The 57671-nt window shown below is 68.7% G+C and carries 43 protein-coding genes (2 of these 43 running past the window's edge); 19 read left to right on the top strand and 24 right to left on the bottom strand.

Annotated elements, in window-relative coordinates; translation table 11 throughout:
- Positions 1–1494, bottom strand: the 5' portion of a protein-coding gene (locus tag E4V01_RS05110) for a B12-binding domain-containing radical SAM protein (RefSeq protein ID WP_060771268.1). The gene continues 150 nt to the left of window position 1, outside the view; 1494 of the gene's 1644 nt are visible here — the first part of the coding sequence; the start codon lies at positions 1492–1494; the stop codon falls past the left edge of the window.
- Between the two features lie 754 nt (positions 1495–2248).
- On the opposite strand from E4V01_RS05110, the gene E4V01_RS05105 reads away from it, so the two are divergent.
- Entirely contained in the window at positions 2249–3787 is a 1539-nt protein-coding gene (locus E4V01_RS05105; protein ID WP_135297604.1) for a porin, read from the top strand.
- Between the two features lie 44 nt (positions 3788–3831).
- Here E4V01_RS05105 and E4V01_RS25560 read toward each other — a convergent pair whose 3' ends face one another.
- On the bottom strand, positions 3832–3981 hold the full coding sequence (locus tag E4V01_RS25560; protein WP_193763140.1) for a hypothetical protein: 150 nt from the start codon (positions 3979–3981) through the stop codon (positions 3832–3834).
- Between the two features lie 685 nt (positions 3982–4666).
- Between E4V01_RS25560 and rplJ the strand changes: the two genes are divergently transcribed.
- From rplJ to E4V01_RS05080, 5 genes are all read left to right on the top strand, one after another.
- The gene (rplJ, locus tag E4V01_RS05100) at positions 4667–5185 is read left to right on the top strand and encodes a 50S ribosomal protein L10 (RefSeq protein WP_003597538.1); all 519 of its coding nucleotides are present in this window, start codon (positions 4667–4669) and stop codon (positions 5183–5185) included.
- 57 nt (positions 5186–5242) lie between these two features.
- Positions 5243–5620, top strand: a complete 378-nt coding sequence (gene rplL, locus E4V01_RS05095) for a 50S ribosomal protein L7/L12 (RefSeq protein WP_135297603.1) — start codon at positions 5243–5245, stop codon at positions 5618–5620.
- 261 nt (positions 5621–5881) lie between these two features.
- Positions 5882–10012: a DNA-directed RNA polymerase subunit beta gene (rpoB, locus tag E4V01_RS05090; RefSeq protein ID WP_060771270.1), complete on the top strand. Its 4131-nt coding sequence runs from the start codon at positions 5882–5884 to the stop codon at positions 10010–10012.
- A 178-nt stretch (positions 10013–10190) separates the two neighbouring features.
- Entirely contained in the window at positions 10191–14408 is a 4218-nt protein-coding gene (gene rpoC, locus E4V01_RS05085; RefSeq protein WP_135297602.1) for a DNA-directed RNA polymerase subunit beta', read from the top strand.
- A gap of 195 nt (positions 14409–14603) precedes the next feature.
- Positions 14604–15236 (top strand): DUF805 domain-containing protein, encoded by a 633-nt coding sequence (locus tag E4V01_RS05080; RefSeq protein WP_135297601.1) that lies wholly within the window; start codon positions 14604–14606, stop codon positions 15234–15236.
- 25 nt (positions 15237–15261) lie between these two features.
- On the opposite strand, the gene E4V01_RS05075 is transcribed toward E4V01_RS05080, so the two are convergent.
- On the bottom strand, positions 15262–16365 hold the full coding sequence (locus E4V01_RS05075; RefSeq protein WP_135297600.1) for a polyamine ABC transporter substrate-binding protein: 1104 nt from the start codon (positions 16363–16365) through the stop codon (positions 15262–15264).
- Positions 16362–16721, bottom strand: a complete 360-nt coding sequence (locus E4V01_RS05070) for a RidA family protein (protein ID WP_135297599.1) — start codon at positions 16719–16721, stop codon at positions 16362–16364. Before E4V01_RS05070 ends, E4V01_RS05075 begins: the two co-directional genes overlap by 4 nt.
- Positions 16722–16969: 248 nt before the next feature.
- Between E4V01_RS05070 and E4V01_RS05065 the strand changes: the two genes are divergently transcribed.
- Positions 16970–17236: a GlsB/YeaQ/YmgE family stress response membrane protein gene (locus tag E4V01_RS05065; protein ID WP_060772373.1), complete on the top strand. Its 267-nt coding sequence runs from the start codon at positions 16970–16972 to the stop codon at positions 17234–17236.
- A gap of 119 nt (positions 17237–17355) precedes the next feature.
- Here E4V01_RS05065 and E4V01_RS05060 read toward each other — a convergent pair whose 3' ends face one another.
- The 6 genes from E4V01_RS05060 to E4V01_RS05035 all read right to left on the bottom strand — a co-directional run bounded on the left by E4V01_RS05060 (position 17356) and on the right by E4V01_RS05035 (position 24401).
- Entirely contained in the window at positions 17356–17580 is a 225-nt protein-coding gene (locus E4V01_RS05060; RefSeq protein ID WP_371688509.1) for a YgaP-like transmembrane domain, read from the bottom strand.
- Positions 17581–17670: 90 nt separating this feature from the next.
- Positions 17671–18312, bottom strand: coding sequence for a glutathione S-transferase family protein (locus tag E4V01_RS05055; protein WP_060771276.1), 642 nt, complete (start codon positions 18310–18312; stop codon positions 17671–17673).
- A 93-nt stretch (positions 18313–18405) separates the two neighbouring features.
- Positions 18406–20646 carry a TonB-dependent siderophore receptor gene (locus tag E4V01_RS05050; RefSeq protein ID WP_245517420.1) on the bottom strand — a complete coding sequence of 747 codons (2241 nt, stop codon included), beginning with the start codon at positions 20644–20646 and terminating at the stop codon, positions 18406–18408.
- Positions 20647–21001: 355 nt separating this feature from the next.
- The gene (gene pnp, locus E4V01_RS05045) at positions 21002–23239 is read right to left on the bottom strand and encodes a polyribonucleotide nucleotidyltransferase (RefSeq protein ID WP_060771278.1); all 2238 of its coding nucleotides are present in this window, start codon (positions 23237–23239) and stop codon (positions 21002–21004) included.
- A 270-nt stretch (positions 23240–23509) separates the two neighbouring features.
- Complete coding sequence (gene rpsO / locus E4V01_RS05040; RefSeq protein ID WP_003597553.1) at positions 23510–23779, bottom strand: 30S ribosomal protein S15; 270 nt, start codon at positions 23777–23779, stop codon at positions 23510–23512.
- Positions 23780–24068: 289 nt separating this feature from the next.
- On the bottom strand, positions 24069–24401 hold the full coding sequence (locus E4V01_RS05035) for a hypothetical protein (protein ID WP_060771279.1): 333 nt from the start codon (positions 24399–24401) through the stop codon (positions 24069–24071).
- A 132-nt stretch (positions 24402–24533) separates the two neighbouring features.
- Here E4V01_RS05035 and E4V01_RS05030 point away from each other — a divergent pair, with 132 nt between their 5' ends.
- Entirely contained in the window at positions 24534–26000 is a 1467-nt protein-coding gene (locus tag E4V01_RS05030) for an amino acid permease (RefSeq protein WP_135297596.1), read from the top strand.
- Positions 26001–26247: 247 nt separating this feature from the next.
- On the opposite strand, the gene xth is transcribed toward E4V01_RS05030, so the two are convergent.
- The 5 genes from xth to E4V01_RS05005 all read right to left on the bottom strand — a co-directional run bounded on the left by xth (position 26248) and on the right by E4V01_RS05005 (position 34169).
- Positions 26248–27057 carry an exodeoxyribonuclease III gene (xth, locus tag E4V01_RS05025; protein WP_060771281.1) on the bottom strand — a complete coding sequence of 270 codons (810 nt, stop codon included), beginning with the start codon at positions 27055–27057 and terminating at the stop codon, positions 26248–26250.
- A 167-nt stretch (positions 27058–27224) separates the two neighbouring features.
- A complete protein-coding gene (locus tag E4V01_RS05020; RefSeq protein WP_135297595.1) occupies positions 27225–27671 on the bottom strand; it encodes a BLUF domain-containing protein in 447 nt (148 codons plus the stop codon).
- A gap of 16 nt (positions 27672–27687) precedes the next feature.
- Entirely contained in the window at positions 27688–29391 is a 1704-nt protein-coding gene (locus tag E4V01_RS05015; protein WP_135297594.1) for a bifunctional diguanylate cyclase/phosphodiesterase, read from the bottom strand.
- 217 nt (positions 29392–29608) lie between these two features.
- Positions 29609–30556 carry an outer-membrane lipoprotein carrier protein LolA gene (locus E4V01_RS05010; RefSeq protein WP_060771283.1) on the bottom strand — a complete coding sequence of 316 codons (948 nt, stop codon included), beginning with the start codon at positions 30554–30556 and terminating at the stop codon, positions 29609–29611.
- A gap of 181 nt (positions 30557–30737) precedes the next feature.
- Positions 30738–34169: a DNA translocase FtsK gene (locus tag E4V01_RS05005; RefSeq protein WP_135297627.1), complete on the bottom strand. Its 3432-nt coding sequence runs from the start codon at positions 34167–34169 to the stop codon at positions 30738–30740.
- Positions 34170–34629: 460 nt separating this feature from the next.
- On the opposite strand from E4V01_RS05005, the gene E4V01_RS05000 reads away from it, so the two are divergent.
- Positions 34630–36702 (top strand): NAD(+) synthase, encoded by a 2073-nt coding sequence (locus tag E4V01_RS05000; RefSeq protein ID WP_135297593.1) that lies wholly within the window; start codon positions 34630–34632, stop codon positions 36700–36702.
- 37 nt (positions 36703–36739) lie between these two features.
- Here E4V01_RS05000 and E4V01_RS04995 read toward each other — a convergent pair whose 3' ends face one another.
- Together E4V01_RS04995 and E4V01_RS04990 are read right to left on the bottom strand one after the other, a co-directional pair.
- Positions 36740–37201: a response regulator gene (locus E4V01_RS04995; RefSeq protein ID WP_135297592.1), complete on the bottom strand. Its 462-nt coding sequence runs from the start codon at positions 37199–37201 to the stop codon at positions 36740–36742.
- 133 nt (positions 37202–37334) lie between these two features.
- Positions 37335–38435 carry a histidine kinase dimerization/phosphoacceptor domain -containing protein gene (locus E4V01_RS04990; protein ID WP_135297591.1) on the bottom strand — a complete coding sequence of 367 codons (1101 nt, stop codon included), beginning with the start codon at positions 38433–38435 and terminating at the stop codon, positions 37335–37337.
- A gap of 390 nt (positions 38436–38825) precedes the next feature.
- Here E4V01_RS04990 and E4V01_RS04985 point away from each other — a divergent pair, with 390 nt between their 5' ends.
- Both E4V01_RS04985 and E4V01_RS04980 read left to right on the top strand, forming a co-directional pair.
- Positions 38826–40274 carry an AmpG family muropeptide MFS transporter gene (locus E4V01_RS04985; protein WP_135297590.1) on the top strand — a complete coding sequence of 483 codons (1449 nt, stop codon included), beginning with the start codon at positions 38826–38828 and terminating at the stop codon, positions 40272–40274.
- On the top strand, positions 40271–41197 hold the full coding sequence (locus E4V01_RS04980; RefSeq protein WP_135297589.1) for an EcsC family protein: 927 nt from the start codon (positions 40271–40273) through the stop codon (positions 41195–41197). Before E4V01_RS04985 ends, E4V01_RS04980 begins: the two co-directional genes overlap by 4 nt.
- Before the next feature lie 9 nt (positions 41198–41206).
- Here the strand turns inward: E4V01_RS04980 and E4V01_RS04975 are convergent, their stop codons facing one another.
- A complete protein-coding gene (locus tag E4V01_RS04975; RefSeq protein WP_135297588.1) occupies positions 41207–42391 on the bottom strand; it encodes a hypothetical protein in 1185 nt (394 codons plus the stop codon).
- Between the two features lie 79 nt (positions 42392–42470).
- Between E4V01_RS04975 and E4V01_RS04970 the strand changes: the two genes are divergently transcribed.
- From E4V01_RS04970 to E4V01_RS04955, 4 genes are all read left to right on the top strand, one after another.
- Positions 42471–43076: an NnrU family protein gene (locus E4V01_RS04970; protein ID WP_060771291.1), complete on the top strand. Its 606-nt coding sequence runs from the start codon at positions 42471–42473 to the stop codon at positions 43074–43076.
- Positions 43077–43364: 288 nt separating this feature from the next.
- Positions 43365–44075: a tetratricopeptide repeat protein gene (locus E4V01_RS04965; protein WP_135297587.1), complete on the top strand. Its 711-nt coding sequence runs from the start codon at positions 43365–43367 to the stop codon at positions 44073–44075.
- Between the two features lie 85 nt (positions 44076–44160).
- Entirely contained in the window at positions 44161–45501 is a 1341-nt protein-coding gene (der, locus tag E4V01_RS04960) for a ribosome biogenesis GTPase Der (protein WP_135297586.1), read from the top strand.
- A gap of 170 nt (positions 45502–45671) precedes the next feature.
- Positions 45672–46574 carry a sulfite exporter TauE/SafE family protein gene (locus tag E4V01_RS04955; protein WP_135297585.1) on the top strand — a complete coding sequence of 301 codons (903 nt, stop codon included), beginning with the start codon at positions 45672–45674 and terminating at the stop codon, positions 46572–46574.
- A gap of 6 nt (positions 46575–46580) precedes the next feature.
- On the opposite strand, the gene E4V01_RS04950 is transcribed toward E4V01_RS04955, so the two are convergent.
- The gene (locus E4V01_RS04950; protein WP_060771295.1) at positions 46581–47705 is read right to left on the bottom strand and encodes a carboxylate-amine ligase; all 1125 of its coding nucleotides are present in this window, start codon (positions 47703–47705) and stop codon (positions 46581–46583) included.
- Positions 47706–47946: 241 nt separating this feature from the next.
- On the opposite strand from E4V01_RS04950, the gene mutM reads away from it, so the two are divergent.
- The 4 genes from mutM (at position 47947) to E4V01_RS04930 (ending at position 50793) form a co-directional block, all read left to right on the top strand.
- The gene (mutM, locus tag E4V01_RS04945; RefSeq protein ID WP_060771296.1) at positions 47947–48846 is read left to right on the top strand and encodes a bifunctional DNA-formamidopyrimidine glycosylase/DNA-(apurinic or apyrimidinic site) lyase; all 900 of its coding nucleotides are present in this window, start codon (positions 47947–47949) and stop codon (positions 48844–48846) included.
- A gap of 223 nt (positions 48847–49069) precedes the next feature.
- Complete coding sequence (locus tag E4V01_RS04940; RefSeq protein WP_135297584.1) at positions 49070–49285, top strand: hypothetical protein; 216 nt, start codon at positions 49070–49072, stop codon at positions 49283–49285.
- Between the two features lie 145 nt (positions 49286–49430).
- Positions 49431–49895, top strand: coding sequence for an Rrf2 family transcriptional regulator (locus E4V01_RS04935; RefSeq protein ID WP_012255197.1), 465 nt, complete (start codon positions 49431–49433; stop codon positions 49893–49895).
- Positions 49885–50793, top strand: a complete 909-nt coding sequence (locus tag E4V01_RS04930; protein WP_135297583.1) for an NAD(P)/FAD-dependent oxidoreductase — start codon at positions 49885–49887, stop codon at positions 50791–50793. Before E4V01_RS04935 ends, E4V01_RS04930 begins: the two co-directional genes overlap by 11 nt.
- Positions 50794–50923: 130 nt before the next feature.
- Here E4V01_RS04930 and E4V01_RS04925 read toward each other — a convergent pair whose 3' ends face one another.
- The 5 genes from E4V01_RS04925 to uvrB all read right to left on the bottom strand — a co-directional run.
- Positions 50924–53275, bottom strand: coding sequence for a PAS domain-containing protein (locus tag E4V01_RS04925; protein WP_135297582.1), 2352 nt, complete (start codon positions 53273–53275; stop codon positions 50924–50926).
- A 117-nt stretch (positions 53276–53392) separates the two neighbouring features.
- Entirely contained in the window at positions 53393–54121 is a 729-nt protein-coding gene (locus E4V01_RS04920; protein WP_135297581.1) for a glutathione S-transferase, read from the bottom strand.
- A 227-nt stretch (positions 54122–54348) separates the two neighbouring features.
- Entirely contained in the window at positions 54349–55026 is a 678-nt protein-coding gene (locus E4V01_RS04915; RefSeq protein ID WP_135297580.1) for a YidB family protein, read from the bottom strand.
- A gap of 89 nt (positions 55027–55115) precedes the next feature.
- Complete coding sequence (locus E4V01_RS04910) at positions 55116–55427, bottom strand: hypothetical protein (RefSeq protein ID WP_135297579.1); 312 nt, start codon at positions 55425–55427, stop codon at positions 55116–55118.
- A gap of 116 nt (positions 55428–55543) precedes the next feature.
- Positions 55544–57671: the 3' portion of an excinuclease ABC subunit UvrB gene (gene uvrB / locus E4V01_RS04905; RefSeq protein ID WP_135297578.1), read on the bottom strand. The gene runs 599 nt beyond the window's last position; only the last 2128 of its 2727 coding nucleotides appear in the window; the start codon falls outside the window, past its right edge — the gene reads right to left on this strand; its stop codon occupies positions 55544–55546.

The raw sequence follows: 57671 nt of genomic DNA, 5'->3' as shown, positions 1-57671 counted from the left end.
ATGGGCGACGAAGCCCATGTTGAACACCGCTTCGATCTGCCCGCGCTTCAGCGCGTGGCCCGCCGCCCGCCAGAACGGCCGGCGGTAATCGGAGAACAGCCCCACCCGCGTGATGATGTTGAAGCCGAGGATCAGGCCCCGGCGCAGGTTGGTGACCGTGAGCTTGCCCTTCGTCGGGGTGACGATGCGGTTGCCGTAGGTCACGTCGCACTGGTGCTTGAAGCGCTCGAACAGGTGCTCGGGGGCGTAGGCATGGGCGATGGCCCGGCGCCAGGAACTCACCACCGTGTCGTGCGGGCGCTTGAACAGCACGTTCGATTCCAGGCTCGCATCGTGCAGGAGCCGGCCCTCGCGTTGCAGCCGGTCCCAGAGCGGCGTCTTGGGCAGTGCCTGGAGTAGGTTGATCGTCAGCACCGGGATCGCGGACTTGTCGATGAAGTCGATCAGGTTCTGCTCGGACTTGTCTGAATCCGAGTCGAGGCCGAGGATGATGCCCGAGGTCACCTCCAGCCCGTAGCTGTTGAGCGTCTCGATCGCCTCGTACATCGGTACGGCGGCGTTGTGGGTCTTGTCGATGCCCTTGAGCGCGTCGGCTTCCGGCGTCTCGATGCCGACGAACACCGTCATGAAGTTGGCCTGCCGCATCAGCTCGAGGATCTCGGGCTGCTTGGCCATGTTCAGCGTCGCCTCGCAGGCGAACTGGAGCGGGTAGTTGTTCTTCTTCTGCCATTCCACGAGATGCGGCAGCATCTCGCGGGTCGCCTTGCGGTTGGCGATGAAGTTGTCGTCGACGAAGTAGACCACCGCCGGGTGGCCCGGCTGGCTGATGATCGCGTCGAGTTCGGCGCACATCTGCTCCGGGCTCTTCAACCGCGGCTGGCGGCCGTAGAGCTGCGGGATGTCGCAGAACTCGCAGCGATAGGGGCAGCCCGAGGAGAACTGGAGCGAGCCGATCAGATAGCGCTTGAGCGGCGCGGCCTCGTAGGCCGGGGCCGGGAAGTCGGACAGGGCCAGCCGCTCCGTGGTGTCGAGCACGACCTGCGCCGCCGGCCGCGACAGGTCGCGGTCGAGGATCGCGATGAGGCGGTCGGTGGCGTCGCCGATCTCGCCGACATGCAGATAGTCGAAGTCCGGGTACTTCTCCGGCGCGCCCGACACCGAGGGTCCGCCGAGCGCCGCGACCTTGCCGGCGGCATGCGCCCGCCGGCCAATATCGTGGATCTGGCCCTCCTGGATATGCATGCCCGAGACGAACACGGCATCGGCCCAGGCAAAGTCCTTGGCCGAGGCGGGCCGGATGTTCTCGTCAACGAAGCGGCATTCCCAGGTCTCGGGCATGTAGGCCGCGATCAGCAGGAGCCCCTGGGGCGGCATGAACGCCTTCACGCCGCCCATCAGCGGGTAGGCGTGGGAGAACGTCCCGAAGGACGGCGTGTAGGCGGGGAAGACGCACAGGATGCGCCGACGGGAGGAGATGGGAAGAGAACAACGCATGATGCCTATCTAGCACAGCCCGCCGCGTTGGCGTCCCCTCTTTGACGCGACACGATGCATGTCGGCCCGTGCTTTCGGCCCCCGATAGGAGGCCCGGCCGCAGGACGGGCGCGTGTCCGCCGCGCCGGCCCCGCCTCCCGGTGACGAGATCCGGACGATGCGGCCTTCAGGACGCAGCCGGGCCATGAAGCGGCTCCGGCGGCGGCATGCAGCGGGTGCATGCGGAAGGCCGCTCGATCCCGTGGGGTCCGTGCCCACCGACCCTTGCCCGTGACGATGCCGCCTCTCGCCGCCGCGATCGTGCGGCGCTCACGCAATCTGTCCTGGTAAACGGTCATCGAAAAGGCTGGTCAATCGCAGTGGCGCAATGATACAATAAACCACAACATGACGTCACTTTTATGACAGAATAAACTTGCAAATATAGGGATTATACGGAGGATTCGGACGTAATATAAGTAATGAGTCTGATATATCCTCACGTTTTTTCGAGAATTACTTTTAATCCTTCCAGTCCGGTGCTATCGGCCAAGCATGGCTGTGGGACGCGCCGCCAGGATCGCTAAGCGATTGAGCCGACTAACGACTTCGCCGGCTTCCACGCCTTCCCGGGCGTGCAGGGCGAGGACGGCCTGTTCGGCTGACGGGGACGCGTGCCGCGCTTGACGATGTGTCACCGAAGGCTGCGCGCATTCCGGCACAACACGGCGACCGTCATCGCGCCGGCCCGGATTGCGGCATAGGGGTTCGAGAGATGAAAAGACGTCTTCTGGCCGCGCTGCTCTTATCGAGTGCCCTGGTGCTGCCGGGCGCGCAGGCTCAGGCTCAGACCGTCGCGGAGCTGCAGCGGCAGATCAACGAGCTCAAGGCGATGATCAAGGCGCAGGCGGAGGCGCAGGGCAGGGGCCCCCGGCGCGGCGCGGCCGTCGCCACGCGGCCGGCGAACGCCCGCACCACCGATGCTGGCACCTTCCCCGCCGCCGGCCGGCCGATCGAATCCGCCGTGGCGCAGCCGGCCGCGCCCGGCCCGGTTCCGCACCGCTTCGCCATCGACGAGCCGGAGACGTGGTACGACGCGCTGGTGCCGCCCTCGCCCGAGCTGCTCGCGGATGATCCCCGCCACGCGGGCCGGCCCAAGACCTGGTTCGAGCGCCTGTCGCTGCGCGGCTACACGCAGTTGCGCGGCAACGAGTTCCTGTCCGGCGACGACACCGCGCCGGCCGGCATCTCGCGCCTGCGCTCGGTCCACGACAGCGGCATCACCGACCGCAACAACTTCACCTTCCGCCGGGTGCGCCTGATCCTCCAGGGCGACATCCACGAGCGGGTGTTCCTCTACATCCAGCCCGACTTCGCGGTGAACGTCGGGAACCAGGCCGGCACCGAGTCGCGCCAGCACTTCACCCAGCTGCGCGACGCCTATGCCGACGTCTTCCTCGACGACGAGCGCCGCACCCGCCTGCGCTTCGGCCAGCAGAAGGTGCCCTATGGCTGGGAAAACCTGCAATCCTCGCAGAACCGCCTGACGCTCGACCGCTCCGACGCGATCAACAGCGCCGTGCCGGGCGAGCGCGACATCGGCATCACCTACTACTACACGCCCTGGCACGTGCAGCGCATCTGGGACCGGCTCGCCAAGGGCGGCCAGAAGCTGTTCGGCAATTACGGCGCTTTCGGCGTCGGCATCTACAACGGCCAGACCATCAACCGGGTCGAGGCCAACAACGACCTGATGACGGTGATGATGGCGACCTGGCCGTTCGAACTCGACGGGCTCGGCGAGGTGTTCAAGGGGCAGGTGCTGGAGGTCGGCGGCTCGGCCTACCGCAACCGCTTCCGGCCTGAAACGACCTTCGGCACCACCACCACCCTGGGCAACTCCTTCGACGACGAGCGCGTCGGCCTGCACGCGATCCTGTACCCGCAGCCCTTCGGCCTTCAGGGCGAGTGGAACTGGGGCCGTGGCCCCGAATGGGATCCCGTCACCCGGGCCGTGCAGACCAAGGCGCTGCAGGGCGGCTACGTCCAGGCGATGTACAAGGTCGACCATTCGCCGGTCGGCCCGTTCATGCCCTACATCCGCTGGCAGACCTACGACGGCGGCTGGAAGGTCGGGACGAACGCGCCGCGCCTCGACACCGACGAACTGGAGCTCGGCATCGAGTTCCAGCCGATCAAGTCGGTGGAGCTCACCCTGGCCTACGCCAATATGAAGCGCCGCGAGGCCAGCAGCAGCCGCGTCGGCCGGGCCGAGGGCGACCTGTTCCGCGGACAGCTCCAGATCAACTACTGATCCCGAAGCGGGGCTCGAGCGAGCCGTCCCGGGCGGTCCGAGGCTCAGGCCTCGGACCGCTTCGACAGCAGCGAAGCGCGGCTTGCGCCCTTCCCGCCCTCGCTGTCCGGGTTGCGCAGCTCGCGCATCCCGGGCAGGTGGCCGTCCACGAGGAACACGAACACCACCAGAGCCAACAACACCTTCGAGGCCATCGCCCGCGAGATCCCCTGCTTTTGTGCGCTGCGGTGTAAGGCCGCCGCGCTGGGGCCGGGATGCGCTGGCGCACATGGGCTCCGCGCCGCGGCGGACGCGGCGGGGGCAGAGTCAAGGATCGGTTAAGGCGGGGGCGTGCCTCCGGTCGGGGCCCATGCCCGCCCGCGCTCGCTCGTGCCTCGTCTGCATCCTTCGTCTGCATCCTTGCCTGCGACGGAAAAGTCGCATTGCGGGACTTGGCAGGCGGCTTGCACGCCGCTATAGACCGCGCTCCACGATTTCAACCATTGAAAGGGATCGGCCAATCGGTCGGTTTCCATTCGAGATGCCGTTCGGGCAACCGGACGGTGATGGCCGGGATGGTCTTGGAGCTTCTGCTCCGAGCGCCGTTTCCGGCTATGTCCTGTCCGAGACTGCAGGCGCCGGGCGACCGGCTTAATCGGCGACAGCCTGCACAGACGGGGAAGACCGAATTTCTCTACGTCTTCCTCCGGGGCCGTCAGGCGCCGGCGGGAGACCTCGGTTTGAACCAATCTCACCCGCGAGGGGCCCCTGCGGCGCTTCAAAGGGACAGGGCCGTGAGACGTCGTCCGCGACGGTTCCGGCTTCTACGCCGAGATCCGTTCCGGGCGGCAAGTGCAACCGGCGGGCCTGTCTCAGGTTCCGCCAACCGGAGAGAGCACAGTGGACCGGACAGCTAAAGCTGATCTCGTCTCGACGCTCAACGGCGTGTTCAACGCGAACGCCGTCGTCGTCGTGGCCCACTACAAAGGCCTCACGGTCGCCGACATGCAGAAGCTGCGCTCGCAGATGAAGCAGGCCGGCGCCACCGTGAAGGTCGCCAAGAACCGGCTCGCCAGCATCGCTCTCGATGGCACGGACGTCGCCTCCATCAAGCCCCTCCTGAAGGGCCCGACCCTGCTCGCTTATTCCAGCGATCCGGTTGCGGCCGCCAAGGTTGCGGTGGACTTCGCCAAGACGAACGACAAGCTCGTGATTCTCGGCGGCGCCATGGGAACGACTGCCCTGAACCCGGACGGCGTGAAGGCGCTCGCCTCGCTCCCGTCCCTCGACGAACTGCGCGCCAAGCTCGTGGGCCTCATCCAGGCTCCCGCGACCAAGGTCGCCCAGGTCGTCAACGCGCCGGCGGCCAAGCTCGCCCGCGTGTTCGGGGCCTATGCCAAGAAGGACGAGGCGGCCTGAGCCGTTTCTCCCCCATAAACCGACCCGTTCAAACCGATACACCAAAGGAACACGCACATGGCTGATCTCGCCAAGATCGTCGAGGACCTCTCCTCGCTGACCGTTCTCGAGGCCGCCGAGCTCGCCAAGCTCCTCGAAGAGAAGTGGGGCGTCTCGGCTGCCGCCGCCGTCGCCGTTGCCAGCCCGGGCGGTAGTGGCGCTACCGCCGCCCCCGTCGAAGAGCAGACCGAGTTCACGGTCGTTCTCGCCGGCGCCGGCGACAAGAAGATCGAGGTCATCAAGGAGGTCCGCGCGATCACCGGCCTCGGCCTCAAGGAAGCCAAGGACCTCGTCGAGGGCGCGCCCAAGCCCGTCAAGGAAGGCGCGACCAAGGACGAGGCCGAGAAGCTCAAGGCCCAGCTCGAGAAGGCCGGCGCCAAGGTCGAGCTCAAGTAAGCCGCCGATGGGCCGGGACCGGCCCATCGCATCCGGCGCACGCTCCTCGGGGCTGCGCCGGCCAGACGCCCGCGGGCTCCGGCTCGCGGGCTAACGCTGCTTCGGGCGGCCGTCGTTCCTGAAGGCAGGAATGGGCGGCGAACGGAGACGAATTCGGTTCGGGTGGGCTGATCGTCCGGCGGGACGGCCCTTCGGGTCCGGTGATGGGAGGCGGTCCGCCTTCCCCGGGCACCCTACGCTGAGGTGGTGGAGCGAGGTCTCATGGCCAATACGCTGGTCGGTCGCAAGCGCATTCGCAAGTTCTTCGGTAAGATCCGGGAAGTCGCCGAGATGCCGAACCTCATCGAGGTTCAAAAGGCGTCCTACGACCAGTTCCTGATGGTGGACGAGCCCGAGGGCGGGCGGGCCGACGAGGGCCTGCAGAGCGTCTTCAAGTCGGTCTTCCCGATCTCCGACTTCGCCTCGACGGCGCTGCTCGAGTTCGTGCGGTACACCTTCGAACAGCCGAAATACGACGTCGACGAGTGCCGCCAGCGCGGCATCACCTTCGCGGCCCCGCTCAAGGTGACGCTACGGCTCATCGTGTTCGATGTGGACCCCGATACCGGCGCCAAGTCCGTCAAGGACATCAAGGAGCAGGATGTCTACATGGGCGACATGCCGCTCATGACGGATAACGGCACCTTCATCGTCAACGGCACCGAGCGCGTCATCGTCTCGCAGATGCACCGCTCCCCGGGCGTGTTCTTCGACCACGACAAGGGCAAGACGCACTCGTCCGGCAAGCTGCTGTTTGCCGCCCGCATCATCCCCTACCGGGGCTCCTGGCTCGACGTCGAGTTCGACGCCAAGGACATCGTGCACGTCCGCATCGACCGCAAGCGCAAGCTGCCGGTCACCTCGCTGCTGTTCGCGCTCGGCCTCGACGGCGAAGAGATCCTCTCGACCTTCTACAACCGCGTCGCCTACCAGCGTGACGGGGCGGATTGGCGCGTGCCGTTCGACGCCGAGCGCCTCAAGGGCTTCAAGGCCTCGGTCGATCTCGTCGACGCCGATTCCGGCGAGGTCGTGCTGGAGGCGGGCAAGAAGCTCAACGCCCGCAACGCGCGTCTGATCGGCGAGAAGGGCACCAAGTTCCTGCGCGCCGCGGACGAGGATCTGATCGGCCAGTACATCGCCGAAGACCTCGTCAACATGAAGACGGGCGAGATCTGGGCCGAGGCCGGCGACGAGATCTCCGAAAAGCTCCTCAAGAGCCTCGACGATGTCGGTGTCACCGAGCTGCCCGTGCTCGACATCGATCACGTCAATGTCGGCCCCTACATCCGCAATACGCTGGCGGTGGACAAGAACTCCGCCCGCGAAGGCGCGCTGTTCGACATCTACCGCGTGATGCGTCCCGGCGAGCCGCCGACGCTCGACACGGCGGAAGCGATGTTCCACTCGCTGTTCTTCGATTCCGAGCGCTACGACCTCTCGGCCGTCGGCCGCGTGAAGATGAACATGCGCCTCGACCTCGATGCCGCCGACACCGTGCGGACGCTGCGGCGCGAGGACATGCTCGCGGTCGTCAAGGCGCTCGTGGATCTCCGCGACGGCAAGGGCGAGATCGACGACATCGACCACCTCGGCAACCGCCGTGTCCGCTCGGTCGGCGAGCTGATGGAGAACCAGTACCGTCTGGGCCTCCTGCGGATGGAGCGCGCCATCAAGGAGCGCATGTCCTCGGTCGATATCGACACGGTGATGCCGCAGGACCTCATCAACGCGAAGCCCGCCGCGGCGGCGGTGCGCGAGTTCTTCGGCTCGTCGCAGCTCTCGCAGTTCATGGACCAGACCAACCCGCTCTCGGAAGTGACGCACAAGCGCCGCCTCTCGGCGCTTGGCCCGGGCGGTCTGACCCGCGAGCGCGCCGGCTTCGAGGTGCGCGACGTGCACCCGACCCATTACGGCCGCATCTGCCCGATCGAGACCCCGGAAGGCCCGAATATCGGCCTCATCAACTCGCTGGCGACCTTCGCCCGCGTGAACAAGTACGGCTTCATCGAGACGCCGTTCCGCCGGGTGAAGGACGGCGTGGTGACCGACGAGGTCGCCTACCTCTCCGCCATGGAAGAGGCGAAGTACTACGTCGCCCAGGCCAATGCCGGCATGGACGAGGGCCGCAAGCTGACGGACGACCTCGTGGTCTGCCGCCGCGCGGGTGAAGTCATCGTGGTCGCCCCCGACCGCGTCGATCTCATGGACGTGTCGCCGAAGCAGCTTGTGTCGGTCGCCGCGGCGCTGATCCCGTTCCTCGAGAACGACGACGCCAACCGCGCGCTGATGGGCTCGAACATGCAGCGCCAGGCGGTGCCGCTGGTTCGCGCCGACGCGCCCTTCGTCGGCACCGGCATGGAGGCCGTGGTCGCCCGCGATTCCGGCGCCGCCATCGCCGCGCGCCGCTCCGGCATCGTCGATCAGGTGGACGCCACCCGTATCGTCATCCGCGCCTCGGAGGAGACCGACCCGACCAAGCCCGGCGTCGACATCTACCGCCTGCAGAAGTTCCAGCGCTCGAACCAGTCGACCTGCATCACGCAGAAGCCGCTGGTGCGCGTCGGCGAGCCGGTGAAGAAGGGCGAGATCATCGCCGACGGACCGTCCACCGAGTTCGGCGAGCTCGCGCTCGGCCGCAACGTGCTCGTCGCGTTCATGCCGTGGAACGGCTACAACTTCGAGGACTCGATCCTGCTCTCCGAGCGGATCGTGAAGGATGACGTGTTCACCTCGATCCACATCGAGGAATTCGAGGTGATGGCCCGCGACACCAAGCTGGGTCCGGAGGAGATCACCCGCGACATCCCGAACGTCTCGGAAGAGGCGCTCAAGAACCTCGACGAGGCCGGCATCGTCTATATCGGCGCCGAGGTGCATGCCGGCGACATCCTCGTCGGCAAGATCACGCCGAAGGGCGAGAGCCCGATGACGCCGGAGGAGAAGCTCCTGCGCGCCATCTTCGGCGAGAAGGCCTCGGACGTGCGCGACACCTCGCTCCGGGTTCCCCCGGGCGTGACCGGCACGATCGTCGAGGTTCGTGTGTTCAACCGCCACGGCGTCGACAAGGACGAGCGCGCCCAGGCGATCGAGCGCGAGGAGATCGAGCGTCTCGCCAAGGACCGCGACGACGAGCAGACGATCCTCGACCGCAACACCTATGCCCGCTTGGCCGAGGTGCTGATCGGTCAGTCGCCGATCGCCGGTCCGAAGGGCTTCCGCAAGGACACCACGCTGACCCGCGAGATCATCAGCGAGTATCCCCGCTCGCAATGGTGGCAGTTCGCCGTCGTCGACGACCGTCTGATGACGGAAATCGAGGCGATGCAGAAGCAGTACGACGAGTCGAAGAAGCGCCTCGAGCAGCGCTTCCTCGACAAGGTCGAGAAGCTGCAGCGCGGTGACGAGCTTCCGCCCGGCGTCATGAAGATGGTCAAGGTCTTCGTGGCGGTGAAGCGCAAGATCCAGCCCGGCGACAAGATGGCCGGCCGCCACGGCAACAAGGGTGTCGTGTCGCGCATCGTGCCGATCGAGGACATGCCGTTCCTCGAAGACGGCACGCATGCCGACATCGTGCTCAACCCGCTCGGCGTGCCCTCGCGCATGAATGTCGGCCAGATCCTGGAAACCCATCTGGGCTGGGCGGCTGCGGGCTTGGGTCGCAAGGTCGCCAAGGCGGTCGATGCCTATCTGAAGAATCAGGACATCGCGCCGCTGCGGGCCGAGATGGAAGCGATCTACTCGCCGTCCGAGATCGAGGGGCTGTCCGACGAGGCTCTGGCCGAGGCGGGCAACAACGTGCGCCGCGGCGTGCCGATGGCCACCCCGGTGTTCAACGGCGCCAAGGAAGCCGACATCGAGACGATGCTGGAGATGGCCGGGCTCGACCGCTCGGCGCAGTCGACCCTCTACGACGGTCGCACCGGCGAGCCCTTCGACCGCAAGGTCACCATGGGCTACATCTACATGCTGAAGCTGCACCACCTCGTGGACGACAAGATCCACGCGCGCTCGATCGGCCCGTACTCGCTCGTCACCCAGCAGCCGCTGGGCGGCAAGGCGCAGTTCGGCGGTCAGCGCTTCGGTGAGATGGAGGTCTGGGCGCTCGAGGCCTACGGCGCGGCCTACACGCTGCAGGAGATGCTCACGGTGAAGTCGGACGACGTGGCCGGCCGCACCAAGGTCTACGAGGCGATCGTGCGCGGCGACGACACCTTCGAGGCCGGCATCCCCGAGAGCTTCAACGTGCTCGTCAAGGAGATGCGCTCGCTCGGCCTCAACGTCGAGCTCACCTCCTCCAAGCAGCAGCAGGCGGCCAACGACCAGATCGAGCCGCCGGCCGACGCCGCCGAGTAACGACCGCCATCACCTCCCGCGGCGGTGCCTTTCCCGAGGCCCCGCCGCGGTCGAGCAGGAAGGGGTGGGGCCTTCCCAAGCACGACGACGGCCAGCGGCGCTCCGGACGAGCGCGGCGCCATGAGGATCAAGCCGTGACTGCCCAGGCGCGGGGCAGCCGGCGAGCAAGGAGCGGATCATGAACCAAGAGGTCATGAACCTTTTCAATCAGCAGGCCCAGCCGCAGAGCTTCGACCAGATCAAGATCTCGATCTCGTCGCCCGAGAAAATTCTGTCTTGGTCCTACGGTGAGATCAAGAAGCCCGAGACGATCAACTACCGTACCTTCAAGCCCGAGCGCGACGGCCTGTTCTGCGCGCGTATCTTCGGGCCGATCAAGGATTACGAGTGCTTGTGCGGCAAGTACAAGCGCATGAAGTACAAGGGCGTCATCTGCGAGAAGTGCGGCGTCGAGGTCACCCTCGCGCGCGTCCGTCGCGACCGCATGGGCCATATCGAGCTGGCGGCCCCCGTCGCCCATATCTGGTTCCTGAAGTCGCTGCCGAGCCGCATCGGCTTGCTGCTCGACATGGCGCTCAAGGATCTCGAGCGGATCCTGTACTTCGAGTCCTACGTCGTCATTGAGCCGGGCCTCACCCCCCTCAAGGAGCGTCAGCTCCTCTCGGAGGAGGAGTACCTGCGCGCGCAGGAGGAGTACGGCGAGGATTCGTTCACGGCGATGATCGGCGCCGAGGCGATCCGGCGCATCCTGATGGAACTCGACCTCGAGGGCATCGCGACGTCGCTCAAGGAGGAGATCGCAACGACGACCTCCGAGCTGAAGCCCAAGAAGCTGATGAAGCGCCTCAAGATCATCGAGGCGTTCCAGCTCTCGGGCAACAAGCCCGAGTGGATGATCCTGACGGTCGTGCCCGTCATCCCGCCGGACCTGCGCCCGCTGGTCCCGCTGGACGGCGGCCGCTTCGCCACGTCGGATCTCAACGACCTCTATCGCCGCGTCATCAACCGCAACAACCGCCTCAAGCGGCTGATCGAGCTGCGCGCGCCGGACATCATCATCCGCAACGAGAAGCGCATGCTTCAGGAAGCGGTCGATGCGCTGTTCGACAACGGCCGCCGCGGCCGCGTCATCACGGGTGCCAACAAGCGTCCGCTGAAGTCGCTCGCCGACATGCTGAAGGGCAAGCAGGGCCGCTTCCGCCAGAACCTGCTCGGCAAGCGCGTCGATTACTCCGGCCGTTCGGTCATCGTGGTCGGTCCCGAGCTGAAGCTGCACCAGTGCGGCCTGCCGAAGAAGATGGCGCTCGAGCTGTTCAAGCCGTTCATCTACGCGCGCCTCGACGCCAAGGGTTTCTCCGCCACCGTCAAGCAGGCGAAGAAGCTCGTCGAGAAGGAGAAGCCCGAGGTTTGGGATATCCTCGACGAGGTGATCCGCGAGCATCCCGTAATGCTCAACCGCGCGCCGACGCTCCACCGCCTCGGCATCCAGGCATTCGAGCCGAAGCTGATCGAGGGCAAGGCGATCCAGCTCCACCCGCTGGTCTGCGCCGCGTTCAACGCCGACTTCGACGGCGACCAGATGGCCGTGCACGTGCCCCTGAGCCTCGAGGCTCAGTTGGAGGCGCGCGTCCTGATGATGTCGACCAACAACATCCTGCACCCGGCCAACGGTCAGCCGATCATCGTGCCGAGCCAGGACATCGTGCTGGGCCTCTACTACCTCTCGATCGTCGCCGACGGCTCGGTCGGCGAGCACAAGGCCGACGACAAGCAGAACCCGATGCAGGGTGTGTTCGGCGATATCGGTCAGCTCGAGCACGCGCTCGCGGCCAAGTCCGTCTCGCTGCACTCGAAGATCAAGTGGCGCTGGCGCGGCCTCGGCCCCGATGGCGAGCCGGTCTCCCGGATCTACGACACCACGCCGGGCCGCGTGATCCTGTCCGGCGTGCTGCCGATGCACCCGAAGGTGCCCTTCGACGTCGTCAACAAGCTGATGACGAAGAAGGAAATCTCGGCGATGATCGACACCGTCTACCGCCACTGCGGTCAGAAGGAGTCGGTGATCTTCTGCGACCGCATCATGGCGCTCGGCTTCAGCCACGCGTTCAAGGCCGGCATCTCGTTCGGCAAGGACGACATGGTCGTGCCGGAGAACAAGTGGTCGATCGTCGAGGACACCCGCACGCTCGTGAAGGATTACGAGCAGCAGTACAACGACGGCCTGATCACCCAGGGCGAGAAGTACAACAAGGTCGTCGATGCCTGGGCCAAGTGCTCGGACAAGCTCGCCGCCGAGATGATGGGCCGGATCTCTGCCGTCCAGAAGGACGAGAACGGGGCCGACAAGCAGGTCAACTCGATCTACATGATGAGCCACTCGGGCGCCCGTGGCTCGCCCGCGCAGATGAAGCAGCTCGCGGCGATGCGCGGCCTCATGGCCAAGCCGTCGGGTGAGATCATCGAGACGCCGATCATCTCGAACTTCAAGGAAGGCCTCGACGTTCTCGAGTACTTCAACTCCACCCACGGCGCCCGCAAGGGCCTCGCGGACACGGCGCTGAAAACCGCGAACTCGGGCTACCTGACGCGCCGTCTGGTCGACGTGGCGCAGGACGCGGTCATCCGTGAGGTCGATTGCGGCACGACCAACGGCATCAAGATGCGCGCCATCATCGATGCCGGCCAGGTCGTCGCTCCGCTCTCCATCCGTATCCTGGGCCGCGCCACGGCCGAGGATCTGGTGGCGCAGGACGGCACCGTCATCGTCAAGACGAACGAGACGATCGAGGAGCGTCACCTGCCGGCGATCAACGCCGCCGGCATCCAGGAGGTGAAGATCCGCTCGGTGCTGGTCTGCCAGACCAAGAGCGGCGTCTGCGCCACCTGCTACGGGCGCGATCTGGCCCGCGGCACGCCCGTCAACATGGGCGAGGCCGTCGGCGTCATCGCGGCGCAGTCGATCGGCGAGCCGGGCACCCAGCTCACCATGCGCACCTTCCACATCGGCGGTGCGGCGCAGATCGCGGATTCGTCCTTCGTCGAGTCGAGCTTCGAGGGCACGATCAAGATCCGCAACCGGTCGCTGGCCAAGAACTCGGACGGCGACCTCATCGCCACCGGCCGTTCGGTCGCGGTGGTGATCGTCGGGCCGGACGGCACCGAGCGGGCGGTGCACCGCCTGCAATACGGTGCCCGTGTGCGCGTGGACGAGGGTGACACGATCAAGCGTGGCCAGCGGATCGCCGAGTGGGATCCCTACACCCGTCCGATCGTCGCCGAGGTGGACGGCATCGTCGGCTACGAGGATCTCTATGATGGCCAGTCCATCACCGAGACCACCGACGAGTCGACCGGCATCGCCAAGCGCGTCGTCATCGACTGGCGCGGTTCGTCCCGCACCTCCGACCTGAAGCCGGCCATGCTCGTGCTGGATCAGGACGGCAAGCCGGTGAAGCTGGCCCGCGGTTCGGACGCCCGCTACTACCTGCCGGTCGATGCCATCATCGGTCTCGATCCGGGTGCGAAGGTGCGGGCCGGCGACGTGCTCGCCCGTGTCTCGACGGACTCGGCCAAGACCCGCGACATCACCGGCGGTCTGCCGCGGGTGGCGGAGCTGTTCGAGGCGCGTCGTCCGAAGGATGCGGCGATCATCGCCGAGAAGTCGGGCTCGATCGCCTTCGGCCGCGACTACAAGAACAAGCGTCGCCTGACGCTGACGCCGCACGACGGCTCCGATGCCGTCGAGTACCTGATCCCGAAGGGCAAGCACATCCACTTGCAGGACGGGGACGTGGTCGAACTCGGCGACTACATCGTCGACGGCAACCCGGCGCCGCACGACATCCTAGCGATCAAGGGCGTGGAGGAGCTTGCCGCCTACCTCGTCAACGAGATCCAGGAGGTCTACCGGCTCCAGGGCGTGTCGATCAACGACAAGCACATCGAGGTGATCGTCCGGCAGATGCTGCAGAAGGTGGAAATCACCGACGGCGGCGATTCCGACATCCTCACGGGCGATCAGATCGACCGCACCGAACTGGCCGACTTCAACGAGAAGCTCCTCGCCGAGGGCAAGAAGCCGATCCAGGGCGTGCCCGTCCTGCTCGGCATCACCAAGGCGTCGCTGCAGACGAAGTCGTTCATCTCGGCGGCCTCGTTCCAGGAGACCACCCGCGTCCTCACGGAGGCGGCGGTCAACGGCAAGGTCGATACCTTGGACGGCCTGAAGGAGAACGTCATCGTCGGCTCGCTCATCCCGGCCGGCACCGGCTCGCTCGCGGCGGACATCCGCTCCATCGCGCGCCGCCGCGACAACCTGATCCTTCAGCAGCGCTCCGCCGAGAACGCGGCCAACGCCGCCGGACTCAGCGAGCTGCCCCCGGCGGCGGCCGAGTAGGGCAGGTCGGAGCACGGACTCGAAACGGAAAAAGGGCGGCCTCTCGGCCGCTCTTTTTCCGTTTCGCTCGATGGTTCGCGCTCCCCGTCTCCGAGCGGCGATCTCAATCAGAGGGCGAGACTTGACGGTTTGTGCCACCCTATGGATTCTCCCTCTCGGTCGCCGCGATGCGTGCGATCATGACGGGGGAGAGGGATGCGTGGGAGAATCCTGAAAACGCCCGGTGCAGCCACGGCGGGCATCATCTCCGGACGGGACGGCCTCCGCTACCGCTACAGCGCCTCCGATCTGCATTGGCCTGGGCGCAGCTTGGCGGCCGGAGAAGAGGTCGATTTCGAGCCGCAGGGAACCCAGGCGGGCGATGTCTTGGTGGCCGAGACGTCACCCCGCATCAGGGGCCGGCGCTTCTGGCTGACGTTCTTTCTCGCTCCCGTCGGGCGCATCTCACGGCGCCAGTACTGGCTCTATGGCGTCTTCGTGCTCGGCTTGGCGAACTTGTATCAGATCAACAGCCACAACTCGGTCGTCAACTGGTTCGTCGTCTTCGTCACCGGTTGGGCCGGCATCGCCCTCGCTGCCAAGCGCCTGCACGACCTCGATCGCTCCGGCTGGTGGGTTGCGGCGCCCGTCGTGCCGGCGGGTCTGGCCGTGATCGGCGCACGGCTGATGCTGCAGGGCAGCAGCGGGACTCTGGGTCCGACCCTCGCCATCATTGGCGGCGCGGTCGCTGCGGGTCTGTCTCTCTGGCTTCTGTTCAGCCTCCTGATCCTGACCGGCGATGCCGGCCCGAACCGGTTCGGTACGCTCCCGCCGCCACTCCCGACCTGACGGCCGGGAGCCCGGAAAGACAGGATCAGCGCCCCGTGCGCACTCTCGTCCAGGCGCGCGTCACGAAGCGCTGGGTCGAGTCGTTCCAGGCGGTGTTGACCGAGAGCCGCTGCATCGTCGTCTCGTCCGGGTAGATGCCGGGATTGTTGAGAAGCTCCGGCTTTACGAGCTTGCGCGCGGCGAGGTTGCCGTTGGCGAAGGAGACGAAGTTGGTGTTGGCCGCCGCCACTTCTGGGCGCATCATGTAGTCGATGAAGGCGTGCGCCTCGGCCGGGTGGGCGGCATCCTTCGGGATCGCGAAGGCGTCGAACCACATCAGTGCGCCTTCCTTCGGGATGAAGTACGCGATCTCGATGCCGTTCTTCGATTCCTCGGCGCGCTTCTTCGCCTGCATCACGTCGCCGGAATAGCCGACCGCGAGGCAGACATCGCCGTTGGCAAGCCCGTTGACGTATTCCGAGGAGTGGAACTTCCGCACCGCGCCGCGGACTTTGTAGAGCGCGTCGGTCACCGTGGTGATGTCGTCCCAGCGCTTCGAATCCGACTTGAAGCCGTAGAAGGGCAGGATCGAGGGAATCAGATCCTCGGGGGAATCGAGGAGCATGACTCCGCAATCCTTCAGCTTCGCGATCGAGCCGGGATTGAGCACGAGGCTCCAGCTATTGAGGGGGGCGTTGGCGCCGAGGCGCTCGCGCACGGCGGTCACGTTCACGCCGATGCCGGTGGTGCCCCACATGTAATCGACGGCGAACGTGTTGCCCGGATCATAGGCCTGAAGCCGGGTGCCGATCTCGGGCCAGGCATGTTTGAGGTTCGGGATCTTCGCCTTGTCGAGCGGCAGGAACACGCCCGCCTTGATCAGGCGCTGAAGGAAGGGGCCGGAGGGCACGACGATGTCGTAGCCGGACTTGCCGGCCAGGAGCTTCGTTTCGAGGATCTCGTTGTTGTCGTAGGTGTCGTAGACGACCTTGATCCCCGTCTCCTTGGTGAAGTCGTCGAGCACCTTCGGGTCGATGTAGTCCGACCAGTTGTAGATGTTGACGACCCGCTCCTCGGCCCGCACCCCGCCGGCCGCGCAGAGGAGGAGGGGGAGGGCGGCGAGCCCTCCCAGCAGGATCCGCCGGATCACGATTTGCCCCGGACGGCCGTGACCACGATCTCGACGAGGTATTCCGGCCCGGCGAGCCGCGCCTCGACGGTGGCGCGGGCAGGCGGGTTCCCCTTGTCGACCCAGGCGTCCCAGGCGGCGTTCATCTCGGCAAAGCCCTCGATATCGGCGAGATAGACGGTCGCCGAGAGGATGCGGGCCTTGTCGCTGCCCGTCGCCATCAGCAGCCGGTCGATCTGTTCCAGGATCTGCTGCGTCTGTGCGGTGACGCCGGTGCCGACCACGTCGGCGGCCACCTGACCCGCCAGGAACACGAGGTCGCCGTGGGCGACCGCCTGGGACATGCGCGGGCCGGTCTCGTAGCGTTCGATGGTCATGGTCGGGTCGCCGGTCTCGATTCGTGAAGGACGACCCCTTCTGCCGCCCGGAGCGGTACCCCGTAAAGGGGTTCGAGCGGCGCGCCGGAATGTCGGAGGAGGGGCCGGTCGCGCCGGCCCGGATTTTTTGGGCGGTCCCGCATTTCCCAAGGCAACCGGCGTCGTCGCTCGCGCGTTTGTCATGCGAATACGGCCAAGTCTTCCGGCCGGAGCTTCAGATCGACGACGACTTTCGGGGTTGGGACGACATGGAAATTCTCTGGACCATCATCATCGGCTTCGTAGCCGGCGTCATCGCCAAGTTCATCATGCCCGGTGACAAGGAGCCGTCCGGCTTCATCCTGACGACGATCCTCGGCATCGTTGGCGCCTTCCTCGCGACCTTCATCGGTCAGGCGATCGGCTGGTATGGGCCCAACGAAGGGGCGCGGTTCATCGGCTCGATCGTCGGCGCCTGCATCGTGCTCGCGATCTACGGCTTCATCGCCGGCCGGACCAGCAGCCGCTCGCTCTGACGAACGGACATTCGCTGACGTACGAAAAAAGGGCGCTCCGTGAGGAGCGCCCTTTTTTCGTCGGGCATCGCCCCCGGCGGTCGGTAGACGCCGGGGGAACGGGTTTTCGCTGGATCTGATCAGGCGGTGAGGTCGCGCCCGCCGCCCGCCACCGCCTTGACGGCGCAATGGCCGGTGGCCCCGCGCACGGCGAGGCCGACGCCCACCACCAGCGCGGCGAGGCTCAGGAACTTGTTCGGCCGGGGCTGAGCCGCCGCGGCGGCGATGCCGAGCCCCAGCGCGACCGAGACCGCGCGCTCGGTCATGCTCAGGTTCGGCGCGCCGGAGAAAATGTCCTCGATCATCTCGTTCACGGAAATGGCTCCTTCTCGCCGCCCCTTGCGGCTTCGCGGGGCGAACGCGGGGCGGGCGGGGCCGTTCCGCCCCGCCACGGCTCACGGCGCTTTCTGCGCGTCGGCGAGAAGCCCGTCGTCGATTTCACGCGCGCGGACGGCCGCCGCGCGGGCGAGGTGGCGCCCGGCATAGGCCTCGAAGGCGGGCCGCTTCGGGATCGTGCCGAACTGCATGCCCCAGCCGAGATGCGCGGCGACATAGAGGTCGGCGGCGCTGAACCGATCGCCCGCCACGAATTCCGCGCCGGAGACGGCGCCTTCGAGCGTGTCGAGGGCCGTCTCCAGGCTGCCGTAGCCGACCATGCCCTGCATGCGCGGGTCGTCGGGGACGCTCACCTTGAGCACCCCGTTCGTCACCGCCGCCTCGAGGGGCCCGGCGCAGAAGAACAGCCAGCGGTAATAGGGGCCGCGGTCGCGGTGGCCCGGCTCAGGGGCGAGCCCGGCCTGCGGGAAAGCGTCGGCGAGATAGGCGAGGATCGCCGGGCACTCGGTCACCACCGTCTCGCCGTGGCGCAGCGCCGGCACCTTCCCCATCGGGTTGATCGCCCGGTAGGCCGGTGCCTTCATGGAGGCGCCGTAGCCGAGGATCTCGGTGCGGTAGGGGGCGCCGACCTCTTCCAGCATCCAGCGGACGATCCGGCCGCGGGACATCGGGTTGGTGTAGAAGACGAGATCGTCGGACATGGGGGCTCCGGGGCGAGGCACCCGCATGGCGGGCGTCGCCCCGGTGTTAGGGGAGGGCGCGCGGGCGAGGAAGCCTCGGGCGCCCTCCGCTGGTCAGAACCGCGCGATGAGCTGGAAGCGCACGGTGCGGGGCGCGCCGGGCAGGATGTTGTTGTTGTTGTGCGCGGAGATGACGTAGCGCCGGTCGAAAAGATTCTCGATGTTGACCTGAGCGCGCATGCTCTCGCTGAACTCGTAGAACACGCCGGCATCGAAGCGCGAGAAGCTCGGCAGGCGCACCGTGTTGTCCGACGATGCGAAGCTGGCGTCCTGGTAGAGGTAGCCGACGCCGACGGAGAAGCGCTCGCCGATATCGAATTTATTCCACAGGCTGAAGGTGTTGAGCGGAACGCCGCCGACGAGGTTGCCGGCCCGGATCACGTCGCCGTCGTCATCGAGGTCGGCGACGATGCGCGGCTCGGTATAGGCGTAGCCGCCGGAGATCTGCCACCAATCGGTCGCGTAGCCGGTGAGGCCGATCTCGGCGCCCCTTGTGTTCGTCTTGCCCGGGCCGGCCGAGAAACCCGCCTCGGTGGATGACGGGATCGGCTGGTTGTCGCGATCGAGGTTGAACAGCGCGGCGGTGAGGATCAGGGCCGGCGTGATCTCGTATTTCACGCCGATTTCCGCGTTCTCGAACCGCTCGGGTGCGGACAGGGCGGTCGTCGGGTCCAGCACGCGGAACTGATCGCCCGCGCTCGGCAGGAAGGACACCGAATAGCTGCCGTAGAAGGCGAGATTCGGCAGCGGTTTCACCACGACGCCGACCCGTGGCGAGACGAGATTGTCGATGCGGCTGTTCGGTTGGGCAGGGAGGCCGGTCGCGGCGTCGGGACGGCGGTCGCGCGATTGGAAATCGAAGCGGTCGAAGCGTGCGCCGACGATGAACTGCAGATGCTCGTCGATCTCGATCTGGTCCTGGGCGAAGGCGGAGAACACGCCGAGCCGATAGGTGTTGTTGCGGCCCGAGGCGAGATTCCGGAGGGTTGCACCCTCGGTCGTGGTCGGCGCGAAGGGATTGACGGGGAGATTGCGGGTGCCGGTCGAATTCCAGATGAAATCGCGCCGGAAGTCGATCCCTTCCTGAAAGCCGAGTTCCAGGCCGGCCACCACGGTGTGGGCGAGGGGGCCGGTATTGAATTTGTAGGTGAAGTCGGTCTGGTTGAAGTAGTTGGTGCGGTCGGTCTGGCTGCCGTAGCCGCGCATCACGAACGAGGTCTCGTCGGCACTGACCGGACTGTTGGGGTAGGCGTTCTGATGGTACTTCGCGTAGTCGGCGATCCGCGTCTGGCTGCGCATCACGACGCCGCTCTCGAAGACGTGGTCGAGCTGCGCGTTGCCGATATGGGCATCGACGAAGCCGTTCGAGATGAAGGGCGCGCCGAACAGCGTGCTGGTGTTCTCGCGATAGCGCCAGGGGCGCCCGAACTGCGAGGGGATGCCGCGGTCGGCGATGCGGTTGTCGGAGAAGTACTCGTAGGAGAGGCGCAGCGTCGTCTGCGGCCCGAGCAGGAAGGTCATCGTCGGGTTCACGCCGTAGCGGCGGACGTCGATGAAGTCGCGGTAGGTGCCGGTATCCTCGAACACGCCGTTGAGGCGGAAGAAGGCGCTGTCGGAGACCCGGTCGCCGACATCGACCGCCATGCGCTTGTTCCAGAACTGGCCGCCCTGCACCAGCACCTCGCGGATCGGCACTCCGTCGGCTTCCTTGAGCACGCGGTTGACCACGCCGCCGCCGCCGCCGCGGCCGAAGATCATCGCGTTGGGGCCCTTCAAGACCTCGATGCGCTGGGTGTTGTAGAGGTCCCGGAAGTAGCGCGCGTCGTCGCGGATGCCGTTGACGAAGAAGTCGGCCGTCGTGCGCTGGCCGCGGATCAGGATCTCGTCGCGGTGGCCTTCGCCCTGGGCGATGGCGATGCCGGGGACGTAGCGCAGCGCCTCGCCGATGCTCTGCACATTCTGGTCGCGGATCTGCGCTTGCGTCACCACCGTGATCGCCTGCGGCGTGTCGATCAAGGGCGTGTCGGTCTTGGTGGACGAGCGCAGGCGCTTGGCGAGGTAGCCGACCTGCGAGCCCGAGCTGTCGACGACGAGGCCGCGTCCCGCCCCGGAACCGGCGACGCTGATCATATCGAGGGTGACGCCGCTGACCGAGGGAGACGCGGCGAGCGGATGGACCGCTTGAGCGGTCGGCAGGCCGGTGTTGATGTCTGTGATTTGCGCCTGAGCCGGGTGGATTAAAGCCGCAGCGATGCTTGTACAGGCAACGGAGCCAAGCAGCATCGGCCGCAGCATAGTGCGGCCCTTGCGAGCGGTTCTCATAAACTTCCCCCTTATTTTATTAGAATAGACGGGGAAGTCTTGGTCCTAATCCGGCTCAGCTTAGGGACGGTTGAATTATTCCTTATGTACCGAATTCATATGGAAATCAGGCAATTCACGATGTGCTTTTGCGCAATACGGCCCCGGCATGCCGCACCCGTTTCCGGGCGTGGCCGGGGCTCCTCCGAAGCGCTCGATGCTTGATTTTGCATCATCTTTTTCCGAAAGCCGGCCGCCGCCTTTCGGGATGATGCTCCAAGCAAAGAGCGCGGCCCCCGGAAGGGACCGCGCTCTTCAAGCGTCCGGCATGGATGGTGGGACGGACGGCTTACTCGCCCGACGATTCCCGGCGGCGCTCGCCGCGGTCGCGGCGGGGGCCGCGGTCGCCACGATCACCGCGGTCGCTGCGCTCCTCGCGCTCCGGCTCGCCGCGCTCCGCCCGCTCGGCCTTCAGCTTCTCGGTGAGGTCCTCGCCGGTCTCCTGATCGACGACCTTCATCGAGAGGCGGATCTTGCCGCGCTCGTCGGCACCGAGGAACTTCACCTTGACCTTCTGGCCCTCCTTCACGACGTCGCCGACCTTGGCGACGCGCTGGGCGGCGAGCTCCGAGATGTGGACGAGGCCGTCCTTGGCGCCGAAGAAGTTCACGAAGGCGCCGAACTCCATGATCTTGACGATCGTGCCGTCGTAGATCGTGCCGGCCTCGGGCTCGGCGACGATGGAGCGGATCCAGTTATAGGCTGCCTTGATCGCCTTGCCGTCGGAGGAGGCGATCTTGACGATGCCGGTATCCTCGATGTTGATCTTGGCGCCGGTCTTCTCGACGATCTCGCGGATGATCTTGCCGCCGGTGCCGATCACGTCACGGATCTTGTCGGTGGGGATCTGCATCGTCTCGATGCGCGGCGCGTACTCGCCGAGCTCCGGACGGGCCGCGGTCAGGGCCTTGGACATCTCGCCCAGGATGTGGGCGCGGCCGTCCTTGGCCTGGGCGAGGGCGATCTTCATGATCTCCTCGGTGATGCCGGCGATCTTGATGTCCATCTGGAGGGAGGTGATGCCCTCCTCCGAGCCGGCCACCTTGAAGTCCATGTCGCCGAGGTGATCCTCGTCGCCGAGGATGTCGGACAGCACGGCGAAACGCTCACCTTCGAGGATGAGGCCCATGGCGATGCCGGCGACCGGGCGCCGCAGGGGCACGCCCGCATCCATCAGCGACAGCGAGCCGCCGCAGACGCTCGCCATCGAGGACGAGCCGTTCGACTCGGTGATCTCGGAGACCACGCGGATCGTGTACGGGAACTCGTGGGCCGGCGGCAGAACGGGCCGGATCGCGCGCCAGGCGAGCTTGCCATGGCCGATCTCGCGGCGGCCGGGCGAACCCATGCGGCCGGTCTCGCCGACGGAGTAGGGAGGGAAGTTGTAGTGGAGCAGGAATCGCTCCTTGTAGGTCCCCTCCAGCGCGTCGATGAACTGCTCGTCCTCGCCGGTGCCGAGGGTCGCCACGACCAGCGCCTGGGTCTCGCCGCGGGTGAACAGCGACGAACCATGGGCCCGGGGCAGCACGCCGACCTCGGAGACGATCGAGCGGACCGTTTTTACGTCACGGCCGTCGATGCGGCTTCCGGTGTCGAGGATGTTCCAGCGGACCACCTTGGACTGCGCTTCCTTGAAGGCGGCCTTGACCTTCTCAGGCGCGAACTTCTGCTCGCCCTCGGCCGGGCAGAGCGCGGCCACGACCTTCGCCTTCACGGCGTCGACGGCGGCGTAGCGCTCCTGCTTGACCGTCTTCTTGTAGGCCTCGCGCAGCTCGGTCTCGGCAACGGCGAGAACGGCGGCCTCGACCTCGGCGTTCTCCGGCGCGGTGAAATCGCGCGGCTCCTTGGCGGCCTTCTCGGCCAGACGGATGATCGCCTCGATGACCGGCTGGAAGTGCTTGTGGCCGAACATCACGGCCCCGAGCATCACGTCCTCGGAGAGTTCCTTGGCCTCGGACTCGACCATCAGCACCGCGTCCTGGGTGCCGGCGACGACGAGGTCGAGGGTCGATTCGGCGACTTCCGTCACCAGCGGGTTCAGCTTGTAGCCGCCGTTGAGGTAGCCGACGCGGGCCGCGCCGATCGGGCCCATGAAGGGCACGCCCGAGAGGGTGAGGGCGGCCGAGGCCGCGACCATCGCGACGATATCGGGATCGTTCTCGAGATCGTGGGAGAGGACGGTGACGACGACCTGGGTGTCGTTGCGCCAGCCCTCGACGAAGAGCGGACGGATCGGGCGGTCGATCAGGCGGGAGACCAGCGTCTCCTTCTCGGAGGGACGGCCTTCGCGCTTGAAATAGCCGCCGGGGATGCGGCCGGCGGCGTAGGCGCGCTCCTGGTAGTTCACGGTGAGCGGCAGGAAGTCGATGCCGGCCTTGGGCTCCTTGCCCGCGACCACGGTGGCGAGCACGGTGGTCTCGCCGTAGGTGGCGACCACGGAGCCGTCCGCCTGGCGGGCGGTCTTGCCGGTCTCGAGGACGAGCTTGCGGTCGCCCCAGATCAGCTCTTCACGTTGTACGTCGAACATGTGTCTCTTGCCTTCAAACATACGGTGGGCTGAGCCCGGCGCCGCCAGAGGCAAGACGGCGAGACGCTTCGTCTGAAAAGAAGCGTCTCGCGATCCTGCCCTGGCGCCCTGCGCCTTCAAGCCGCCCGGATCGGACCGGCCGGGCCCCATGCCCGAGCGATCCTTCTTGGCTTTCCGCGCTCTCCGACGCCGAACCGGCGTCCACTTCGTGAGAAGCGCGGCTTGTGAAAACGCGGCCCCGTGGGGGACCGCGCGAAGGTTCGGCAGGCCTTAGCGGCGGATGCCGAGGCGCTCGATGAGGGTGCGGTAGCGCGCCTCTTCCTTGCGCTTCAGGTAGTCGAGCAGCGAGCGGCGCTGCGAGACCAGCTTCAGGAGGCCGCGGCGGGAGTGGTTGTCCTTGCCGTGGGTCTTGAAGTGGGCGGTCAGGTTGGTGATCCGCTCGGTGAGGATGGCGATCTGGACCTCCGGCGAGCCGGTGTCCTTGTTGCCCTTGGCGTAGTCCTTGATGAGCGCGGTCTTGCGCTCTGCCGTGATCGACATCGCAGGCCTTTCAGATGGAGGTTTGGTCGGAGGCGCCGCCCATGGGAGGGCAAGGGCACCTTTGAAAAACTCGCGGTCGGGCCGGTGCCGGGATGTCGTCCAGCACGGTCAGCCGCAAGCGGCACAAGCCCCGCCCGGTAACCGGGTCGAGGCGGCGCGGACCATACACGAAATCGCGGGATGTGCCAGTGGCGTGTGCGGCAAGTGCCCGGATGTATGACGGCAGAGGCTCAGGGTTAGCGCACAGTTGGCCTGAACTTCGCGTCGGGCCGCTGAAGGCGAAAATCGGTCATTTCCGATGGCGCGCAAATAGCTCGCGCTGTGCCTGATTGATCGCGTGATCATCCCAATCCACTTCGCGCTTCGAAGAGGGGATGAGGCGGCACTCGTTGTTATAAAAGAGCGTGCCATGCAGTCCTATGATTTCACTCTTCAAAATTGGTCGATTCCAAAGTGGCTCTAAGAGTTGAGCCGCCTTCTCCTGGCCAAGTCGCTCGAATAGATCTTCTACCAATTCCATATCTCGCCCGTCGGGGAAAATTTCTACGAATTCCTCGGCGGTGGCTTGGAAAATACTGAAGGTGGCGTTGTTTGCGCCGTCAATAATTTGGATGTTCTTCATCTTCTACTGTCCGATGAATAGGGGTGTCCCCTGGGGCGCAAGTACTTAATTCGGTTTCCAGAACGAGGCTCACGCAAAAGGCGTGAATTTCGCGTCACCATATTCGAACCTGCCCAACTGTGCGAAAAATCCATGCCCCGTTCCGCCCTCGGCGCCCGCAAGCCCATCGCCGCCCTCGTCGCCGAGGAGGCCGATCCGCGTGGGCCGACCCTGGCAAAGAACCTCTCCGCCTTCAGCCTCGTCTGCATCGGCGTCGGCGCAACGGTCGGGGCGGGGATCTTCGTGCTCACCGGCACGGCGGCGGCGAACTATGCCGGGCCGGGGCTGATGCTCTCCTTCGTGCTCGGCGCGGTCGCGAGCGGGCTGGTGGCCCTGTGCTACGCCGAACTCGCCGCGATGATCCCCGTGGCCGGCTCGACCTATTCCTACACCTACGTCACGCTCGGGGCCCTGCCGGCCTGGATCATCGGCTGGGATCTGGTTCTCGAATTCGCCATGGCGGCGGCGACCATCGCCGTCGGCTGGTCGGGCTATGCGCAGAGCCTGCTCGCCGATGCGGGCCTGAGGCTGCCGGCATGGCTGGCCGCGGGGCCGGGGGAGAGCGGGATCGTGAACGGGCCGGCGGCGCTCGTCGTGCTGGCGCTCACCGCCCTGCTGATGCGCGACAACCGGGAGGCGGCCCGCACCAATGCCGTGCTGGTGGCGCTGAAGGTTGCGATCATCCTCGCCTTCCTCGGCCTCGGCGTCGGGCATCTGCGGCCCGACCTGTGGCAGCCGCTGGTGCCGCCGAACGAGGGCCCGTTCGGCGCCTTCGGCTGGAGCGGCATCTTTCGCGGGGCGGGGGTCGTGTTCTTCGCCTATGTCGGCTTCGAGACGATCTCGACCGCCGCTGGCGAGAGCCGCAATCCGCAGCGGGACGCGCCGGTGGGGTTGATCGGTTCGCTCCTCGTCACCGCGGCGCTCTACGTGGCGGTGGCCGCCGTGCTCACCGGCCTCGTGCCCTATCGCGACCTCGACGTGGCCGACCCGATCGCGCGGGCCATGGCGGTGACGGGGCTGACCGGCTTCTCCGCGGCGATCAAGGCGGGCGCGTTGATCGGGCTCACCACCGCGGCGCTCACCGCGCTCTACGGGCAGGCGCGGATCTGCTACGCCATGGCCCGCGACCACATGCTGCCGGATCTGTTCGCACGGATCGGGGAGCGGAGCCGGACGCCGTTCGTCGCGCAAGGGGTGATCGGTCTTGCCACGGCCATGGTGGCGGCTCTGGTGCCGATCGGCATCCTTGGCGAACTCGTCAGCATCGGCACGCTGTTCGCGTTCATCCTCGTCTGCGCCAGCGTGCTGATCCTGCGCCGCACGGAACCGGAGCGGGCGCGGCCCTTCCGCGTGCCGGGCGGTGCGATCGTGCCGGTGCTCGGCATTCTCGCCTGCCTCGCCCTGATGGCGAGCCTGCCCGGCGACACTTGGCTGCGGCTGCTGGCCTGGCTCGGCCTCGGGCTGGCGATCTGGTTCGGCTACAGCCGCCGGCGCGTCGGAGCACATTCAGGTTTCGAAAGGACGGGTCCTTTCGCGGGTCCAGGGCAGCGCCCTGGTTGAAGGGAGGCCGGGGCTCAGCCCCGGCCTCCCCGCCAAAGGGATGATCCCTTTGGAAACCCCGGACTCAGTACGAGCGGTGCGAACCCGCCGCCCGTCCGCCGCCGAAGCGGCGACGCAGGTAGCCGATGGCCTTGGGCAGCAGGAAGACGATGACGATCTGGCGCAGGATCGAGCGCATGCGGTGGGACTCCATTGTGAAAGCTCAGATTGGAGACCCAATGCCTGGACGGGCTTGCGCGTTCCCGGCTCAGAGCTCCAACGTCAACGTCACCGGGACGTGATCGGACGGCTTCTCCCAGCCGCGCGCCTCGCGGAACACCGCGACCCGGCGCACGGTGCCGGCGAGGTCCGGCGAGACCCAGGCGTGGTCGAGGCGCCGGCCCTTGTTGGCCAGTTCCCAGTTCGGCGAGCGGTAGCTCCACCACGTGTAGATCTTTTCCGGCTCCGGGGTGAGGAGCCGCGCCGCGTCGATCCAGCCGGCCTCGCCCCGCAGCGTCTCGAGCGCCTCGGTCTCGACGGGGGTATGGCTCACCACGTCGAGGAGCTGCTTGTGCGACCAGACGTCGTGCTCCAGCGGCGCGACGTTGAGGTCGCCCACGAGGATCGCCGGCCCGGAGACCCGCCGCCCGCCCCAGGCCCGCAATTCGGACAGGAAGTCGAGCTTGTGCGCGAATTTCGGGTTGAGGTCGCGGTGGGGCATGTCTCCGCCCGCGGGCACGTAGAAATCGTGCAGTACGATCCCCGCCGCCGGTCCCGCCTCGGGCCCGAGCACCGCCGAGATGTGACGCGCATCGGACCGCTCGCAGAAGCGCATCACGTCGCGGGTCAGCAGCGGAAACCGCGAGATGATCGCGACGCCGTTATAGCCCTTCTGCCCGGCGAAGACGATGTTCTCGTAGCCCGATCCCTTGAACGCCTTGAGCGGGAACAGCTCGTCGGGGCACTTGGTCTCCTGCAGGCACAGCACGTCGGGCTGCGCCTCGCGCAGGAAGCGCAGCACGGACTCGATGCGCAGCCGCACCGAGTTGATGTTCCAGGTCGTGACGGTGAGGCGCACGGGGATTGCCTGAGAAGCGTGGCGTGAAGAGCCGCTTCGATAGAGCGCATTCCGACGAAGTGGAAACCGGTTCGTCGAAAGAATGCGCGTTGAAACAGGGAGTGGAGACGCCGACCTGACTCGATCGGGTCGGCGTCTCCAGCTCAACCCGCGCGTCTCGGAAACTGCTACGCCTCGGCCGCCTCCTCTTCCAGGGCGAGGCTGTGCAGGACGGCGCAGAGCCGGTCTCCCGTCATCCGCGAGAGGTCGAAGCCGCTCTCGCCGGCCACGTCGCCGTAGCGGGCGGCGTCGGCCTGCGAGGCCCCGACATACGCCATCGACCAATCGGTGAAGAGGCGCGTCTCCACCGCCTCGAAGGCGAGCAGCGAGACCTCGCCGTGGCGCTCGTCCTGCTGGATGCGCTCGAAGGTGGTCTCGACCGCGTCTTCCGGCCCCTCCAGCACCTGCGCGAAGCAGCCGGCGTTGAACATCAGCGCCCCGGTCACGTCGATGCGGGCATTGTTGGCCCGGCTCGCGGCCAGGATGCTGCGGATCGTCTCGTCCATCGCCGCGGGGGCACCGGCGACCCGGTTGCGGCTGTAGTAGACGAGGCGGCGCAGGTCTTTTGGGTTCATTCGGCGAGCTCCCGGATCAGGCGGGCGAGGCAACGGAAGAGGCGGACAACAGGGCGGCGGCCTGGGCGGCCGGCATCGGGCGTCCGGTCAGGTAGCCCTGGACCTCGGTGCAGCCCTCGGCGCGGATGGCGTCGAGTTGGTCCGCCGTCTCGACGCCTTCGGCGGTGGTGCGCATGCCGAGGCTGGCGCCGAGCCGGGCGATGGCCCGCACGATCGCCCCGCACTCGGCATTGCCCTCCATGCCGCGGACGAAGGACTGGTCGATCTTGATCTTGTCGAAGGGGAATTTCTGCAGGTAGCTCAGGGACGAGTAGCCGGTGCCGAAATCGTCCATCGAGATCTTCACACCGAGCGCGCGCAGGCCGTTCAGCACGTCGAGCACGCTGTCGGTGTTCTCGAGGAGCGCCCCTTCGGTGATCTCCAGTTCCAGCCGGGCCGGGTCGAGGCCGGTCTGGGCCAGCACGTTCACCACCGTCTCGACCAGCCGGCCGCCGCGGAACTGCACGGGGGAGAGGTTCACGGCGATCGATGCGGGTTGCGGCCAGCGCGCCGCCTCGCGGCAGGCGGTGCGCAGCACCCACTCGCCGATGCCGACGATGATGCCGATCTCCTCGGCCAACGGGATGAACAGGGCCGGCGAGACCGGTCCGCGCTCGGGGTGGTTCCAGCGCAGCAGCGCCTCGAAGCCCGTCACTTCCCCGCTCTCCAGCTGGATCTGCGGCTGGAAGGCGAGGTCGAACTGCTTGAGGGCCAGCGCCCGGCGCAGGTCGATCTCCAGGCCGCGGCGCGCCTGCATCTGCGCGTTCATCGCCGGCTCGAAGAAGCGGTAGGTGCCCCGGCCCGCGGCCTTCGCCCGGTAGAGCGCGAGGTCGGCGTGTTTCAGCAGGTCGTCGGCGTTCTGGCCGTCGGCGGGGGCGATGGCGACGCCGACGCTGACGCCGACATTGAGCATGTGGCCATCGACGATGTAGGTGCGCCCGACGAGATCGACGAGGCGGCGTGCCAGCGCCTCGGCCGCGTGCGGCTGCTCGACGCCGGCATAGGGACCGACTTGGGGACCGAGTTGGGGACCGAGTTGGGGATCGACTTGGAGGATGGCGAACTCGTCGCCGCCGAGCCGCGCGACCAGATCCCCGCTGCGGGTGGCCCGGCGCAGGCGCTCGGCGACCTTGCGCAGGAGCGCGTCGCCGACCGGATGCCCGAGGGTGTCGTTGACCGTCTTGAACCGATCGAGGTCGAGCATCAGCACCGCGAGCGGTGCCCCCGTTCGAGCCGCCTCGCTCAGCGCCGCGTCGAGGCGGTCGTGCAGGCCGACGCGGTTGCACAAGCCGGTGAGCGGCTCCTGCCGGGCCAGGGCCGCGCCGCGGAGTTGCTCGGTCACGTCCTCGAAGGTGAGGGCGAAGCCGCCGGCCGAGAGCGGCGCCAGCGCCGCCTCGACGCGGCGGTCGCTGCCGAGAGTGAGCCGCGTCCGGACGGGGCGGGCGGCGCGCACGGCCTCCAGAATGGGCTCAGCCTCCGGCTCCGCGGCGCCGAAGGGCACCAGCAGGGCGGGGAGGGGAAGGCCGACCGGTTCGGCGCAGGCGAGCAAGGCCGCCGCTCGGGCATTGGCGAAGACGATGCTGCCGCCCGCATCGAGCAGGAGCAGGGGCGCGGCCATCTCGGCAAGCGCCGCCTCGAACGGCAGGGCGATCGACGGCGACGGAGCGGTGAGGGCGGACATGCGGCCGGACAGCGTCCCATGGAGACCGCCCCACACGGACGGCTCGCCTATAGGCCCGCTTTCCTCTCAACGGATGTTTAAAGCCGAGACGCGCCTGAGCGTATCCCGGTCGTTATTCGAAGAATTTCAGCGTCCCCAAAACGAGGTGCGACAACACATTTCGGTGATGCGGAGGAGGAAGTAATCCATGTTATTGCCTTCCCTCTTCGCGCTCGACTCAGGGGTTTCGTCCCTCGATCTGCTGCTGCATCGCTTTGTCCTCGGACCGGCCGTAGTTGATGAAGAACAGCGACCCATCGACCGCCTTGCCCTTCTGCAGGTTCGAGAGCTGCACGGTGGTGAGGTAGCCCTGCGGGTCGGTGATCCGCCACTGCGACAGGGTCTTCATCTCGGCGTCGAAGAAGAGCTGGATCTTCGAGGTGCCGCCCAGCGTCGAGCGGTCCTCCAGCCCGATGCGCACGCCGCCCGGATCGTTGGTCACCTCGCTTACCGTCAGGTCGCGGGCGAGGTCGATCTTCTCCCGCAGCAGGAATTTCAGCGGCGTCTGCGAGATGAAATAGAGATCCTGGGTTCCGAGCTTGCGGTCGCGCACCGCGACCGAGGTGCCGTCGGCCACCACTTCGAGCGGGGAGGGCTGGTCGTACTCGAAGCGCAGGCGCCCGGGCTTGGCGAGCGTGAGCTTGCCGCCGATGCGCCGCCCGTCGGCACCGATCTGGATGAAGCCGCCGGTCAGGGTCTGGAAGCCGTTGAAATAGCTGTTGGCCGCCGCCACGACGGTGGCCGGGTCGGCATCCTGCAGCGCGGCGCCGAGGGTCGGCGCGCCCACCGCCGCGACCCGCGTGCCGGACGGAGCGGCCGGTGTCGCCGAAGCGGGCGCGCCGGGCTTGGCCGCGGCCTTGATGCTGCCGGTCTTCTCGGCCGGTTTCTCCGAGCTCTTCTCGGCGGCCTTGTCCGGTCCTTTGCCGGGCTTGGCCGTCGCCTTCTTGGCCGGCGCCGGAGCGGCCTCCGGCTCGGGTGCCTTGGCCGGAGGGGCCGGCGGCTCCTCCTTGCGGCCGAACAGGCCGTCGAGGAAGGAGGAGACCTGGGCGTTCGCCGGCTGCGGCTGGAGCGCCAGCGCGGCGACGAGCAGCGGACCGGCAGCGAGGGAGAGGCGTCGGCCAGTCATCGTGTGGGCATCTCCGAAAGCTTGCGGGTGCGCGGGGCACTTGCCGTCCCGGTGGGGCTCTTGCCGTCCCGGTGCGGACGCGCGCGATGGCGGCGCGTCCGGATGTCGTGTTCGCGGGTAGACCCGGCCCCTGTGGCGAATATGCGACGGGGGCCGGATTTGCGCGGTCGCGAAAAGACGCTCAGTCGTCGTCGTAGCCGCTGGACGGTGCGCTCGCGAGACCTTCGACCAGGATCTCGCGCTTGCCCGCATGGTTGGCCGGCCCGACGATCCCCTCGATCTCCATCCGCTCCATGATCGAGGCGGCGCGGTTGTAGCCGATCTGGAGACGGCGCTGGATGTAGCTCGTCGAGGCCTTGCGGTCGCGCAGGACCACGGCGATGGCCTGCTCGTAGAGTTCGCCGCCCTCGGCGCCGGCGACCGCCGCGAAGGCACCGATGTCGAAGACCGGAGCGTCGGACTCCTCGGTTTCGGCGAAGTCGTCCTTCTCGGCCTTGGCCGCGGCCCGCCCGCCCTTGGCCGGCTTCTCCGGCTGCTCGGAAGAGCCGTCGTCCGCCGTGACGGCCTCGAGGTAGGACGGCCGTCCCTGGCGCTTGAGGTGGGCGACCACGGTCTCGACTTCCGAGTCCGAGCAGAACGGCCCGTGCACGCGCGTCGTACGCCCGCCGCCGGCCATGAACAGCATGTCGCCCTGGCCCAGCAACTGCTCGGCGCCCATCTCGCCCAGGATCGTGCGGCTGTCGATCTTGCTCGTGACCTGGAAGGAGATGCGGGTCGGGAAGTTCGCCTTGATCGTGCCGGTGATGACGTCGACCGAGGGGCGCTGCGTCGCCATGATCAGGTGGATGCCGGCCGCACGCGCCATCTGGGCGAGGCGCTGGATCGCGCCCTCGATGTCCTTGCCCGCCACCATCATCAGGTCGGCCATCTCGTCGACCACGATCACGATGTAGGGCAGCGCCGAGAGGTCCATCTCCTGCTCTTCGAACACCGCCTCGCCGGTGGTGCGGTCGAAGCCGGTCTGGACCGTGCGGGTGATGGTCTCGCCCCGCTCGCGCGCCTCCTTCATCCGGGCATTGTACCCGTCGATGTTGCGCACGCTGATCTTCGACATCTTCTTGTAGCGCTCCTCCATCTCGCGCACGGCCCATTTGAGGGCGATGACCGCCTTCTTCGGGTCGATGACGACGGGGGAGAGCAGGTGCGGGATGCCGTCATAGACCGACAGTTCCAGCATCTTGGGATCGACCATGATCAGGCGGCACTCCTCCGGCTTCAGCCGGTAGAGTAGCGACAGGATCATGGTGTTGATGGCGACCGACTTGCCCGAGCCGGTGGTGCCGGCCACCAGCAGGTGCGGCATGCGGGCGAGGTCGGCGATGATCGGCTCGCCGCCGATGTTCTTGCCCAGGCACAGCGCGAGCTTGTGCTTGGTCTCGACGAAATCGACCGAGGCCAGGAGTTCGCGCAGGTACACGGTCTCGCGCACCGGGTTCGGCAGTTCGATGCCGATCACGTTGCGGCCGGGGACGACGGCGACGCGGGCGGAGATGGCGGACATCGAGCGGGCGATGTCGTCCGACAGGCCGATGACGCGGCTCGACTTGGTGCCGGGCGCCGGCTCCAGCTCATAGAGGGTGACGACGGGGCCGGGACGCACGGCAAGAATGTCGCCGCGCACGCCAAAGTCCTGCACGGTCTGCTGGAGGTTGAGCGCGTTCTGCTCCAGCTCGTCCGCATCCACCTCCTCGCCGTCGTTCAGCGGCGGCTCGGCGAGCAGTTCGAGATCGGGCAGTTCGTAGTCGGCATTGCCGACGAACGACGCCTCCAAGTGGCGGCCGGCGGGGATCAGCATCGGGCGCTCGGGCAGGATCGCCCGCGGACGGTTTTCGGGTTCGGGCTCGACGGCGGCCACCGGCTCGGCGGCTTCGGCCTCGAACGCGTCGGCGGTGTCGAGACCGGCCTCCTCCATCGTCGCGGCCGCCGGCTCTTCGGCAAGATCTTGTGCAAGATCCTGGGCAAAATCCTCGGCCGGATCTCCGCTCGGCTCGGCCTCGGCACCGGGCTTGGTGCGCAGCAGGACCGGCCGGGCCGGGATGGTGAGCGGCGCCATCGCCGTCGTCATCCCCTGGGGGGCAGGGGAGGGGGCCTGCGGGGCAGGCTGGAACGGGGCGGCGGGGGCCGGAGCCGGATAGGCCGTGAAAGGCCGCGCGGCGACGGGCGCCGGCACCACGGCGGCGCCCGGGGCCGGGGCGGGCGCCACGGCTTGCGGTGCGATGTCAAAGATGGGCTTCGGCGCGGCCTCGGCGACGGCCGAACGGGCCGGGCGGATCGCCGCGCGGGCGGCCATGGCGTTCAGCACCGGGCGGGGCGCGGCGGGCGCGACCGGCTCGGCGACCTCGACCACCGACTCGGCCGGGCCGAACCAGCCGTGCAGGGCCGACCAGTCCGGCACGTCCGACCAATCGGACGGCTCGGCGGGGACCGGCGGGATGAAGGGCGCGTAGAATCCGGCGAAAAGTGCAGCCGCCTCCGGTGCCTCCACCGGTGCGGTGAGCGGCGCGGCCGGCAGGGGCTCGGCGGCGACGGCCCCGAAGCGCATCGCGTCGAACCGGATCTCCTCGATCGACAGCGCGGGCTGCGATGCGATCTCGACCTGCGAGACGATCTCAGCCTGCGGCACGCCTTCAGCCTGCGGCACAGCCCCAGCCTGCGGCACGCCTTCAGCCTGCGGCACGCCTTCAGCCTGCGGCACAGCCCCAGCCTGCGGCACAACCCCAGCCTGCGGCACAACCCCAGCCTGCTGCACAGCCCCAGCCTGCGGCACTTGGACGACGGACTTCTGCCGACGGTCGGGGGTGCGGAAGAAGCTCACGCCGGGCGGCGGCACGAACGGGCGGCGCCAGCTCGGCACCTCCGAGGCGGCCTGTTCGGCGCGCAGCCGGGCGGCCTCGTCGCTCTCGGCACTGCGTTGCGCCGCGCGCTCGGCGGCTTCGCGCTCCGCCGCCTCGCGGGCCCGCTGCGCTTCCAGCGCCGCGGCCTCGGCGGCAGCCTGGGCGTCGAGCAGGGCCTGAGCCCGGAGCTGCGCCTCGCGCTCGGCTTCCAGCGCTTGGCGGCGGCGCTCCATCAGAACGGTGTCGGGGGTGCGGGTGAAGCGCACCGCCTCGGGCAGCGCAGCCTGCGGCATGCCGTAGGACCCATCCTGTGAGGCGGGCAGGGCGTGTGCCGCCGGGATCACGCCGGCCTCCGGCGCGATCGCCGCGGGGCGGCGCGGCGTACGCACCAGGATGCCGGGACCGGAGGCGCGGGGATCGATGCGGCTCTCGAACGGCATCTCCGGCTGAGCGCCGTAGGGCAGGGCAGGCTCAGGCATCTCGAACAGCCCCTCTTCCGTTTCGGGTGCCCATGGCTGCGAACCCCAGCCCTCCTGCGCGGCCGGCGCGCGGCCGAGCATCGCCCCCGGCGGCACCAGCCAGCTCGGCACGTTGCCCGCGTCGAACCCGTCCGCGCCCGGCTGCGGCAGCGCCGGATGCGGCAACGCGTGCGGGAGCGCCCGCGGCGGGGCCGGCGGCGCCCCGGCGATGCGCCGGGCAAGGTTGGAGCGCAGGCTCATCAGCCGATGGGCGATACCGCCGATCGACCGGTCCAGGCGGTCGCCGCCGCGGCTCGGCCGCGATGGATCACGATGGGAATGGGGAGGCCGTCCCGATGCGCGCATGATCTGTGAGATGACTCGAAACAAGGTCCGGCTCCTGCGGAGCGGTTCGAGCCCCAAGGTAGGCGGATCGTCGTTAACGAACGCTTGCCTCGACCCTGCCTCGACCCTGCCTCGACCTGGGCCCGCCCTCGTCCCGGACGCGCCCTCCCCTCTTCCGGGGCGCCCCGAACCCGCCGGTGCAAGCGTGACGCGAACCGGATATCATCGAGCGCGGTTGGCTCTTCGCGGTGATGTTTCGAGGGCCGGTGACGGATGGCGGCCCGGTCGCGGTCGTGCCCTGAATCGGGCCTGAAAATGCTGTTCCGAGAGGTGCTTGGCAGGGTTTCCTGCCGTATCAGGTGAGCTGCGAGATCCGGTGACGAATCCGAGCCAAGAGACCTTGAGTCCGAAAGACTTCCGCTCCCTCTACCGGCATGGCTTTGCCCGCGTCGCCGCTTGCACCGGCCGCAGCCATCCGGGCGACCCGGCGGCCAATGTCGCCGACATCTCAGGCCTCGCGCGGCAGGCGCACGGGGCCGGGGCGGCGCTCGCGGTCTTCCCCGAACTCTGCGTCTCCTCCTACGCCATCGAGGATCTGCTGTTGCAGGCCACCCTCCTCGACGCGGTCGAGGCGGGCGTGGCGCGTCTGGTCGAGGAGAGCGCCGGGCTCACGCCGCTGCTCGTCGTCGGCGCGCCCCTGCGCTGGCGCAACCGGCTCTACAATTGCGCCGTGGCGATCCGGGGCGGGCGGCTGCTCGGCGTGGTGCCGAAGAGCTACCTGCCGAACTACCGGGAGTTCTACGAGAAGCGCCACTTCGCCTCCGGCGCCGGCATCACGGCCGAGACGATCCGCCTCGGCGGGAGGGAGGCGCCGTTCGGCACCGACCTGATCTTCGCCGCCGACGACCTGCCGGGCTTCCGCCTCGCGATCGAGGTCTGCGAAGATCTCTGGGTGCCGCAGACGCCGGGCATGGATGCGGTGCTCGCCGGCGCCACCGTGATCGCCAACCCCTCGGGCAGCCCGATCACCGTGGGTCGGGCCGATTCCCGCGCCCTGCTGACCCGCGCCGCCTCGATGCGCGGCCTGTGCGCCTACGTCTACGCGGCGGCCGGGACGGGGGAATCCACTACCGACCTGTCCTGGGACGGGCAGACCAGCATTGACGAGAACGGCGTGCGGCTGGCGGAAGGGCAGCGCTTCCCTCAAGCGCCGGTCGTGACGCTGGCCGATATCGACCTCGATCTCATCGCCCAGGAGCGGCTTCAGGCCGGCAGCCTCGACGACAACGCCCGCCAACACGACACCCCGCCGTGGCGGACAATCCCCTTCCGGCTCGATCCGCCGACGAGCGATCTGGGGCTCGAGCGTCGGGTCGAGCGCTTTCCCTTCGTGCCGGCCGACCCCGCCCGCCTCGCGCAGGATTGCTACGAGGCCTACAACATTCAGGTCGCCGGCCTCGCCCAGCGGCTCGCCGCAACCGGCACGAAGCGGGCGGTGATCGGGGTTTCCGGCGGCCTCGACTCGACGCACGCGCTGATCGTCGTCGCCAAAGCCTTCGATAAACTCGACCTCCCGCGGAAAAATATCCTGGCCTACACCCTGCCGGGCTTTGCCACCTCCGACGAGACCAAGACCAACGCCCACGCCCTGATGCGGGCGCTCGGCACCACCTCGGAGGAGATCGACATCCGCCCGGCCGCGCGGCAGATGCTGGCCGATATGGGCCACCCGTTCGGGCGGGGCGAGGCGGTCTACGACGTCACCTTCGAGAACGTGCAGGCGGGCCTGCGCACCGACTACCTGTTCCGGCTGGCCAACCAGCACGGCGGCATCGTCATCGGCACCGGCGATCTCTCGGAACTGGCGCTCGGCTGGAGCACCTACGGGGTCGGCGACCAGATGAGCCATTACGGGGTCAATGCCGGCGTACCCAAGACCCTGATCCAGCACCTGATCCGTTGGGTGATCGCGTCCGGGCAGTTCGGCGAGGCGGAGAACCGCACGCTCCGGGCGGTGCTCGACACCGAGATTTCGCCCGAACTGGTGCCGGCCTCGGAAGGCGAGGGGCCGCAGAGCACGGAGGCCAAGATCGGTCCCTACGCCCTGCAGGACTTCAATCTCTGGTTCACCCTGCGTCACGGCTTCCGGCCGTCGAAGATCGCCTTCCTCGCGCTCCATGCCTGGGGGGACGCGGCGGTCGGCGACTGGCCGCCGGATTTCCCGCAAGCCAAGCGCGTCGCCTACGACTTGGCCGAGATCCGGCGCTGGCTCGGCGTCTTCCTCGATCGCTTCTTCCGCTTCAGCCAGTTCAAGCGTTCGGCGCTCCCCAACGGCCCGAAGGTCTCGGCCGGCGGCTCGCTCTCGCCCCGCGGCGATTGGCGCGCGCCCTCGGATGCCAGCGCCCGGGCGTGGCTCGACGAGTTGGAGCGGAACGTGCCGAAGGCGTGAGGCCACGGGGCCGACCCGGACCTGGGCCGGCGGCGCCTCACATTCCCCCGGTCCAGTCCCCGCCGCCGGCGGCCGGGGCGAGGTGGAAGCCGTCGAGGGTCTCGGCGGAGGGCGGGTGGCCGGCGCGGCGCTGGGCGACGTAGTCGAGGGCGCCCGCCACGGCGCGCTCGGAATAGGGCTTGGCGATCACCCCGAGGGCGCCCGCGAAATCCCGCGGGATGCGCTTGGCGTTGGCGGTCATGAACACCACGGTGACCCGCGGGTCGCGGCTCAACTGGCGCGCCACCTCCACGCCGGTCGGCCCGTCGATGAGGTGGATGTCCACGAGCGCCACGTCCGGCAAGGCGGTGCGGCCCAGCGCGATGGCGTCCGCCGAGCAGCCCGCGACGCCGACGCTGACATGGCCGAGGTCTTCCAGCAGGCATTCCAGTTCGAGGGCGATCAGCACCTCGTCCTCGACGACGAGGATGCGCAGGGGCGCCTCCCTCATCTCGGGCATCGCGGTTCTCCCGGCGTCGTTGTTGCCCCCGCCCCGAATGGATTCGCCGGATTCGCCGCTGAGGGAAGCGGCGCGGCCCGTCGCGGGACCGGTTTCCGGTGGAAACGGCCCGGAATGCGGAGGCGCATGTCCGTCACAATGCGTCGGTTCCGACGAGCGGGATCGTGATCGTGATCCGCGTGCCGGGCCCGGCATCCGACCATTCGAGGGTGCCGCGCAACTGGCGCACCACCATCTCGACCAGGGTGCGGCCGAAGCCGGCGGGGTTGGAGGGCACCGCGGCCATGCCGATGCCGTCGTCCTGAATGACGAGGCGCATCCCCGCCTCGAAACGGTGTGCCTCGATCGCGACCCGGCCGCGGCGCGCCTCCGGGAAGGCGTGGTGCAGGGCGTTCGTCGTCAATTCGTGGATCAGCAGCGCCAGCGGGGCGGCCATGGCGGCGGAGAGCGCCAGCGCCTCGATCTCCGTCTCGATCCGGGTGCGGTCCCGGTCGAGGCCGGCGGCGAGGTCGGCGATCAGGTCGGCGGTGAACTCCCTGAAGTCGAAGCGGGTGACGTCGCCCTCCGAATACAGCATCCGGTGGGCCGTGGAGAGGGCGCCGATCCGGTCGGCCATGGCCTGAAGCGCGTTGCGGGCGTCGCCCTCCGGCGTGCGGCGAGCCTTCAGCAGCATCAGCGAGGAGATGACCTGGAGGTTGTTCTTGACCCGGTGATCGACCTCGTGGAGCAGCGCGGTCTTCTGTTCCAGGGCCGAGCGCAGGTCGGCGGTCCGCTCGCTCACCTCGCGCTCCAGCGCGTCGTTGGCGTCGCGCATCGCCAGTTCCAGGTGGTGCTTGTCGGTCATGTCGGCCTGAGCCGAGAAGAAGAACAGGATCCGGCCCGCCTCGTCGCAGACGGGGTTGATCGTCATGCCGTTCCAGAACGACGTGCCGTCCTTGCGGTAATTGAGCAGCTCGCCCTCGAACGGCCGGCCGGCGTCGAGCGCCGACCGCATCGTCTCAAGCACCGCTGTATCGGTGAGGGGACCTTGCAGCATGCGGCAATTCCGGCCGTAGAGTTCCTCGCGGACATAGCCCGTGAGCCCGAGAAAAGCGCCGTTGGCCCAGACCACCGGGTTGTCGCCCCGCCGCGGATCGGTGACCACCATCGGCGTCGGGCTGGCCTCGAAGGCTGCCGCGAAGACCTCCACCGTGACGCCCGAGGGTAGGCTCGCTCCTTTGGGAAAACCCGTCATCTCTACGCCAACACAGGCATGCCGCTTTCGAGCGCGGCAGGCGAACCGGAGTCACCCGACGCATTCCGTAGCGTCCGGCCCCGCGACTCCAACGAGCCCGCCCCTCCCCCGTTCCGTGCGGCGAAGCACGGAGCGCCCTGCGGACCTGTCATCGTGCGGGAGCCTGTCATTACGGTTCTATCAACCATGTCTGCTCTATACGCAGCCCAGGATTCCGACTCTGCGCGGGGGCCGCAAGGGACGTGACGGGGCCTGAGGGCCGCAGGTCCGTCATGTTTTCTGCGGAGTCGGTGTCAAAGATGCGCGAGTGTCCGGACGCCCGGCTCCGCGCGGCGTCCCAGATCCATGCAACCCCGCCCGACGGGCGAGGGCTCCAGGGAGTTTTACGCGATGGCAGATGCGGCGAACTCCAAGACGCTTCCCAAGGACACGCCCGCGAAAGCGCAGCCGCGCAAGCTGCGCCTGCGCGACATCACCGAGGACAAGCGCGTCGCGCAGATGCTGGCGCTCGGCTTCTCCTCCGGCCTGCCGCTGCTGCTCGTGCTCGGCACCTTCACCCTGCGGCTCGCCGATTCCGGCATCGACATCAAGACGATCGGCCTGTTCAGCTACGTCGCGCTGCCCTACTCGCTGAAGTTTCTCTGGGCGCCCTCGATCGACCGGGTCGACGTGCCGTTCCTGGCCCGGCGCCTCGGCCGCAAGCGCGCCTGGATGATCGTGACGCAGATCGCCACCGCCCTGGCGCTCGTCCTGATGGCCTTCGCCGATCCGAAGGACCATCTCGCGCTCATCGGCCTCGGCGCCTTCCTCGTCGCCTTCTGCGCCGCCACCCAGGATGTGGTGATCGACGGCTGGCGTATCGAGGCGGCGGGCACCGACCTGCAAGGCATCATGGCCGCCACCTCGAACCTCGGCTACCGGTTCGGGCTGATCCTGGCGGGGGCCGGAGCGCTCTACGTCGCGGCCTATGGCGGCTGGACGCTCGCCTATCTCTGCATGGCCGCGCTGATGGGCGTCGGCCTGATCGCGGCGCTCCTCGCCACGCCCTACGACCGGCCGCGCGAGGCGGCGACGGGCAAGCGCGACCTGCCCGCCGCCGTGCGCCGCGCCGTGCTGGAGCCGCTGACGGAACTCCACGCCCGGATGGGCAACGCCCTGTTCGCGGTGCTGGCGCTCGTCGCGCTCTACCGGATGCCGGACTTCGTCTCCGGCGTGATGGCCAACCCGCTCTACATCACGCTCGGCTACGGCAAGGCGGAGATCGCCACCATCGTCAAGCTGTTCGGCATCTGGGTCGGGATCGCCGGCGGCTTTGCCGGCGGATGGTCGATCGCCCGGCTCGGCATGTTCCCGACCCTGGTGATCGGCGCCTTCATCGCCGCCGCCTCGCACCTGTCGCTGGCGTGGCTGGCGCTGGGCGAGCCGGAGCAATGGCGCCTCGCCATCGCGGTCTCGATCGAGAGCCTGTGCGGCTCTTTCGCCGGCATCGCGCTGATCGCCTACATGTCGAGCCTGACCACGCCGGGCTTCGCGGCCACGCAATACGCCCTGTTCTCCTCGCTCTACGCTCTGCCGGGCAAGCTGGTCGCCGGCACCTCCGGCTTCGTGGTGGCGGCCTACGGCTTCCCGACCTTCTTCGCGATGACCGCGGCGGTCGGCATCCCCGTCGTCGCCCTGTGCTTTGCCGTGGGACGCATCCCGCAGCGCACGGCGCCCGCGGAGGGCCCGGCCGAGGCTGCGCCCGACAACGTGCAGGGGAACCCAACCGGCCCCGTCGGTCTTGCCTCAGCCGAAGCGGGTCCCGACATCCCGCCCAAAGTCGCGAGGGCGCAGACGTGAACGACCTTGCCGTTGCCGGAGAAACCCTGCCGGTCCCGATCGATCCGCCGGCCGGAAAGCCTCTGTCGGAGGAGGACCGCGCCGTCCTGCGGCGCGCGGTAGCCGTGCTGGAGAAGCCGGGGCTCGCCTCCCGGCTCTCGGCCGCGGCCGGCGCGCCCCTCGACATGATCGGCCGCGCGCTGCCGGCCCCCATCACCGAGACGGTGGCCAGCGCCACGGAAGGCGCGATGCGCACGGCCCTGCGGGTCGCGCTCGCGACCCTGCCGGACAAGGCTGTGAAACCCGCCGGCACCGCGCTGGAGCGCATCGAAACCGAGGCCGGCGGGCGCCTGAGCCGCCTGCTCGGATCGAGCGACACCCGCCACAAGGCGCTCGCCGCGGTGACCGGTGCGGTCGGCGGCGTGCTCGGCCTCGCGACGCTGGCGGTCGAGCTGCCGGTCTCGACGACGCTCATGCTGCGCTCCATCGCCGAGATCGCCCGGGAAGAGGGCGAGGATCTGAGCGATCCCGAGAGCGCGCTCGCCTGCGTGCAGGTCTTCGCGCTCGGCGGACGGGCCGGCACCCAGACGACGGTCGCCGACAGCGGCTACTTCGCGGTGCGGGCGGCTCTGGCCAAGACCATGTCGGAAGCCGCCCGCTACGCCGCGCACCGCTCGCTGCTCGATGCCGGCGCGCCGCCGCTGGTGCGGCTCACCGCGCAGATCGCCGCCCGGTTCGGCCTCGTCGTCTCGCAGAAGGTCGCGGCCCAGGCCGTGCCGGTGATCGGGGCACTCGGCGGCGCTGCCGTCAACGCCGCCTTCATGGACCACTTCCAGTCCATGGCCCGCGCCCACTTCACCGTGCGCCGGCTGGAGCGTGCCTACGGCCGGGACGCCGTGCACGCGGCCTATCTCGAGGAGAAGGCGGCGCTCGGCCTCGGCTGAGGCGGGCGCTCACGGCCAGACCTTGATCGCCACCGGCCGCCGCACGAGGTCGCGGTCGGAGGTGATGGCGCAGCCCTCAAGGCGAAGGGTCGCGAAGGTCAGGAGCGCGCCCTCGCCGACATCGTCGAAGTTGCGCCCCTTGGCCCCCGGATCGAGCAGCGACGGGTAGGCGATCAGCCGGCCCCCGGCCTTGCAGGGATCGTCGTAGAGCGTGGCCCCGGCGATCAGCAGACGCGGCACGTCCCAGGTCAGCAGGTCGCGCGACGTGCTCCAATAGAAGCCCGATTCCGGAAACGCGCCGCCCTTGGCCGCCATGAACACGGCGATCCAGGCGCCCGTGCCGCGGTGGCGCACCACCGCGCCGACGGGGGCGGGGAACGGCCCGACCGGCCGGCAGGTGTCGGCGAGTTTGACCGCCTTGCGGTAGGGGTCGGGGAAGGCGGCGGTGAAGCCGGTCCCGGTCCAGGCGCGCCAGCTCGCCGGATCCTCCGGCCGCTCGGTGCGGAACAGGCAGACGCCCGCCGCCTGATCGCTGCCCGATCGGTCCCAGCCCGTGGTCGAGGCGAGGAAGTAGCGGAAGCGCCCCTCGCCGAAGATATTGGAGGGGTTGAAGAAGCCCCGGTGCCGGCCCTGGCCCTCCTCCTGCCGGAACGGCGCGCCCGCCACCACAACGGGCGGCGCCGCGCGGGAAAAGCTCCGGCCGCCATCGCGGGAGAAGGCCGCGGTGACCGTGTTGTACCAGCACTCCATGTAGACCTTGGAGCGGCAGCGGCCCTCATGCTCGTTGGCCTGATACTCGTGGTGGAGGAGGGCGGCGACGCGGGTCCCGTCCTCGGTCCAGGTGGCGGTGATCCACGAGCGGTCGTCGTAGAGCGCCGGGTCGGGCTTCTCGCCGGAATCGAGCACCACGCGGCAATCGAGCTTGAGACTGTCGAGATCGGGGCCGCGCAGGGCCCGGTTGCGGTAGTGCAGGCCGAAGACCGCGATCTGACCTGACGCGTCGCGAAAGGCGCGGGCGGGCGCATCGGGCACGTCGGCGCCGTCGCAGGCATCGCGGGTGGCGGAGAACAGCGTCCGCTCCGGCCCCGTCAGGGTCAGCGCCGAGAGCGGCGGTTCCGCGGCGGCGTGGGCCGGCGGCACGGAGCCGCAGGAGAGCGCGAGCGCTGCGACGAGGGGGCGAGTCAGTCTGGACATCGCCAAAGGATTGCGTTTTGAACCGTTACAGGGAGCTTGTCCGCATCCGCCGGAGCGAGCGCCGTCCACAGGCTGCCCCATGCTGGTTATGATCCTCGGCCTCGTGCTGTTTCTCGGCACGCACGCCTTCTCCATGGCCCGGGCCAAACGCGCGGAGGTGATCGGGCGAGTGGGCGAGGGCCGGTTCAAGCTCGGTTACACCCTGCTCTCGGTGCTCGGCCTGATCCTGACCGTCTACGGCTACGGGCTCTACCGGCAGGAGGGCATGATCCCGGTCTGGTCGCCGCCGCTCTGGACCCGGCATCTCGCGGTGCTGTTGACGCTGTTCGCCTTCATCAGCCTCGCGGCGACCTACCTGCCCGGCCATCTCCGCGCCCGGCTCAAGCACCCGATGCTGCTGTCCGTGAAGATCTGGGCGACCGCCCACCTCTTGGCCAACGGCGATCTCGGCTCGATCCTGCTGTTCGGCTCCTTCCTCGCCTGGGCGGTCGCCGCCCGCATCAGCGCCAAGCGCCGCGCGCTGACGGCGGGGCAGGTGGCGCAGCAACATGGCGGGCAGGCCGCGCCGGCCGGCTGGCGCAACGACGCCATCGCCGTGGTCGTCGGCGTCATCGCGTGGTTCGTGTTCGGCAAGTACCTGCACCCGCTGCTCATCGGCGTCGCCGCCTGGCCGGGACAGGCCTGACAGGGCGATCGCTCGAAGCGATCACCCTGGTTTGACTCCGGCCTCAAGCGCCGGCGGTCGCCTCCGCGACCTCAGGCTGTCGCTCCGCTCGATGCTTTCCGAGGCTAAAGCCCCGAAAAGCCGCTCCGCGCGGCGCTCTTCGCGCCGCGAAGCCGCTCAAGCGGCTTCGAGCGATGGCCCTGACAGACTTGAGCCCCCCATTCGCCAAAGCGGGGGCGCTGTGCTAGGCGCCCTCGATACGACGACGAGCGAGGCGAGCGCGCTCCGCGAGGAGCGCCCGGATTTGTCATGGCCGAGAACAACGAGTTCATCCGCGAGGTCGACGAGGATTACCGCCGCGACCAGATCGCCAACATCTGGAAGCGCTACAATGCGCTGATCATCACCCTGGCGGTCCTCCTCGTGGCCGGCGTCGGCGGCTACAATTACTGGCGCCATGCCGAGCGCACCCGCGCCGAGGCGGCCTCCGAGCGTTTCGACAAGGCCAACCGCCTCGCCAAGGACGGCAAGGCGGAGGAGGCTGACCGCGACTTCGCCGCGATCCAAGCCGACGGGCCGGGGGGCTACGCCCTGCTCGCCCGCTTCCGCCTCGCCGCCGAGGCGGCCAAGCGCGATGCCGCCGCCGGAGCGGACGCCTACGACAAGCTCGCCGCCGACACCGGCATCGGCGATGCCCTGCGCGACCTCGCCCGCCTGCGCGCGGCGCTGCTGCGCCTCGACGGCACCGATCCGAATGCGGCGCTGACCGGCCTCCAGGGGCTTGCCGCCCCGACCAACGCCTTCCGCCACACCGCCCGCGAGATGCTCGGCCTGACGGCGCTCAAGCGCGGCGACATCGAGGGCGCCGGCCGCTGGTTCGACCAGATCAGCGCCGACGGCGAGACACCCCAGAGCCTGCGTCAGCGGGTCGAGATCTACCAAGCGCTTGTGGCCGGTGGCGCCGTCACCGTGACGGAAGCCAAGCCCGAGAACGCCGCCCCGCCGCCGATCACCCGCTGACGGCGCGGCCGGAACCGCCTATCTTCGTAACGATGATGCGCGTCGGGCCCTCTCGCCCGCGCGCCTGACGAGACTGTTGTTTCCCATGGATCTGCCGACCGTCGCGATCGTCGGACGCCCGAATGTCGGCAAGTCGACCCTGTTCAACCGGCTGGTCGGGCGCAAGCTCGCCCTGGTGGATGACCGCCCCGGCGTGACCCGCGACCGCCGCGAGGGCGAGGGCTTCATCGGCGACGTCGCCTTCCGCGTCATCGACACCGCGGGCCTCGAAGAGGCGGACGCCGACTCGCTGCTCGGCCGCATGCGCGCCCAGACCGAGGCCGCCATTCTCGAAGCCGACGCGGTGCTGTTCGTCATCGACGCCCGCGCCGGCGTCCTGCCGTCCGACCGGCCCTTCGCCGAACTGGTGCGCCGCGCCGGCTGCCCCGTCATCCTCATCGCCAACAAGGCCGAGGGCGGCGCCGGCATGGCCGGCGCCTACGACGCGTTCTCGCTGGGGCTCGGCGATCCGATCCCGTTTTCCGCCGAGCACGGCGAGGGCCTGGGCTCGTTGCAGGATGCCCTGCGCGAGGTTCTGCCCGAACCCGACGAGGAGGACGAGGACGGGGAGGGCGGCAAGGGCCTGCGCGTCGCCATCGTCGGGCGGCCGAATGCCGGCAAGTCCACCCTGATCAACCGGATGATCGGCGAGGACCGCCTGCTGGTCGGCCCCGAGGCCGGCATCACCCGCGATTCGATCTCCCTCGACTGGGAGTGGCGCGGGCGCCGGATCAAGCTGCACGACACCGCCGGCATGCGCCGCCGGGCGCGCATCGACGACAAGCTGGAGAAGCTCGCGGTCTCCGACGGCCTGCGCGCCGTGCGCTTCGCCGAGGTCGTGGTCGTGCTCCTTGATGCGACGATCCCGTTCGAGAAGCAGGATCTCACCATCGTCGATCTCGTCGAGAGCGAGGGCCGCGCCCTGGTGATCGGCCTCAACAAGTGGGATCTCGTCGCCGACCAGCCGGGCCTGCTCAAGACCCTCCGGGAAGACTGCACCCGCCTGCTGCCGCAGGTGCGCGGCGTCTCGGTGGTGCCGCTCTCGGGGCTTGCCGGCGACGGCATCGACAAGCTGATGCAGGCGGTCGTCGATGCCTCCGAGGTGTGGAGCCGGCGCGTCTCGACGGCGCGGATCAATGCGTGGCTCACCGAAGCGACGCAGCGCAACCCGCCGCCCGCGGTCTCCGGCCGGCGCATCAAGATCCGCTACGCCACCCAGGTGAAGAGCCGCCCGCCGCACTTCGCCCTGTTCGGCAACCAGCTCGACGCCCTGCCGAAATCCTACACCCGCTACCTCGTCAACGGCCTGCGCGAAGCCTTCGACCTACCCGGCGCGCCGATCCGGCTGTCCCTGCGCACGACGAAGAACCCGTTCGAGAAGGGCTGATCCGGCCGGCGAATCTGGAGAAGCGCGGTTCCCGGAAAAGGACCTTCCCCCGCAGGAGGGCGACGGAGAGTTTGGGCCTCGGCGCGCGTTGAACTTGGGAAGTCCGCTCCCTTGCTCGACCTGTCCAAGTCCTTAGCCTGTCGGCTCCTTCTCGCATGGATCGTTTCCCGATGGCCGGATCGTCCTCCGCCGCCGCGCGGCCGGCAAAGCGCGTCGAGCCGCGCACGCTCGCCCTGGTCGGGCTCGCGGGCCTCCTTGTGGTCGCCGCCGCAGCCCTGTTCGCGGCCCTCGCCGATGCCGGCACCGTCCAAGCGGTTCGCGACGGGCTGACGAGCCGCGGTTTCTGGACCGCGGCGGCGGTCGGGCTCGCGGCGCAGACCGTCGATGGCGCGCTCGGCATGGCCTACGGCATCACCTCGACGACCTTCCTGCTCTCCACGGGGGTGCCGCCGGCGGCGGCCTCGGCCTCCGTGCACGTCGCCGAGATCTTCACCACCGCCTTCTCCGGCGTCTCGCACTGGCGGCTCGGCAATGTGGACGGGCCGCTGTTTCGGCGCCTGCTGATCCCCGGCGTGATCGGCGCGGTGGCAGGCGCCTATCTCCTCACCTCGGTCGATGGCGAGGCGATCAAGCCGTTCGTCTCGGTCTACCTGCTCCTGATGGGGCTCTACGTCCTGTCGAAGGCGTTCCGGGCCGTGAAGGTCAGCCACGAGCCGCCGCGTGCCGTGGTGCCGCTGGCGCTCGGCGGCGGCTTCGTCGATGCGATCGGCGGCGGCGGATGGGGACCGGTGGTGACGACCTCGCTGGTCGGCCGCGGGCAGGATCCGCGTACCTCGATCGGCTCGGTCAACGCAGCGGAGTTCTTCGTCGCGGTGGCGAGTGGGTTGTCCTTCACCCTGCTCGGCGGGCTGACCCACTGGACCACCATCGCCGGCCTCGTCCTCGGCGGGCTGTTCGCAGCACCCATCGCCGCCCTGCTGGTGCGGGTGATCCCGGCGCGGGGGCTGATGGTCGTGGTGGGGCTCCTGATCACGGGTCTCAGCCTCGTGAGCCTCGCGGGTCTGTTCGGTTAACGTCCCTCACCCCGCCCGCGTGGTCTCGGCGAGCCAGTCCACCACCGCGTCGAGGGCCTGGCGGTTGCTGGTGTCGCCGCCGCGGGTGCCCTCGAACGCGGCGATCTGCCGGTCGGCACTGGTGCCTTCGCGCAGGATGCGGCGGGCGTCGGCCACCTCTTCGGTGCAGCCCAGGGCCTCGGCATCCTCCGCGATCAGCGAGAGCAGCGTGTCGAGGGCGGCGTCGAAGGGGAAGGCCTGCTCGGACGCCTCGTCGATCAGCTCGGCCTCGACCCCGCTGCGCTGGGCCCGCCACAGGTTCTCCGCCGCGATCGCCCGCGAGACGCCGGTGAGCCCGGCATTGATGTCGGGCCGGCGCTCGACCAGCCGCACGAGGCAGCGGAACAGGGCCGCCACCGCGATGGCGTCGGCGAGCCGGGTGCAGGAATCGGCGATGCGCAGTTCCAGCGTCGGGAACTTGATCGAGGGGCGCAGGGACCACCACAGGAAGCTCGCATCCTGGATCGAGCCGGCATTGGTCATGATGCGCACGTAGCGCGTGTAAGCCTCCGCATCGCCCATCAGGTCGGGCAGGCCGGTGCGCGGCAGTTCGCCGAAGGCGCTGAGGCGGTAGGCGGCGAGCCCCGTCGGCTTGCCCTGCCAGAACGGCGAGGAGGCGGAGAGGGCGAACAGCAGCGGCTGGAACGGCAGCAGCCGGTCCATCAGCGCGACGCGCCGGTCGGGGTCGGCGACCTCGACATGGACGTGCATGCCGCAGATCAGGCTGCGCCGCCCGGCGAGGCCCACGTCGCGCAGGATACCGCGATAGCGGTCGCCCTTGGTCGGCAATTGCCGCGCCCAGTCGGCGATGGGGTGTGTGCCGGCGGCGAAGACGAGGAGCCCGTGCTCGCGGCCCAGATCCGCCAAGGCCTGCCGCTGCTCCCGCAGCGCGGCGTGGGCGGCCGGGAACGCCGTGGAGGGCGGGGTGCAGACCTCGACCTGACATTGCAGCAGCTCGCGCCCGATCTCGGGCAGCCGCTCGCCGGCCGCCTGATGGAACGGCTTGACCGAGCGGCGCGGCGTGCCGCGGGTCTCGGCGTCGGCGAGGAAATACTCTTCCTCGATCCCGAACCGGTAGGGGTGGGCGCTCATGCCGTGCTGACTCCGACGACCGGCCGACCCGCTCTCACCGGAGGGGAGGCCGCTCCAGCCAGAGAGGCGCACCGAAAGGACCTTGGCCGGGAGCAAGCCGTGAGCCCCGAGAACGGTTCCCGGGGGAGGCCCGGCGGCCAGCGCGACACCTTGGCCGCCCGGCACGGGCCGGCGGGGCTCGCGCCGGGGGCGGGGAGGGCGCTACAGCTTTCTTTCCCGCCGCCGCTTCTCTCGCACGACCATGCCCGAACTGCCCGAAGTCGAGACCGTGCGCCGGGGGCTCGCCCCCGCGATGGTCGGGGCGCGCGTCGCCCGCGTCACCCTGCGTCGGCCGAACCTGCGCTTCCCCTTCCCCGAGCGCTTCGCCGAGCGGCTGGAGGGCACCACGGTGCTGGAACTGGCGCGCCGGGCCAAGTACCTCACGGCGCATCTCGATTCCGGCGAGAGCCTGATCCTGCATCTCGGCATGAGCGGGCGCTTCGATGTGCGCCTGCCCGACGGCTCGAACCTCTCGCCGGGCGACTTCTACCTCGAAGGGGCGCTCGGCACGCCCAAGCACGACCACGTGGTGATGGCCTTCGCCAACGGCGCCACCGTCACCTACAACGACGCCCGCCGCTTCGGCTTCATGGACCTCGTGGCCACGCGCGACCTCGAGACCTGCCGCCACTTCGCCAGCATGGGCGTCGAGCCCCTCTCCGACGCCCTCGACGCGCCCCGGCTCGCGCGCCTGTTCGCCAAAAAGATCACGCCGCTGAAGGCAGCACTCCTCGACCAGCGCCTGATCGCGGGTCTGGGCAACATCTATGTCTGCGAGGCGCTGCACCGCTCGGGCCTCCACCCGGCCTTGCCGGCAGGCGCGCTCGCCAAGCCCGACGGTTCGCCGGCACCAAAGGCGAAGACACTCGTCAAGGAGATCAAGGCGGTGCTGAGCGAGGCGGTGGCGGCCGGCGGCTCCACCTTGCGCGACTATGCCCGGCCGGACGGGGAGCGCGGCGCCTTCCAGCACGGCTTCCGCGTCTACGACCGGGTGGGCCATGCCTGCCCGACCAAGGGCTGTACGGGCCGGGTCGGCCGGATCGTGCAGGGCGGACGCTCGACCTTCTTCTGCGAAACCTGCCAGGTTTTGCCGGTCCGGTAAGGTCTGAACGGCGGGGCCTCCGATTTCATCCCGCTTATGTCGACCTGAAATTCGGCGCTCATCCCCCATTCTTTGGGTCACTGCCCACGCGAATGTTGAACGGTTCGGGGCCGCAACGCGTTCTCAGCTTTGCCACAGCACGGCAAAGACCGTCTGTGCCCTGTCCGATGCGCCGGCCGCCCGCGGCGGCGCGTGGAGGGGCCCAACGATACGGAGGAACACCATGCGCGCCATCAAGCTGATCCCGGTTCTCGGCCTGCTCGCCCTCGGCCTCGCAGCCTGCAAGGACGAGAAGAAGGACACCACGGGCACGACCACGCCTCCGGCCAACACCACGACCACCGCCCCCGCGACGCCGCCCGTAACCCCGCCGGCCGCCGGCCAGACCACGGCGCCGACCAACCCGCCCGCGACCAACAAGCCCGCCGGGCAGCCGTAGTTTTCAGGGGATTTCCGACGTCGCCCGGTCGGTGATCGGGCGGCATGACAGGAGGAAGGCTCGCCGGGAGGCGGGCCTTCTTGCGTTCGGGGCCTGCCGCTCGACGCGCTTGACAGCTGCCGTCTCATGAAACATGTAAAGTTACATGAGACGGGACAGCAAGCTTTCGGGCGTCCTCCACGTGCTTCTGCACATGGCCGAGATCGAGGGGCCGGTGACCTCCGAGTTCCTTGCCGGCGTGATGCAGACCAATCCCGTCGTGGTCCGTCGCATCATGGCGGGCCTGCGCGACCGGGGTTACGTCCGCTCGGAGAAGGGGCATGGCGGCGGCTGGCGGATCGCCTGCGATTTCGGGGCCGTCACCCTGCGCGACATCTACGACGCGCTCGGCGCCCCCGAAATCTTCGCCATGGGCAACCGGAGCGAGGCGCCCGGCTGCCTCGTCGAACAGGCGGTCAATGCCGCCATGGACGAGAGCTTCCGCGAGGCGGAGGCGCTTCTGATGGCGCAGCTCGGGCGGATCACGCTGGCCGCGCTCAGCGCCGACTTCCATGCCCGCCTCGCGGCGCGCGGCGGCGACTTCAACCTGGAGACGGCCCATGCGGTATGATGCGATCATCGTCGGCGGCAGCTTCGCCGGCCTCTCCGCGGCGCTCTACATCGCCCGAGGGCGCCGGAAGGTCTGCGTCGTCGATGCCGGCGCGCCCCGCAACCGGTTTGCCGCCGCCTCGCACGGCGTCTTCGCGCAGGACGGCGAGAATCCGCTGGCGATGATCGCGACGGCCCGCGCGCAACTCGCGGGCTACCCGAACGCCACCTTCGTCACGGGGGAGGCGGTGTCGGCGCGAGCCGCAGGCGACGGCTTTGCCGTCTCGCTGGCCGGGGGACAAAGCCTCGCCGCGTCCAAGCTTGTCCTCGCCTTCGGCATCAGCGATATCCTGCCCGATCTTCCCGGTCTGGCGGAGCGCTGGGGCGCGAGCGTGCTGCACTGCCCCTATTGCCACGGCTTCGAGTTTTCCGGGCGCGTCCTCGGCGTGCTGTCGGCCGGCGCCGTATCGGTCCATCAGGCCGAACTGGTCGCGGAATGGGGCCCGACCACGCTCTTCCTGAACGGAAGCCCGGCGCCCGATGCGGAGGTCTGCGCCCGGCTCGCCGCCCGCAACGTCGGAATCGAACCCGGGCCGATCCGGGCGCTTGCGGGCGAGGGGCGGGCCCTCTCGGCACTCGTCCTGGCGGATGGCCGGACGCTCCCGCTGGAGGCCCTCTTCGTCGGCCCCCGCTACCGCCTGAACAGCCCGCTCGCCGAACAACTCGGCTGCGCCGTGGACGAGGGCATGCTCGGACCGGTGATCCGCACCGACGCGATGAAGGAGACGACGGTTCCCGGTGTCTACGCGGCCGGGGACGCGGCACGGTCTCCGCACAGCGTGGCCTGGGCGTCCGCCGACGGCGTGACCGCCGGCGTGGCCCTGCATCAGACGCTGGTGTTTCCGCGCCTGGCCGCCTGACGAGCGCCGTTGCTTTCCGATCCCCTTTGCCTTGCGCCTCTCTCGCCCTTCCTCGCGGGCCGACGCGCTCGGTCGTTGATCCTGCATCATCTTTTTCCGAAAGCCGGCAACGGCCTTTCGGGAGGATGCTTCAGGACGGCACGGCCGCGTTCTTCACCCGCCGCCCCGCCATCTCCCGCAGCACCCGCCCCAGTTCCTGCGCCGAATACGGCTTCCTCAGCAGCTCGAACCCGTGCGCGTCGTCCTGCGCCAGGACGTGGCTGTAGCCGGAGGTGAGGACCACCGGCAGATCGGGGTAGCGCTCCCGCAGGATACGGGCGAGCGCGATGCCGCCCATGCCGGGCATCACGACGTCGGAAAAGACCGCCTCGAACGGCGTCTCGGTGCGTTCCAGCTCGACCAGGGCCGCCTCGGCGTTCTCGGCCCAGACCGGCTGGTGGCCGAGTTCTTCCAGGATCTGGGTGCAGAAGCGGCCGACTTCGAGGTTGTCCTCGACCACGAGAATCCGCAGATGCGCCTCGGCATCCGCATCCGGCCTCGGCCGGGCGGGGGCGGGGGCTTCGAGGGGGGCGGCGACCTCGGGCAGGTAGAGGGTGAAGGTGGTGCCCTCGCCCGCGCGGCTCCACACGTCCACGTCCCCGCCCGATTGCTTGGCAAAGCCGATCACCTGGGAAAGGCCGAGCCCCGTGCCCCGGCCGACCTCCTTGGTGGTGAAGAACGGCTCGAAGATGCGGGAGAGGTCGGGGGTGGCGATCCCGGTGCCGGTGTCGACGACCGAGACCGCGACGAAGGGTCCGGCCGCGCCGGCATGGCCGCGGATCGGCGGCATCGGGACGGCGCCGTCGAGGCGCAGGGTCAGGCGGCCCTCGCCGTCCATGGCATCGCGGGCGTTGACCGCCATGTTGACCAGGGCCGTCTCGAACTGGCTCGCATCGGCGCGCACGAAGCAGGGCGCGCCGGGCAGATCGGTCACCACGCGGATGCGCGCGCCGGTCACCGAATCGAGCATCTCCGAGATGCTGCGCAGCCGCTCGCCGACATCGAAGGTCTCGGGCTTGAGCGCCTGCCGCCGGGCGAAGGCCAGGAGTTGACCCGTCAGCTTCGCCGCCCGGTCCACCGTGTCGGAGACCGCGTCGAGGTAGCGGCGCTTGCGCTCGGGCGCGAGGTCGGGCCGGCGCAGGAACTCGACCGAGGAGCGGATGATGGTGAGCAGGTTGTTGAAGTCGTGGGCCACGCCCCCGGTGAGCTGGCCCACCGCCTCCAGCTTCTGCGACTGGCGCAGAGCCTCCTCGGCGTGGCGCTGCTCGGTGATGTCGCGGCCGAAGCCGTAGAGCAGGCCGTCGGCCGGCACGATGGTCCACAGCACCCGGCAGGTGCCGCCGTCCTTGGTCAGGCAGGTCAGTTCGAGATCGGTCGAGGCGCCGGCCGCGAGCCGTTCCAGCGCCGCTTCGGCGGCGGCGCGCTCCTCGGGCGCGAAGAAGTTGGGCACGTGGCGGCCCACCGTCTCGGCCGGCGACCAGCCCAGCGTCCGGCTCCACGAGGGGTTCACCGCCTCGATCCGCCCGTCGGGGGTGGCCACGACCTTGAGGACCGGCGAGAGCGTCCAGACGCGGTCGCGGTCGCGCCGTTGCGCCACCACCTCCGCCTCCAGGTCGGCCGCCTTGGAATGGAGCAGGTGCTCCACGCGTCGCCGGGCCGTGATGTCCTGGAACAGCACCGCGACCTGTCGGCGCGACGGCGGCTCGATGCGGAAGGCGGCGAGTTCGAGGTAGCGCCCGGTGGCGACCAGTTCGCGCTGGAAGCGGATCGGCCGGCCGGTGCGCAGGACGTCGCCGTAGAGCGCGAGCCAGCCGTCGGCCTCGTCGCCGACGATCTCGCGCAGGCGTTTGCCCGCCACCTCCTCGATGCCGGAATGCTGCGCGTAAGCACGGTTGGCGGTGACGTGGACGTAATCGCTCAGGGGGCCGTGCGGGCCATCGATGAACTCGATGACGGAGTAACCCTCGTCCATCTGCTCGAACAGCGTGCGGTAGTGCTGCTCGCTCTCGGCCAGCGCCGTGCCCTGGGCCCGCTGCTCGGTCACGTCCCGCACCACGCCTGCGAGCCGCAGGGCCGCGCCGTCCGCATCGCGCTCGATCTCGAGGGTGCGGGCAATCCAGCGCGACGCCCCCGTCCGGGAATCGCGGACGCGGTAGACCGCCTCCTCGGACGACGCCCCCGAGGGGATCGCCATGTCCTCCGCCGGGAAGCGCTCGGCGAGGGCGGCGAGGGCGTATCGCTCACGCACCTCCAGGCCGTGCAGGCGGCAGAAGGCGGGGCTCGGATGCAGCACGCTCTCGCGCAGGTCCAGGGTGAAGACACCGATCCCGGCGGCATCCTGCACGCGGGCGAGTTGATCCTGCGCCGCCCGCAACGGCTCCACGATCCGAAAGCGCGCCGATTCGGCGTCGGATGGCACGGGAGAGGGAAGACTTTCGGTCATGTTCACGAGGGCACATGTAGCACGCCGCCAGCAGGCACAAGCGCGACTGTTTGGCTAAAACGGCCTTCATCGCTCCGCCCCGGTGCCGTGACCGGCACTGGCATGCACGCGGGCAGTTTAGCCGACATCGAGTTCCGGATAGTGCCGGAAGATACCCTCTTCGTTGAAGGGGAGGCAGCGCTCGCTGGCACGGTAGGCCGCGATGCGCGGCAGCCGCCCGATCCGCTCCGCGTGGGCGACGACATGCGGCGTCTGCGCCAGCGCCCGGGCCGCGCCTCTCGGAAAGGCGTAGCGCAGACCTTCCACGAGCTGGAACAGAGAGGTGTCGGCGTAGCTCACCGCGCTGCCCACCAGATGCTCCGGCCCCGCCGGGTTGCGGGCGAGCACGCGCTCGAACCAGTCCAGGAATTTCGGGATGCGGTTCGCGCAGAAATCCTCGGCGCGGCGGCGCGCCTCCGGCCGCTGATCCTCGTAATACAGGCCGACGCCGACCGGGTGATGGGTGTCGTGCGCCTCCGCCACCATGTCGGCGATCGTGAGCTGGATCTGGTGCGTCCAGATCCGGTCGGCCTCGTCCGCCCCGACGAGGCCGAGGCGCGGCCCGAGATAGAGCAGGATCGCCGCGGTCTGGCCGATCACGCGGTCGCCGTCCTTGAGGAAGGGCGGGGCGAAGGGCGGGCGGATCGGCTCGTCCTCCAGGCGGTCCATCATCGCCGCGATGCCGCCGCCCTCCTCCTCGGGTTGGCGGGCGACATCGATGTACTCCGCCCCGGCCGCTTCGAGGGCGAGCCGCACGAATTCGCCGCGGCCGGGGATCATCGGCCAGTAGTGCAGCTCGTAGGCCATGGCGGATTCCTTACCGAGAGCGCCTTGCGACGAAGTGGTCACCGGTTCGTCGAAAGAAGGCGCGTCAAAACAAGGGGCTCGAGACGCCGGCCTGATGCCATCAGGTCGGATACGGCTCCAGAGCATCGTCCCGAAAGGTGGTTGCCGGCTTTCGGAAAAAAGATGATGCGAAAACAACACCCTCAAGCATCGTCCTGGATCAGCATCCAGGACGATGCTTTAGGGTCTTACCAGCCGCCGCGCTCCTCGCGGCTCGGCGCCCGGCCCTGGGGCGTCAGCGCGTCGATCACGCCGGGGAGGGCCTGCGCCAGTTGCGCGAGCAGATCCTCGCGCGGCAGGCCGGTCTCGCGGCTCAAGCTGTCGAGAGTGCCCGGTCCCAGGGCCTCGGCGAGGCGGTTCGGCGCGATCTCGCGGTTGGGACCGTGGCCGATCCACGAGCCGATCACGTCGCCCAGCCCGCTCCGCTCGAAGCCCTCGATCAAGCCGTCGAGCCCGTGGGAGGCCGCGCCGCTGCCGTCATCCGGCTCACGGTCGAGTTCGGCATAGGGGCCTCCACCGGGCGAACGGCTGCCGGAGGCACCCTCGCCGGGTCCGTCGAGCATGCCGGCGAGGTCGCCGAAATCGCCGCCGAGGTCGTTGCCGGCCTCGCTTCCCTGAGCCGGCGGCCCACTGCGGCGGCCCTGGTTGAACCCGCCGAGATCGCCGTCGTCGGAGCCCGGGCCGGGAAGGGATCGGCCGCCGGATTCCGGTGATCCGCGGCCGAGGATGTCGCCGAGGGCGCCCCCGCCCTTGGCGAGCAGCAGCATGAGGAGCGCTTTCACCACCGGCGAGGCCAGCGCCCCGCCGCGTCCGCCCCCCAAGACCTGTCCGACGACTCCGCCGATGACCTGATCGAGCAGCCCCATGCGTTTCCTCCCGCCGGTTCACGCCGCCCTCCACGCCCCGTGTGGCGGCCGTGCCGGTCCAACGGCGAATGCGGGGATGGGGTTGCCGATCAGTTCTCGTGGCTCGAGCGGAACGGCTTCGAGAGGTGATCGGACGGGTTGGTGCGCACGGTCTTTCCGCTCTTGCCTTCCGGCACCACCGCGGTCGAGGAGCGGATCGCATTCGGGGGCGAGACCTCGCCGGTCGGCCGCTCGGCGGAGCGGTCGTTGCCGCGCAAAGTACCGGTGCCGGAGGGCAGGGTGCCGGCGGTGGGCTGATCGTTGGGGTTGGCCGCGCTCTGGGCCCGTGCCGGCGCCGACAGGATCAGGCTGCCGAGGAGGGCACCCAGGGCGGCCCGGCTGAGGGGTTGGAGGGATCGCATCGGTCGGCTCCATCACGCTTGGCGCCGCAGAGCGGGTTCGCAGCGGAGCCGCCCGGCGGTGGCAGGATCTGAAGGGCCAATCGCAGGCGACGGCCGAGGTTCCGCGTTCGGCCGCCTCAGCCCCGCTTGCGCCCGCCGCCGCCCTTGTAGCGGGGCTTCTGGCCGCCGAGCCCTTGCGTCGAGCGCGCCTTGGGCCGTTCCTGCCAGGGCACGGCGTCGGCCGGGAGTTCGCGGTCGGTGCCGGGGCCCATATTGTCGAGGGTCGGCTTCGAGATGCGGCTGCCCTTCTGCCCGTAGCGCCCGGCCTCCCGCTCGATGTCGCCCTGACGGGCCATGGGATCGTCGGAGACCATGAGTTCGGTCGCCTGGAGGCGTTTGAGCTCGTCGCGAAGCCGGGCCGCCTCCTCGAAGTCGAGATCGGCAGCGGCGGCGCGCATCCGCTTCTCGAGGTCGGCCATGACCGCCTTGAGGTTGTGGCCGACGGTGATCGCGTCCTTGGCCAGCCCCGTATCGACGCGGACGTGGTCGCGCTCGTAGACGCTCTCGAGGATGTCGCTGATGCCGCGTTTGACCGATTGCGGCGTGATGCCGTGCTCCTCGTTGTAGGCGAGCTGCTTCTGGCGGCGGCGCTCGGTCTCGGCCATCGCCCGCTCCATCGAGCCGGTGATGTTGTCCGCGTAGAGGATGCAGCGGGCATCCGCATTGCGGGCGGCGCGGCCGATGGTCTGGATCAGCGAGGTCTCGGACCGCAGAAACCCTTCCTTGTCGGCATCGAGGATGGCGACCAGCGCGCATTCGGGGATGTCGAGGCCCTCGCGCAGCAGGTTGATGCCGATGAGGACATCAAACGCACCCAGCCTCAAGTCGCGGATAATCTCGATGCGCTCCAGGGTGTCGATATCGGAGTGCATGTAGCGCACCCGCACCGAGTTCTCGTGCAGGTATTCGGTGAGATCCTCGGCCATGCGCTTGGTCAGCGTCGTCACCAGGGTGCGGTAGCCGGCCTGGGCGACTTCGCGGACCTCGCCCAGCAGGTCGTCGACCTGGGAGCGGGCCGGACGGATCTCGATCACCGGATCGACGAGGCCGGTGGGGCGGATCACCTGTTCGGCGAAGACGCCGGCCGTGCGCTCCATCTCCCACTTGGCCGGGGTTGCCGAGACGTGGACCGATTGCGGGCGCATCGCGTCCCATTCCTCGAACCGCAGCGGGCGGTTGTCGAGGCAGGAGGGCAGGCGGAAGCCGTACTCGGCCAGCGTCGCCTTGCGGCGGAAGTCGCCCTTGTACATGCCGCCGATCTGCGGAACCGTGACGTGGCTCTCGTCGGTGAAGACCAGGGCGTTGTCGGGCAGGTACTCGAACAGGGTCGGCGGCGGCTCGCCGGGCTTGCGGCCGGTGAGGTAGCGCGAATAGTTCTCGATGCCGTTGCAGGCGCCGGTCGCCTCGATCATCTCGATATCGAAGGTGCAGCGCTGCTCCAGCCGCTGCGCTTCGATCAGGCGGCCCATCCGGGTCAGCTCCTCGACGCGCTGCTTGAGCTCGGTCTTGATGCCCTTGATCGCCTGCTGGAGGGTCGGGCGCGGCGTGACGTAGTGCGAGTTCGCGTAGACTTTGATGAACTTCAGCTCGTTGAGCTTCTTGCCGGTCAGCGGATCGAACTCGACGATGGATTCGATCTCGTCGCCGAACAGGCCGATGCGCCAGCCGCGATCCTCCAAGTGGGCCGGCCAGAGTTCGATCACGTCGCCGCGCACCCGGAAGGTGCCGCGGGCGAAGTCCGACTGGATGCGCTTGTACTGAAGGGCCACGAGATCGGCGATGAGCTGGCGTTGCTCGATCCGCTCGCCGAGCGAGACGGTGAACGACATCGCCGTGTAGGTCTCGACCGAGCCGATGCCGTAGATGCACGAGACCGAGGCGACGATGATGACGTCGTCCCGCTCCAGGAGGGCGCGGGTGGCCGAGTGGCGCATCCGGTCGATCTGCTCGTTGATCGAGCTTTCCTTCTCGATGAAGGTGTCGGACCGGGGCACGTAGGCCTCGGGCTGGTAATAGTCGTAATACGAGACGAAGTACTCGACCGCGTTGTCCGGAAAGAAGCTCTTGAACTCGCCGTAGAGCTGCGCCGCCAACGTCTTGTTGGGTGCCAGGATCAGGGCCGGGCGCTGCGTCTCCTCGATGACCTTGGCCATCGTGAAGGTCTTGCCGGAGCCCGTGACGCCGAGCAGCACCTGATCACGCTCG

The sequence above is a fragment of the Methylorubrum sp. Q1 genome (genome assembly GCF_004683995.1).
Classification (GTDB): Bacteria; Pseudomonadota; Alphaproteobacteria; order Rhizobiales; family Beijerinckiaceae; genus Methylobacterium.
Note: the sequence above shows the minus strand (reverse complement) of the source record. Positions and strands in the feature narration are given on the sequence as shown.

Coding starts and splice junctions, on each gene's coding strand:
- E4V01_RS25560 (WP_193763140.1), bottom strand. CDS start 3,981: ATGGCCTCGAAGGTGTTGTTGGCTCTGGTGGTGTTCGTGTTCCTCGTG.
- E4V01_RS04995 (WP_135297592.1), bottom strand. CDS start 37,201: ATGCCCGAGATGAGGGAGGCGCCCCTGCGCATCCTCGTCGTCGAGGAC.
- E4V01_RS05055 (WP_060771276.1), bottom strand. CDS start 18,312: ATGTCCGACGATCTCGTCTTCTACACCAACCCGATGTCCCGCGGCCGG.
- E4V01_RS04925 (WP_135297582.1), bottom strand. CDS start 53,275: ATGACCGAAAGTCTTCCCTCTCCCGTGCCATCCGACGCCGAATCGGCG.
- E4V01_RS04915 (WP_135297580.1), bottom strand. CDS start 55,026: ATGGGGCTGCTCGATCAGGTCATCGGCGGAGTCGTCGGACAGGTCTTG.
- E4V01_RS04955 (WP_135297585.1), top strand. CDS start 45,672: ATGGCCGGATCGTCCTCCGCCGCCGCGCGGCCGGCAAAGCGCGTCGAG.
- E4V01_RS05080 (WP_135297601.1), top strand. CDS start 14,604: ATGCGTGGGAGAATCCTGAAAACGCCCGGTGCAGCCACGGCGGGCATC.
- E4V01_RS05020 (WP_135297595.1), bottom strand. CDS start 27,671: ATGAACCCAAAAGACCTGCGCCGCCTCGTCTACTACAGCCGCAACCGG.
- E4V01_RS04985 (WP_135297590.1), top strand. CDS start 38,826: ATGGCAGATGCGGCGAACTCCAAGACGCTTCCCAAGGACACGCCCGCG.
- E4V01_RS04990 (WP_135297591.1), bottom strand. CDS start 38,435: ATGACGGGTTTTCCCAAAGGAGCGAGCCTACCCTCGGGCGTCACGGTG.
- E4V01_RS04965 (WP_135297587.1), top strand. CDS start 43,365: ATGGCCGAGAACAACGAGTTCATCCGCGAGGTCGACGAGGATTACCGC.
- E4V01_RS04935 (WP_012255197.1), top strand. CDS start 49,431: ATGAGACGGGACAGCAAGCTTTCGGGCGTCCTCCACGTGCTTCTGCAC.
- E4V01_RS04910 (WP_135297579.1), bottom strand. CDS start 55,427: ATGCGATCCCTCCAACCCCTCAGCCGGGCCGCCCTGGGTGCCCTCCTC.
- E4V01_RS05015 (WP_135297594.1), bottom strand. CDS start 29,391: ATGTCCGCCCTCACCGCTCCGTCGCCGTCGATCGCCCTGCCGTTCGAG.
- E4V01_RS05035 (WP_060771279.1), bottom strand. CDS start 24,401: ATGAAGAACATCCAAATTATTGACGGCGCAAACAACGCCACCTTCAGT.
- E4V01_RS05050 (WP_245517420.1), bottom strand. CDS start 20,646: ATGCTGCGGCCGATGCTGCTTGGCTCCGTTGCCTGTACAAGCATCGCT.
- der (WP_135297586.1), top strand. CDS start 44,161: ATGGATCTGCCGACCGTCGCGATCGTCGGACGCCCGAATGTCGGCAAG.
- rpsO (WP_003597553.1), bottom strand. CDS start 23,779: ATGTCGATCACGGCAGAGCGCAAGACCGCGCTCATCAAGGACTACGCC.
- E4V01_RS05105 (WP_135297604.1), top strand. CDS start 2,249: ATGAAAAGACGTCTTCTGGCCGCGCTGCTCTTATCGAGTGCCCTGGTG.
- E4V01_RS04970 (WP_060771291.1), top strand. CDS start 42,471: ATGCTGGTTATGATCCTCGGCCTCGTGCTGTTTCTCGGCACGCACGCC.
- E4V01_RS05010 (WP_060771283.1), bottom strand. CDS start 30,556: ATGACTGGCCGACGCCTCTCCCTCGCTGCCGGTCCGCTGCTCGTCGCC.
- pnp (WP_060771278.1), bottom strand. CDS start 23,239: ATGTTCGACGTACAACGTGAAGAGCTGATCTGGGGCGACCGCAAGCTC.
- E4V01_RS05005 (WP_135297627.1), bottom strand. CDS start 34,169: ATGAGCCTGCGCTCCAACCTTGCCCGGCGCATCGCCGGGGCGCCGCCG.
- E4V01_RS04930 (WP_135297583.1), top strand. CDS start 49,885: ATGCGGTATGATGCGATCATCGTCGGCGGCAGCTTCGCCGGCCTCTCC.
- rpoB (WP_060771270.1), top strand. CDS start 5,882: ATGGCCAATACGCTGGTCGGTCGCAAGCGCATTCGCAAGTTCTTCGGT.
- rpoC (WP_135297602.1), top strand. CDS start 10,191: ATGAACCAAGAGGTCATGAACCTTTTCAATCAGCAGGCCCAGCCGCAG.
- E4V01_RS05030 (WP_135297596.1), top strand. CDS start 24,534: ATGCCCCGTTCCGCCCTCGGCGCCCGCAAGCCCATCGCCGCCCTCGTC.
- E4V01_RS04975 (WP_135297588.1), bottom strand. CDS start 42,391: ATGTCCAGACTGACTCGCCCCCTCGTCGCAGCGCTCGCGCTCTCCTGC.
- E4V01_RS04950 (WP_060771295.1), bottom strand. CDS start 47,705: ATGAGCGCCCACCCCTACCGGTTCGGGATCGAGGAAGAGTATTTCCTC.
- E4V01_RS04920 (WP_135297581.1), bottom strand. CDS start 54,121: ATGGCCTACGAGCTGCACTACTGGCCGATGATCCCCGGCCGCGGCGAA.
- E4V01_RS05060 (WP_371688509.1), bottom strand. CDS start 17,580: ATGATCGAGGACATTTTCTCCGGCGCGCCGAACCTGAGCATGACCGAG.
- E4V01_RS04940 (WP_135297584.1), top strand. CDS start 49,070: ATGCGCGCCATCAAGCTGATCCCGGTTCTCGGCCTGCTCGCCCTCGGC.
- E4V01_RS05065 (WP_060772373.1), top strand. CDS start 16,970: ATGGAAATTCTCTGGACCATCATCATCGGCTTCGTAGCCGGCGTCATC.
- E4V01_RS05070 (WP_135297599.1), bottom strand. CDS start 16,721: ATGACCATCGAACGCTACGAGACCGGCCCGCGCATGTCCCAGGCGGTC.
- rplL (WP_135297603.1), top strand. CDS start 5,243: ATGGCTGATCTCGCCAAGATCGTCGAGGACCTCTCCTCGCTGACCGTT.
- mutM (WP_060771296.1), top strand. CDS start 47,947: ATGCCCGAACTGCCCGAAGTCGAGACCGTGCGCCGGGGGCTCGCCCCC.